We start from the raw sequence: 56066 nt of genomic DNA, 5'->3' as shown, positions 1-56066 counted from the left end.
GGCCGTAGCCGGCAAGCCGACGCGCTTCGAGATCCGCTACGCGGTCACGATCTTCGCCCGGCATACCACGATCGATCCGGCCAAGGTGCAGCCGACGCCGGTCGATCCGGCGCTGCAACCCTACCTGTCCGAGCAGCTGCCACATGTGCGCTTCACTCCCGCACTGAAGCTGTTCTCCGACCAGGTGTTGCAGGGCGAGACGCGGCCGTATGAGGTGGTGCGCAAGCTGTTCGCCGCCGTTGATCGCATTCCGTGGGCGGGCGCACGCGAATACGCCACGCTCAGCAACATCAGCGACTATGCGCTGCGCGCCGGCCATGCCGACTGCGGCCAGCAGACATTGCTGTTGATCGCACTGCTGCGCATGAACGGCATTCCCGCGCGCTGGCAGTCGGGCATGGTGTTCTCCGGCGACGGCAGTGGCTACGACAACCTGCACGACTGGGGGCAGGTCTACCTGGCGCCGTATGGCTGGCTGCCGATGGACGTGACCACCGGCGCATTGGCCAGCGACGTGCCGGCCCTGCGCGACTTCTACCTGGGTGGCCTCGACGGCTACCGCATTGCCTTCAACGATGATTTCGGCCAGCCCTTGGTGCCGGCCAAACAGCACTTCCGCTCGGAAACGGTCGACTCGCAGCGCGGCGAGGCCGAGTGGGCAGGCGGCAACCTGTACTTCGACCAATGGAGCTACGACTTCCAGTGGCGGGTACTGCCAGCCAGGCAACGCTAGCGCGACACATCACACTCCACACCATTCAATTCTTGCAGGAGAGAGCAGGGGATGAAGGCTTACAGCATCAAGCGGGCGGCGCTGTGCGTCGCCCTTGGGGCGTGTCTGGGCGTAATGCTGCCCGGCATCGCGATGGCGCAGAACGTGAGTGGCGCGGTCGCCGGCCGTGCAACTGCCGGTGACCAGGTCACCGTGGTCAGCAGCAGTACCGGCCTAACCCGCACCGTCACCGTTGGCAGCGATGGCAGCTACCGCCTCGGCCAGCTGCCGGTGGGTGACTACCAGCTGCAGCTCAGCCGTGATGGGCAGAAGCTGGGCGATCAGGTATCGGTGAGCGTTGCCGTCGGCGGTACCACCACGGTCAATCTGGCCAGTGGCGGTGGCGTCACCAATCTTGACGCACTGCAGGTGGTCGGTACCCGCGTGGTCAATCGCGTGGATGTCTACTCCACCGAAACCTCGTTCAACATCAACCGCCAGGAAATCTCGCGGCTGCCGGTGGCCCAGGATCTGTCCGCGGTGGCGCTGATGGCGCCGGGCGTGGTGGGGGGCAACTCGTCCTTTGGTGGCCTGTCCTTCGCCGGTTCATCGGTGGCCGAGAATGCGGTCTTCATCAATGGCCTGAACGTCACCGACATGTATACCCGTCGTGGCTTCAGCACAGCGCCGTTTGCTTTCTTCAACGAGTTCCAGGTCAAGACCGGCGGCTACTCGGTCGAGTTCGGCCGCTCAACAGGCGGCGTGATCAATGCCGTTACCCGCTCGGGCAGCAATGACTTCGAAGGCGGCGTGGAAGTCACCGCCGAGCCCAGCGCGTGGCGTGCCAGCGGCGGGGATCATTTCCACCGCGATGGCACTCCGCATTCCTATGGCAGCCGCGACAACAACTCGTTCCTGAAGACCAACGTCTGGGGTTCGGGGCCGATCATCAAGGACAAGCTGTTCCTGTTCGCGATGTACGAAGACCGCAGCGACAAGGGGCACAACACCTCGTCCGATGGCAGCACCTGGTTCAAGAACGACTCGGGCAACGGCTTCTGGGGCACCAAGCTGGACTGGAACATCAACGACAACCACAGCCTGGCACTGCTGGCGTTCTCCGACGAGGGCGACGTCACCAATGCCTCGTACGGCTACAACTGGAATGCCGACCGGCTCGGTGCCTGGGGCGGTGACTCGGTCACCGAGACCGGGGGCCGCAACTGGTCGGCTACCTACACCGGCCACTTCGGCCAGAACTTCACCGCGCGCGCCATGGTCGGCCAGAACAACCAGCGTGCGTTCACCAACTCGTCGCTGGACCAGGCCTGCAGCCCGGTGTTCACCGACGCCACGTACGGGCCGCTGCTGGGCAAGTTGAACGGGCTGCGGGCGGGCTGCCATCCGACCGGTGCGGCGGTGGCAGAGCGCGACGACACCCGCGACGTGGCGCGCCTGGACTTCGAATGGCAGCTCGGTGACCACCTGCTGCGCTTCGGTGTGGACCGGGAGTTGATGACCACCAAGCAGTCCACCCGCTACCCGGGTCCGACCGAGCTGAGCTACACCGCCTACGTGGCGCGTCCCGGCGATGAAGTGTGGGATGGTGCCAACGCCTACGTGCCGGCGGGTGTCACCGAAATGCTGCGCGCACGCAACCGCAAGTCGGGTGGTACGTTCGAAACCGAGGCCAATGCCTTCTACCTGGAAGACATCTGGAACATCACCCCGAACCTGATGCTGAACCTCGGCGTGCGCTGGGACCGCTTCGAAAACCGCACCGCTGCCGGCAAGGCGTTCATCAAGATGGACGACTTGATCGCACCGCGCGTCGGCTTCTCGTGGGACATGCGTGGCGATGGCAGCACCAAACTGTTCGGCAATGCCGGCCGCTACTACCTGCCGGTCACCAACAACATCAACGTGAACTTCGCTGGCGGCCTGACCGACGAATACAGCTACTACGTGCTCAATGGCTGGGAACAGAAAACCTCGCCGACCGGATCGCCGTACATGGCACCAATCGTTGGCCCGCAGATCGGGCCGACCGACACCCGCATGAATACCGGTGGTGCCGACCTGCGCCAGAGCGTGGACCGCGACCTGAAGGCGGTCTACCAGGACGAGTACATCCTGGGCTTCCAGAACATGATCAACCAGGCCTGGTCCTGGGGCGTCAACGCCACCTATCGGCGCATGACCCGTGCGCTGGATGACATCCGCATCAACTACACGCCGTGCGGCCCGACGCCGAGCACGCTGTGGCCGATCGCCAAACCGGGCGAGAGCCTGACGATCTGGGGTGACAAGAGCATCGGCTGCGCCAACGAAGGCTGGATCACCATCGATACTGCCAACAGCGGCTATCGCAAGGGCGGCAGCGGCGAGGTGATCGGGTACTCCAAGCCCAAGCGCACATACAAGGCACTGGAATTCCAGATTGATCGCGCGTGGGACGAGAAGTGGATGTTCAACGCGTCCTACCTGTGGTCCAAGAGCGAGGGCAACTTCGAAGGGCCGGTGAACTCCGATACCAACTACGGTGATACCGGCATGGTGCAGTTCTGGGATCATCCGGCCACCAACGAGCGCTATGGCGTGCTGTTCAACGATTTCCGCCACCAGTTCAAGCTTCGCGCTGCGTATGCGCTGAACAAGCAGTGGTCGTTCGGCACCACCCTGCAGGTGCAGTCCGGTGGCCCGATCACAGCCTACGGCGTGATGTGGCCGAACGACTCCATCGCCGGCGGCAGCACCTCCAGCGAAGGCAGCGGCGGCGGCACTGGCTGGCTGTGCGTGGCCAATTGTTCGGGCCCCTATAACCAGCGCCAGTTCGAGTACAGCCCACGCGGCGCGTTTGGTCGCCTGCCTTGGACCTGGACCATGGGCGCCAATGTGACCTGGCGCCTGCCGGTGGAAGGTATCGACCTCAGCGCCCGGTTGTCGGTGTACAACCTGCTCAACAACCAGAAGACCATCAACGTGCACCAGCGCTATGAAGCACAGCCCGGCCAGTATCGCGAGGCGACCTTTGCTACCGGCACACGCTGGCAAGCGCCGCGCTATACCCAGCTGGTGGTGACCTGGAACTTCTGAAGCCAGCGCCGCGTATAGCGTCGAGCGCGCTCGACAGGATGCCGTACGCCCGCCTGAGGAACGTAGTCGAGCACGCCCGACGCGGCCTCTGTGCGGCCGCTTTGGCGGTGTTTCCGGCTGTGGCAGCGCAGCCGGCCGACACCGCATCCCTCGATGCCGATGTCGCGGCGGTGGTCCGCGCCGAACATCTGCCCGGACTGGCGATGGCGGTGGTCGAGAACGGACAGGTGGTCTATCGCCATGCCGAAGGCAAGCGCGGCGACGGTGGCCGCATCGACGAGGACACGCTGTTCAAGATCGCCTCCAACAGCAAGGCGATGACCGCCGCGTTGCTGGCGCGGCTGGTGCAGCAGGAAAAGCTGCGCTGGGATGACCCGGTGCAGCGCTATCTGCCGGAGTTCCGCATGCATGACGCATGGGTGGGCCAGCAGATGCAGGTGCGCGACCTGCTGATCCACAACAGCGGTCTCGGGCTGGGTGCGGGCGACCTGATGCTGTGGCCGGAGCCGAACACCTTCACCCGCGCCGACATCATCGCCGGGCTGGCCCACCTGAAGCCGGTCAGCAGCTTCCGCAGCCACTATGCCTACGACAACCTGATGTACGTGGTGGCCGGCGACGTGGCCGCTGCGGCCGGTGGCAAACCGTATGACCAGCTGATGCGCGAGCAGGTGTTCGAACGCCTGGGCATGGCACGCTGCCAAGTGGGGGAGTGGTCGGTCAAACGCGTGGGCAACGTGGCGCAGCCGCACGCCTGGCGTAGTGATCGCAACGAGGTGGTGAGCGCCGATGGGGCCATCAGCCCGGACCTGCCCTCAATGGCGGCCGGCGGCATCCGCTGCTCGCTGCGTGACATGACGCGCTGGATGCAGGTGCTGCTGGATCCTGCATTGGTACCGGACTGGCTGGGCATTGAGCAGCGCCGCACGCTGTGGACCCTGCACATGCCGATGCCGCTGGGCGAACGGCAGCGGCGCTGGGACAACGCGCACTTCTACGGCTACGGATACGGCTGGCGGGTGTCGGACATGGACGGGCAGTGGAAGGTGGCGCACACCGGCACGCTGTCGGGCATGTATTCGTCGCTGGCGCTGCTGCCCGACCGCAAGGTGGGTGTGGTGATGCTGATCAACGGCGAGGGCGAGGATGCGCGTACCGCGCTGATGCAGGCCATGCTGAAGCGATTTACCGCCCCCGATGAAGCGCGTGCGGCGATGGCCTATCTGGCTGAACTGAAGGCTGACCAGGCCACGCGTGCGGCAACCGGCCATCAGCGGCCGATGACTTCGGATGCACGGCAGGCGCCGGCTTCCGCTCTGCCCCGCTGGCAGGGCCGCTACAACGACCCGTGGCTGGGGCCCGCCTCGCTGTGCCCGGGCAAGGACGGTCTGCGTTTCAGCGTGGACAAGTCGCCCAGGCTGCAGGCAACGGTACTGCAGCTGCAGGGGCGCTGGCTGCTGCGCTGGGATACGCTGGGCGACGAAGCGCAGGCGTGGCTGCAGCCGGGCGAAGGCCCGTCGCCGACGCTGGACCTGCGCGCCATCGATCCGGACATCGACTTCAGCTATGACTTCCAGGACCTGCATTTCACTCGTACTGGCGATTGCCCTGGCCGCGACCGCCCGCGCCGCTGAGCCACCGCGCGTTTCACCGGCCACCGATATGGCCAGTGCCGGCCTGGTGGAGATCCGCGCGCTGTCGCCACACATCGACATGGATATCCGCTACGCAGGCGCCAACAACTTTACCGGTGCGGCGGTACCCGGCTACGAGGCGACTTCCTGCTATTTGCTGGCACCAGTGGCGAAGGCACTGGCCCAGGTGGAGCAGGATCTGCGCGCGGATGGATGGGGCCTGCGGATCTACGACTGCTATCGGCCGGTGCGCTCGGTGCAGGCTTTCATGGCCTGGGTGAACGACCCGCGCGAGCTATCGCGCAAGGCATTGCAGTACCCGGACCTGGACAAGCCGCGCCTGCTGGCCGACGGCTACATCGCCGAGCGCTCCGGCCACAGCCGTGGCGCCACCGTTGATCTCGGCCTGCTCGATTGCCGCAGCGGTACCTGCACGCCGCTGGACATGGGGACGGATTTCGATTTCTTCGGTCCACGTGCGCACACGCAGGCAAGCGGGTTGAGCGAGGTGCAGCAGGTGAATCGACAACAGCTGGTACGCGCGATGGCCCGGCGCGGTTTCGTGAATTATCCGCAGGAGTGGTGGCACTACACCCTGCAGCCCGAACCGGACCCGGGCACCGCCTACGACGTCCCCGTGCGGTAGGGGTATCGGCAGAGGGTCGCTGCTGTTGGCAGGTGTCGACCTTGGTCGACGCGGTAGATCCACGCCATGCGTGCTGCTCTTCGTTCAATCATCGGAGTATTCGATTTCGATGGAGATTTCATCCACGCATGGCGCGGATCCACCAGAACCCGGATTGGCGCGATGGCGCGTCCCCGGGTGCAACCCTGCCGATACCCTTACACTGGCCGCCTTTCCACCGCTGCCCACCCGATGAACCTTCCCCTGCACTTCGGCCTGCTCGGCACCCTGGAAGCCGGCGCCATCGCCCTGCTGGTCGGCCTGCTGGTGTACTTCCTGTGGTCGCGCCTGTGCCGGTTGCTGCACTGGTCGGTGGGCCATGCGATCGGCTGGTCCTGCGTCATCTCGGTGGTGATCTCCGCCGGCATCGACGCATGGAAGTTGTTCTACATGGGGATCGTGCGGCTGGAGTCGCCGCTGTACGCGCGCCTGTTCCTGTCCACCATCCACGATCCGAACGAACTGGGCAGCCGCGTGGTGCTGGAAATCGCCGGCGCACTGGCCGGTGTTGCATTGGGGTGGGTGATGTTCAGTTCGCGGTCATCGGAAAAAACCGTCGACTGACGCAGGTTTTTCGTTGCCTGCCGGTTAAATCCTGCCGCGCTGAATGCGCAGCTTATGACCCACTCACTCCACGCTAACCAGCGTGCTAATGCATGCACGCGGGCCAGTGGTTAATCGTGCGTGTGCGCGCAGGTTGCAACGCAAAATCGATTCAGAAACGCGGTGGCAGGGTAGGTGCCGTGCGGAAACAACACGCCGCGCAACACCACCCAATCGGTAGGAGACACCCCTGATGACTATTCGCAACCGCAAGCCCCTGATCGCCCTGATCGTCGCCGCCGGCAGCGTGCTGGCCATCCCGGCGATGGCCCAGTCGGCCAAGCAGCAGGCCGCGCAGGCGCAGAACCAAGCCGCGCAGGCCCAGCAGGCGGCGGCACAGGCCGGGCAGGCGGCTGACCAGGCCACCAACGCGGCTGCATCGGCCTCGGCGCAGGCCAATGGCGGTGGCCAGACCTGGGCCAGCATCGATACCGATGGCAACGGCACCATCAGCAAGACCGAGGCACAGGTGAACGCGGGCCTCGCCCAGGTGTTCGACCAGGCCGATACCAACAAGGACGGCGAGTTGAGCGCCGATGAGTACAAGGCCTTCGTGGCCGCCCAGCAGGCCGGTGCAGGTGCCGGCGCGGCGCAGGGCCGCTGATCTACACCTGATTCGGGAAAACCGGTGCATGGGGACCCGGGCGGCTACGGCCGCCCGGGTTTTTCCCGTCCACCGGGCCCCTGTATCCTTGGCGGATGAATACCCCCACGCCTGCGCCGTCGCGCGCCATCGGCCTGGTTGGTTTTGACGGTGACGACACGCTGTGGAAGAGCGAGGACTACTACCGCAAGGCCGAGCAGGATTACCTGGACCTGCTGTCGCGCTATGTCGACGTGCACGACACCCAGACCGCCCGCCACCTGCTGGAAGTGCAGCAGCGCAACCTGGCCGTGTTCGGCTATGGCGTGAAGGGCATGGTGCTGTCGATGATCGAAGCGGCCATCGACATCACCGGCCAGCGCATCGACGCCAAGGACATCCAGCGCATGCTGGACATCGGCCATGACACCCTGCGCCACCCGGTCGAGCTGATCGACGGCGTGCGCGCATCGGTGGCGGCCATTGCCGAACAGTACCCGGTGGTGCTGATCACCAAGGGCGATCTGTTCCACCAGGAAGCCAAGATCAAGGTGGCCAACCTGCGCGAGCTGTTCCCGCGCATCGAGATCGTCTCGGAGAAGGACCCGGAAACCTACGCGCGCGTGCTGGCCGAGTTCGACCTGCCGATGCAGCGCTTCGTGATGGTCGGCAACTCGCTGCGCTCGGACATCGAGCCGGTGGTCACCCTTGGCGGCTGGGGCGTGCATACCCCGTACGCGGTGACCTGGGCCCACGAGACCCAGCACGGCGTGGCCGACGACGAACCGCGCATGGTCAGGGCCGATACCGCGCACGATTGGCCGGCCGCACTGGCGGCGATCGAGGCCAAGGCGGCCGCGACGGCCTGACAGGGCCGGGCGGCTGCGGCAGAATCGGGGCATGAATGTCCGACTGCGCGCACTGATGTTGTCCCTGCTGCTGGCGCCAGCCACCGTGCTGGCGCAGCAGACCGCCGAGCGCTCGGCGGCCTACACCGTGGAAACCGGTGACAGTTGGGTGGATGCCCAGCTGCAGGACATCAACCATTACGCCGAACGCTACCCCGACGCCTTCCTCGATGAGGTATCGCGCTATGCCGGCGTGCCGCGCGGCTACATCAGCGCGCTGTTCACCACCCATGGCTGGCAGGCCGGGGATATCTACTTCGCCTGTTTCTGGGCCAAGGCCAGCGACCAGACCTGCCGCGACAGCGTGCGCGCCTTCAGCCAGGACCCGGAAGGTGGGTGGGAGGCGGTGGTCAAGCGCATGCCGCACACCCCGGACAACCTGCATTACCGTGCGGTGCGCCATGCCATCGTTGCAAGCTACGAACACTGGGACCGGCCGATCACCCTCGATGCCACCCTGAAGCGCCAGCTGAAGCGGTAGTGTTGGGCTGCGTCTGGTGGGTGCGAACCTTGGTTCGCACTGGTCTGTCAGGGGCCGGTGCATAAGCAGTGCGAACCAAGGTTCGCACCCACCAGGCCTACCCGGGCCAGGTGTCATGTTGCTCTGCATATCGCCGCCGCCGCGCGCTCCGGCGACAATACGGGTTCGAGCTGTTCCCCGTTCCCGTAATCGAGTGACTGATGAGCGCCTCTTTCGTTTCGCCCGATGTGATCCGCCGCCTGTTCGCCCAGGCCATGTCCCGCATGTACCGCACCGAAGTGCCGCTGTACGGCACGCTGGTGGAACTGGTGGAGCGGATCAACGCGCAGGTGCTGGACCAGGACCCGGCGCTGGCCGCGCAGCTGCAGCGCAACGACGAGCGCGCCCGCCTGGACGAAGAACGCCATGGCGCGATCCGCGTGGGCACCGTGCAGGAACTGGCCACGCTGCGCCGCCTGTTCGCGGTGATGGGCATGTTCCCGGTCGGCTACTACGACCTGTCGGTGGCCGGCGTGCCGGTGCACTCCACCGCGTTCCGTCCGCTGACCGGCGCCGCGCTGGCGCAGAACCCGTTCCGCGTGTTCACCTCGCTGCTGCGTCTGGAACTGATCGAGGACGAAGCGCTGCGCACCGAGTCCGCGCGCATCCTCGAACGCCGCCGCATCTTCACCGAGGGCGCGCTGGCACTGATCGACCAGGCCGAGCGTGACGGTGGCCTGTCGCAGGTCGATGCCGAACGGTTTGTCGAAGAAGCGCTGGAAACCTTCCGCTGGCATGGCGACGCCACCGTCGACCTGCCGACCTACCACGCCCTCAACAAGGCGCACCGGCTGGTGGCCGATGTGGTCAGCTTCCGTGGCCCGCACATCAACCACCTGACCCCGCGCACGCTGGATATCGACGCGGCGCAGGCGGCGATGATCGAGCACGGCATGGCCGCCAAGGCGGTGATCGAGGGCCCGCCGCGCCGTGCCTGCCCGATCCTGCTGCGCCAGACCAGCTTCAAGGCACTGGAAGAAGCGGTGCACTTCCCGGACAGCGAAGGCGGCGATGCCGGCACGCATACCGCGCGCTTCGGCGAGATCGAGCAGCGCGGGCTTGCGCTGACCCCGAAGGGGCGCGCGCTGTACGACCAGCTGCTGTCGCAGGCACGCGATGCCGGTGGCGAAGGCAGCACCGGGGGCGACTACGGCCAGCGCCTGCAGGCGGTGTTCGCCAGCTTCCCGGATGACCATGACACGCTGCGCCAGGAAGGCCTGGGCTATTACCGCTACCAGCTGACCGACGCCGGCCGCGCCGCGCCGGAACGCGTGGCCGATCTGCCGGCCGAAGTGCTGGTGGCCACCGGCCTGGCCACCGCCGACCCGATCGTCTACGAGGATTTCCTGCCGGTCAGTGCCGCGGGCATCTTCCAGTCGAACCTGGGCGGCGAAGAACAGCGTGCCTATGCCGCGCACGCCAATCGCGAGGCCTTCGAGCAGGCGCTGGGCGTGGCGGTGAATGACGAGTTCGAGATCTACGAGCGGCTGCAGGCCGAATCGCTGGCGGCGCTGCGCGCCGTTTGAAGGTAGTGCCGGCCGCTGGCCGGCTCCCCAGAACAGCCGGCCAGCGGCCGGCTCTACCAGGGTCCCCGGGCCTCAGCCCTTCATGGTGCCGGTATCCAGCCAGCGCTGGTGCCACGACAGCGCTTCCGGCAGCAGGTGCGGGGTGTGCTTGCCGTAGCTCTCGCGGCTGGCGCGGTCGAAGTAGTCCTGCAGCTGCGCGCGGAAATCCGGGTGCGCGCAGTTGTCGATCAGCACCTGCGCACGCTTGCGCGGGGTCAGCCCACGCAGGTCGGCCAGCCCCTGTTCGGTCACGATCACCGACACGTCGTGCTCGGTGTGGTCGACGTGGCTGGCCATCGGCACGATCGCCGAAATGGTGCCGTTCTTGGCGGTGGACGGGCTCAGGAACGCGGACAGGAAGCCGTTGCGGGCAAAGTCACCCGAACCGCCGATGCCGTTCATGATCCGTGTGCCCATCACGTGCGTCGAATTGACGTTGCCGTAGATGTCCACTTCGATCATGCCATTCATGCCGATGCAGCCGAGGCGGCGCACCAGCTCCGGATGGTTGGAGATTTCCTGCGTGCGCATGATGATGCGCTCGCGGTAGAAATCGATGTGCTCCTTGAACGTCTCGTTGGCCTGCGGGCTCAGCGCGAAGCCGGTGCACGAGGCATAGCTCAGCACGCCGTCGCGCAGCAGGTCGAGCATGCCGTCCTGGATCACTTCGGTGAACGCGGCCAGGTCGCGGAAACCACTCTTGGCCAGGCCGGCCAGCACCGCATTGGGAATATTGCCCACGCCTGACTGCAGCGGCAGCAGGTTCGGCGGCAAACGGCCCTTCTTCACTTCGTGCTTGAGGAACTCGATCAGGTGCGAGGCGATCTGTTCGCTGGTCGCATCGATCGGGCTGAACGGGCTGTTGCGGTCCGGGCCGTTGGTGCGCACCACCGCCACGATCTTGTCCGGGTCGCAGCGCAGCGCGGTGTCGCCGATGCGGTCGTTGGCGTTCACCAGCGGAATCGGCTTGCGGTGCGGCGGCAGTGCCGTGCCGTAGTAGATGTCATGCATGCCGTCGACGCCGGCCGGCTGCCATTCGTTGACCTCGACGATCACCTTCTTGGCCAGGTCCAGCCAGGTCTTGTTGTTGCCGACCGAGGTGGAGGGCACCAGCGAGCCGTCCTCGCGGATGGCCGACACTTCGATCACGGCGGTATCGATCTCGCCGTAGAAGCCGAACCACACGTGCTGGGCGACGTGGCTGAGGTGGATGTCGATGTAATCCAGCTTGCCCTCGTTGATGCGGTTGCGCGCATCCGGGTCGCTCTGGAAAGGCATGCGCATGGCGATGCCATCGGCCTTGGCCAGCGCGCCATCGAGTTCCGGCGCGGTGGAGGCGCCGGTCATCAGCTTGATCTGGAAAGGATTGCCCTGGGCATGCACCGCTTCGATGCGGCGCGCCAGTTCGACGGGAACGGCCTTGGGATACCCGGAGCCGGTAAAGCCGCTCATGGCCACGGTTTCACCGGGCTGGATCAGCGCGGCTGCGGTCTCGGCGGAGACCACGCGGTCACGGAGACGCGCGTTGGCGATGCGATCAACAGACATGACGACAGTGTTTCTGGGGGGAAACCCGATTATCGGCCATCCTCATCCGTACGGGGGGTTCTACCTTCGTGGAATGGCTTTTCCCTACCGGGGTCACCCGTACCGGCCGGTTTTGTTTTGCAGTGCAGCGTGCAAAGTGCTTTCGCAGCCCGCACGATGGCCCTGCATCCCGACGTGGGGGAGGGAGCAGAGCCCGCTGGCAGTTCGCTGCAAGCGGGCTTTTTTATTGCCCGCTGTCCATTATGAATACGCGGACTCCATTAACGGTAGTGCCGGCCGGGTCGATACAATCGGGGCATGACCCTCGCCCCCGCTGAACTGCCCGCCTCCCTGCAGCCCCTTGTTGATCGCGCCTTGTCGCGATTGGCCCAAGTGCTGCCCGAGCCCGCCCCGGCCGAGCTGCAGCCGCTGCTGACCCGGCTGGCGGTGGCCAGCGACTTCGCCCTCGATACCCTGGTGCGGCAGCCGGCCCTGCTGGCGCAGCTGGCCGCGCCCGGTTGCCCGCCGATTCCCGCACCGGTACTCGACCCGCTGCAGCCCAGCGACTGGCCGGCGCAGCTGCGGCGTTGGCGTGCGGCGATGTCGACGCGGCTGATATGGCGCGACCTGGCCGGGCTGGACGACGTGGCACAGACTCTGGCTGGCGCCACCACCCTGGCCGAGGACTGCCTGCGGCTGGCGCTGGACGCGCTGCAGCAGGAATTCGCCCAGCGCCACGGGGTCATCCGCGATGACCACGGCCAGCCCATGCAGCTGGTGGTGTTCGGCCTCGGCAAGCTGGGCGGCGGCGAACTGAACTTCAGTTCCGATATCGACCTGGTCTACGCCTACCCGAACGGCGGCGAATCCGACGGCCCGCGTGCGCTGGCCGCCGAAGAGTACTTTGCCCGGCTCGGCCAGCGCCTGGCCAAACTGCTGGATGAAACCACTGTCGATGGCTTCAGCCACCGCGTCGACCTGCGCCTGCGCCCGTTCGGTAGCGCTGGCCGCGTTGCGCTGTCGTTCGCGGCGATGGACCAGTATTTCCAGCGCGAGGGCCGCGACTGGGAGCGCTATGCCTGGCTGAAGGCGCGCGCGGTGGCCGGCGACATCGAGGCCGGCGAGGCGTGGCTGCAGACCCTGCGCCCATTCGTGTACCGCCGCTACCTGGATTTCACTGCGCTCGATGGCCTGCGCGAGATGAAGGCGGCGATCACCGCCGAAGTCGCGCGCCGTGAACTGCACGAGGACATCAAGCGCGGTGCCGGTGGCATCCGCGAGATCGAGTTCCTGTGCCAGGCACTGCAGCTGATCCGCGGCGGCCGTGAACCGGCGCTGCGCGAGCGTCGCCTGCTGGTGGCGCTGGCGGCACTGGTGGCGGCCGGGCAGATCGCGCCCGAGGATGGCGCCGCGCTGCGCGAGGCCTATCTGTTCCTGCGCCGGCTGGAAAACCGCCTGCAGATGCTGCGCGATGCGCAGACCCATGTGCTGCCCAGCGACCCTCTGGATCGTGAGCGCATCGCCATCGGACTCGGCTACCCGGACTGGGAGGTGCTGCGCGCGGCACTGGCCGAACAGCAGCAGCGGGTCAGTACCGAATTCGCCGCGCTGCTGGCGCCGCGCAAGGGCCAGGCCGCGCCCGATGCGTTGGCCAACTACTGGCGCAGCCTGCCCGACGGCAGCAACGCGCCGCTGCTGGCCGAAGCCGGTTTCCTCGATGCCAACGGCGCCGACCAGTCGCTGCGCGATTTCGCCCAGGGCACCGGTGTGAAGTCGTTGTCCGACGCCGCGCGTGCGCGCCTGGATCGCGTGCTGCCAGCGCTGCTGCATGCGGCTACGCGCTCGCCGCAGCCCGATGCCGCGCTCAAGCGCGTGCTCGGCCTGCTGCAGGCGGTGCTGCGCCGAACCAGCTATCTGGCGCTGCTGGACGAACAGCCCAGCGCATTGGCGCGGCTGGTCGATGTGCTGGCGCGCAGCGCACTGCTGGCCGAGCGGCTGGCGGCCTATCCGCTGCTGCTGGACGAGCTGCTGGACGTACGCGTATCCGGGCCGATGCCCGATGCCGCTGGCATGCTGGCCGAGTGCCAACAGGTGCTGGCGGTGGAAGACCCCGAATCCGCACTACGCTGGCTCAACGAGACGCGGCTGGCGCTCAGCTTCCGCATGGCGATGGCCACGCTGGATGGTCGCCAGGGCGCGGTGGACAGCACGCGGCAACTGGCCGAGCTGGCACAGGCGGTGGTGATCACCGTGCTGGCGATGGCCGAGGCGGACATGCGCGCCGCGCACGGCGAGATTCCCGGCGGGCGCTTCGCGATCATCGGCTACGGCAGCCTTGGCGGCCTGGAGCTGGGCTTTGGCTCCGATCTGGATCTGGTGTTCCTGCACGACAACCCGGCTGGGGTGGACGCCAGCGATGGCGCGCGCCCGCTGGAGCCGGGGCGCTGGTACGCGCGTCTGGCGCAGAAGGTGATGGCGCTGCTTGGCGCGGTCACCGCGGCCGGTCGCCTGTACGACATCGACGTGCGACTGCGCCCGGATGGCGGCAAGGGGTCGCTGGTGTCTTCGCTGGCCAGTTACACCGACTACCAGCGCGAACGCGCATGGACCTGGGAACACCAGGCGCTGGTGCGCGCGCGTGGCGTGGCCGGCGATGCCAGCCTGCTGGCCGACTTCGAGCAGGTGCGCGCGCAGACGCTGGGCCGCGAGCGTGATGCCGGTGTGCTGTATGCCGACGTGTTGAAGATGCGCGGGCGCATGCGCACCGAACTGGACCGCAGCGATGCCGCACGGCTGGACCTGAAGCAGGGCGCCGGTGGCGTGGTGGACCTGGAGTTCCTGCTGCAGACCGGCGTGCTGGCGCGCAGCGCGCAGGTGCCCGTGCTGCTGGAACCGCGCGACACACCGTCGTTGATCGACGCGCTGGGCACCGCCGGTTTCCTGCCCGATGCCACCGCGCAGGCGCTGCACACCGCGCACGCGACGTTGCTGGAGGTTGGCCTGGCCTGCACGCTGGATCGGCGGCCACGTTTGGCACCGACCACCCCGGCCATTGCAGAGGCCTGCGCGGCGATCACTTCGGCGTGCGTTGAAGCGAAGCTGCCGTTCGCCTGACAGGCAGCGATGGCTGGGCAATGGCCTGCTTCTGGTGGGTGCCAACCTTGGTTGGCACAGGCCATCAGGGTTCATGACCCTGGCAATGGCCCTCCCTTGGTAGGTGCCGACCGTTGGTCGGCACAGGCCATCAGGGTCCATGACCCCGGCAACAGCGTGCCAACCAAGGTTGGCACCCACCAAATCATTTCTCCCACCGGATCAATGGCCTCGCCGATACCCCGCTTCTGGTGGGTGCCAACCTTGGTTGGCACAGGCCATCAGCGTTCATGACCCTGGCAATGGCCCGCCCTTGGTAGGTGCCGACCGTTGGTCGGCACAGGCCAAATCATTTCTCCCACCGGATCAATGGCCTCGCCGATACCCCGCTTCTGGTAGGTGCCAACCTTGGTTGGCACAATCCATCGGCGTTCATGACCCCGGCAACAGCGTGCCAACCAAGGTTGGCACCCACCAGAGAAGTGCGGTCAGCTGGTGGCGCGCAGCGGCGCCATCTTCCACAGCAGCGCGCGGAACGGGGCCAGCAGGCACACGCCGATCGCCAGCTTCACCGCCAGGTCGCCGGCGGCCCAACTCATCCACGGCAGGGTCGAACCGGCAAATGCGATCGACCAGAAAATGGTGGTATCCACCGTCGCACTGCAGGTGGTGGCCACCATCGGTGCGCGCCACCAGCTGCCACGGCGCAGGCGATCGAACACGGTGATGTCCAGCAGCTGCGCCACGATGAACGCCGAGCACGAGGCAATCGCGATACGTGGCGTGGCCACCCACACCGACAGCACCACCGCCACCAGGAAGCCGATCCACGCCACGCGGCGGGCCGGGCCCGGGCCGAAGCGGCGGTTGATCAGGTTGCTGACCAGGAACGCGACCGGATAGCTGAAGGCGCCCCAGGTCAGCCAGTCATTGATCGGGTACTGCACCAGTACGTTGGACAGCAGCACCACCGCGCCCATCGCCAGCACCGCCAGCACCAGGGCGCGCGGGGTCAGCGGGGCAAACACAGGGGCAGGACGCACGGACATGGCGAGCCAGGGGAACAAAGGGAATCGCCCATTATCCGCCCGGCCCGAGGCAAATCCAAAACCGCTCGTTCAGTTTTACAGCGCTTCGCTCATCACATCGCCAGCGGCATACGCGGTCGGCACGTACGCCAGGGTCTGGCCCTGCGCGCTCTTCACATTCCAGCCGGCGCCGGCTTCGGTGGGGTCGAAATGAACCTGTTGGCCCACCACGAAGGCCGCCGTCTGATCCTCGCGCATGTGTGCCGGCCACCGCAGGGTCGCGGTCTGGTCGGCCTTGTCTGGCACCTGCAGCTGCACCTGGCGCTCGCCCTCCGGCGTGGTCTCCACCTTCTTCACTTCCATCGGCGGCAACGGTACTGCCTTGGTGCGGGTGGCCTTGCCGTTGCGCTCGCTGGCCTTGAACGGCGCCTTGGACAGTTCGGACAGGCCCGCCGACGCAGCGAGCGGCACCGAGACCACAATCAGCGAGGTAATCAGGACGCTGGCCTCACTGCTGTTCAACTGCGGCGCAGCGCCCGCATGGACGTTGGGCACCAGCAATGCGGAAAGCAGCAGGGCAGAGGCGGGAACGCGCAGGCAACGGAACATGGGACCTCCTGGTCGCCAGGGAAAGGGGAAGAAACTCATGGGGTGGCCGCGGTGGCACCGGCCACCGGCACATGGGGAATCACCAGTTCCTGCTGCAGCTGGCTGCGCTGGTGCAGGAAGTCGAACACCGATTCCACCGTCACCACCGAGTAGTTGCCGGAGATGCGTTCGCCGGCCGGGTGATCGGTGGTGGTGGCGTTGGCCACGAACAGGCGCGCACCCACGCGCTTGCCCAAGCCGATGTGCAGCACGCTGGGTTGGTACTTCTGCTGGCGCAGCCACTGCTGCGCCTGTTCGCGCTTGACGATGGCCGGCGCACCTTCGCTCTGTGCCATCGCCGCGGCCAGCACTTCCAGCACCCACTGGTTGGAGTTCTGGTAGTCGGTGGCGAACGGGTAGGCCACCACGTTGTACTTGGTTTCGTGCAGTGCCTTGGGCTGGATCGAGGGCGATACCAGCATCGCCCGCAGTGCCGCGCGCAGCGGCGCGGACGGCACGCCGATGCGCAGATCGGTGTGGCCACCGCTCTCGCCGACGAAGTTGCCCAGGCCCTCGTGGTACAGCTGCGAGCTGTCGGTCTTGCAGCGGTTGAGCAGGTGCATCGCGCGCCAGCGGCCGTCGTCCTCGCGCAGCAGGAAGGCCAGATGGCTGTGGCGCAGGCCGTAGCGGCTCAGGTCCTGGCCACCGCGCGCGGCCACCACCACGTCCACGTCGGGCAATGCATCGAGGCGTTCGGCGGTGGTCCAGGCCACATCCAGCATGGCGGCCTGTGCGGCCACGCTGGGGTAGCGCTCGCGGCACTCGGTGCTGTTGGCCCACGCCGGTGCGGTTGCCAGCAGGCTGGCGGTCAGCAGCGCGGCGCGCGGCAGGCGATAGAAACGATCCATGTCGATACCTTCAACGGCGGTCAGGGCCGCGTGCCGATCATACGCCGGTCAGCGCAGCGGGCGGTCCACGCCCTTGCGCTTGAGTTCCTTGTCGCAGGCGTCGCTGATGGGTGCCACCGGCAACGGCGGGCGCTGGCCCTTCGGATCGCGCAGCGCCGGTTGCTCGCGGTACGCGTCCAGCTGCTGCTGGCACTGGTAGGAGATCGGGTCCAACTCGGTGGGCGACGTGGAGCACGCGGCGAGCAGGGCCAGCGGCAGCAGGAGCAGGGTGCGCATGAAGGCGTTCAGTCCGATGGGGGACACCGGACTCTAACGTTGCGCGCGGATCGAGATGTTCAAAAAACGCTGGGCGATCGGCATTACCTCAATGCCATGCACGGCGCTGCCGGCCAGCGGCCGGCACTACCTTGATGCCAGGCGCTGCTTCACCTCGGCCGCGATCCGCGCGGTTTCGCGCAGCGGTTCGATGCGGTCGTAGTGCCAGTCCAGCCAGCGTTCCTGCAATCGGCCGCGTTCGCGCAACTGCTGCTGGAAGCGCGCCAGCCGTCCCTGCGCGGTATCGGCCAGTGCCACCATCACCGGCATGCGCGTGGCGCAGGCTTCAGAGAGCAGGTTCACAGAATCCGGCGAGACCACCACACGGTTGGCCCAGCCGAGCAGGCCGCCATACGGATTCACTCCGTCGCCGCCATCGCCCCAGATCACGTGGGGCAGGTCGGCGAAGGTTGCACGCAGGATCTCGGCCAACGCAGGTGGCGTGCGTCGTGACGTGGTGGCCAGCAGGCTGCCTCCCTCGCTGCGGATCTGCTCAGCCAGGGCACGGAACACGCCGACCATCGCCGGTTCGTCCCACGGCGCCAGCGGTGTTGGCCCACCCACCAGCAATGCAGTGCGCGGGCCGGGCAGGGTGCTGAAGCCGGCGAACGCGGCGCGTCCCCACGCCAGCCAGTCGTCGTCCACCGGGTTGAGGCTGCCGAGCAGGGTCAGCACGTTGCTGCCGCGCAGGGTGTCGTGTTCGGGTACCACCACCACGTCCCAATGGCGGGCACTGATACGCGGGTCGAGGATCTGCACCACCTGGCTGCCGCGCGCACGCAGCACGCGCAGGGCACCGGCGGCCTGGCGGCCACAGCCGATCGCCAGCGCCGGGGCCTCGGCGGCCAGTGTCGCGAAGGCCTCGCCGTAGCCGTTCACATCGCCGGGCAACCGCCGCGGCGACAGCCAGCGCCACGGCGCGCGAGGCTGCAGCACCAGCGGCCGATGGGTGCCTTGGCGCAGCGCCGAGGCCAGCGCGACCGCCTGGCGGACATTGCCCGCGCGGCCGTCAGTGACCGTCCAGGGTGCGCTCGATCGTTTCACCATTGGCATTAATTCGTTTCAGCCCTGCTGGGTGTTGCAACAGTCGCGACACTCTACACTGCGGCTCGTCGATTCGCCCCGCGCCGCCCGCGGGCACTGACTTCCCTTCGCCGCCCTGGAGATCCACCGATGTCCCACGCGCTCGACGCTGCTGCCCTCGATCAGCTGTTCCGCACTGCCCGTACCCAGAACGCTTTCCTCGACAAGCCGGTTCCGGCCAGCCTGCTGCAGGAACTGTACGACCTGGTGAAGTGGGGCCCGACCGCGGCCAACACCACGCCGGCCCGCTTCGTCTTCGTCACCTCGAAGGACGCCAAGGCCAAGCTGGCCCCGGCCCTGTCCGAAGGCAACCATGACAAGACCATGGCCGCCCCGGTCACCGTCATCATCGGCTTCGACCTGGACTTCCACGAAAAGCTGCCGTACCTGTTCCCGCACGCCGATGCCAAGTCCTGGTTCGACGGCCCGCAGGAAGGCCGCCACGAAGCCGCCATCCGCAACGGCAGCCTGCAGGGCGCCTACCTGATCCTGGCCGCGCGCGCGCTGGGCCTGGATGCCGGCCCGATGTCCGGCTTCGATGCGGCCAAGGTGGACGAGGCGTTCTTTGCCGGTACCTCGATCAAGTCGAATTTCCTGGTCAACCTGGGTTACGGTGACCCGGCGGGCCTGTTCCCGCGTCTGCCGCGCCTGTCGTTCGACGAAGCGGCGCGCATCGCGTAAGTCGCTGTATCGATTTCGGGCCGTCACCTTGGCGGCCCCTGTTGCACCCACCCTACGATCCGGAGAGTTCCTCAGATGAGCGCCACCCGTAAACTGCTGCTGCCGCTGGCCCTGACCCTGGCCATCGCCGCCTGCTCCAAGCCGGCCGACACCGCTGCACCGGCTGCTGATGCTGCTGCCCCGGCCACCACCGAGCAGGCCGCTGCCCCGGCTGCGCCGGCCGCCGATGCTGCCGCTGCCGCCCCGGCGGCCGAAGCGATCAAGATCGCCTCGGGCACCTACAAGCTGGACCCGAGCCACACCGACGTGCTGGCGCAGTGGAGCCACTTCGGCTTCTCCCACCCGAGCGCGCACTTCGGCAACGTCGAAGGCACCCTGGTGTACAACGCCGAAGACGTGACCAAGTCCACCGTGGAAGTGAAGCTGCCGCTGAGCGGCCTGAACAGCTTCACCGCCAAGTTCGACGAGCACCTGAAGAGCGCCGACTTCTTCGACGCCGCCAAGTTCGCCGATGCCACCTTCAAGAGCACCAAGGTGGAAGCGGCCGGCACCAACAAGCTGACCGTCACCGGCGACCTGACCATCAAGGGCACCACCAAGCCGGTCACCCTGGACGTCACCGTCAACGGCGGCGGCGAGCACCCGATGGCCAAGGTTCCGGCCGCCGGCTTCGATGCCACCACCACGCTGAAGCGCAGCGATTTCGGCGTCGGCGCCTACGCCCCGAACGTCAGCGATGAAGTGAAGATCCGCATCACCACCGAAGCCACCGGCGAAAAGCCGGCCGCTTGATGCACCCCGCTCACTCGTCGTGAGAAGGCAGAAGGCCCGCTGGAAAGCGGGCCTTCTTTTTTGGGTTCCGGTAGCGCCGGCCGCTGGCCGGCTGCACGTGAGGAACCCGATGCCGATGGGGTTGCCGGCCAGCGGCCGGCACTACCGGTAGATGCCCGATGTGGATGGGGTTGCCGGCCAGCGGCCGGCACTACCCGGTAGGTGCCCGATGTGGATGGGGTTGCCGGCCAGCGGCCGGCACTACCCGGTAGGTGCCAACCTGCATCGGGTGGGTGCGGACCGTTGGTCCGCACGATCCCTCAGCGCAGCGCGCCCAGCCACGCCGCACACGCCTCGCTCGGGCTCTGCTTGGCCTTCACCGCCAGCCCGCTCACGCGCACGAAGGTCTGCGCGGCCTGCGCCACCACCTGGCGTGCGATCAACGCCGCCTGCTTGGTCGCGGCCTGCTGCTTGCGCAGCTGCACGATGTTGATCGACGGCCGGCCGACCGGTGCGTACTTCTGGTCGCGGCGCAGCACGTCGGCCACCTGCCCCACTTCGAATTCGGCCTGCAGGTAGCGGTGCTGCGCTTCCACCAGCTCACGCAGCGGCGCACGCAGGGCGGCGGTGTCGGCGAAGGCGGCCAGCGCGGCATCGCAGGCGGCGTCATCGGCGAAGCGGGTACGCAGCGCATCCACGCTGGCCAGGGTCAGTTTGGCCATGTGGGCCTCGTTGCTGCAGGAAAGGAGCGCGATTGTCGCATTGTCAGCCGGTTTGTGCGGACCAACGGTCCGCACCTACCGAAGGCGGAGCCGCCGAGCATGGGCCGGGCTCTACAATGGCCTGCTGTTTCATTCACGGAAGGAAGACCCATGCAGGACGCGCAGTACTGGTTGAACGAATTCTGGACGGGCCTGAGCGTGCTCGATCTGTTGGGCGGCAGTGTGCTCGGCACGCTGCTGGGCCTGGCGCTGGGCATCCTCGGCTGGCGCTGGCTGCACCGCCGCGGTTGGCTGCAGCGGCGCAAGCGTTGGCATCACTGGCTGCTGGCCAGCTATGTGGTGCTGCTGCCGCTGGCCACCGCCTTCTTCGGCCTGCAGCTGGGCTTCACCGCCGGTGCGCACCGCGCGCTGTTCAAGCAGCTCGATCATTTCCAGCCGCACCTGCAGACCCTGGTGGAAGGCTGGAGCGAAGGCTTCACCGATTCACTGGACGACCCGCGCATGCGCGAGGCGCTGCGCAGCCAGGGCACGGTGGGCGACGTCGCCGATATCGTGGCCTCGGCCTACCTCAGCGAGCACCCGCTGCCCGGCCTCGACCGCCTTGGCAACGGCCCATTGGCGCGCGGCACCGGCTGGGTGATCGGCAAGGTGCGCGAGGGCCTGCTGCGCGGCATGGTGGAAGACACGCTGGTGGACAAGGCCGGCACGCTCGGCCTGGAGCCCAAGGTGGTGCGCGAGGCGCTGACCATGCACGTCGATGAGCTGCTGCACACCCGGGGCGTGCTGCGGCTGGTGAAGGCGCAGATCAACGGCATGATGCCCGGCGTGTATTTCGGGTTGCTGCTGCCGCTGCTGGTCATCGTACTGCTGGTAGCGCTGGAGATCTGGGCCGCGCGGCGGTTCGCGTGGACGCGGCAGGTGGCGCCCAGCGCGGTAGTGCCGGCCGCTGGCCGGCAGCTGCAGGTTCCTGCCGAAGGTTCATGAGGTTGCCGGCCAGCGGCCGGCACTACCGGTCGAAGGGCGTGCGGACCAACGGTCCGCACCCACCCAGGGAAGTCAGCAACCACCCAAGGGAAGCCCGCATCCACCCTGGTGCATGGCTCAATCGCCGTCGGTTTCGTCCGGGTGGGCCTTCCAGTAGCCGGTCGAGCGGATCCAGTCGCGCGGCACGCCCAGGTGGCCTTCGATGAACTTGCGCATCATCCGCGCGCGACGCGATTCGGTGGCGATCCAGTAGAAGACATCGCCGTCCGGCGCTTCGAAGTCGGTCAGCATGTCTTCCAGCAGCGTGCTGCTGGCCGCCGGGAAGCCGTTGCGCTCCAGCCAGTGGATGCGCACGTTCTCGTACTGCGGCAGGTCCTGGCGCTCGGCCTCATCGCTCACTTCGATGAAGGCCTGCGCTTCGGCGCCGTCCGGCAGCACGTCCAGCCAGCGGGCGATGGCCGGCAGTGCGGTTTCATCGCCGATCAGCACATAGGCGTCGTAGCTGTCGGCCACCACGAACGAGCCGCGCGGGCCGCCGATCACCAGCACGTCGCCGGCCTGCGCCTGCTCGGCCCACGGCCCGGCAATGCCCTGGTCGTGCAGCACGAAGTCGATGGCCAGCTCGCCGGTTTCGTGGTCCCACCAGCGCGGGGTGTAGTCGCGGGCCGGCGAATGCTCCTTGCCTTCCGGGTAGCGCGGGCCTTCGGCGGTCATGGTCGGCAGCACCATCTCGCCGCTGCTGTTGGGGAAGAACAGCTTGATGTGGTCGTCGGCGCCGGGCGAATCGAAACCGGCCAGATCGTCGCCACCCAGCACCACGCGGCGCATGTGCGGGGTGACTTCCTCGGTGCGCAGCACGGTCAGTTCACGGAAGCGCACATCCAGGCGCAGGCGCGTGTTGTTGTGTTCGGTCATGGGGATACCTGTAAAGGGGTCGCGCGGGGGCGCGCGGCATGGGGGAGGACCTGGCTGGAGTCAGTCTGGCTGGGTCGTTGAAAGCGGTGATGCCTCGCTACCGGCGGTACCGTTCAGCAGGGCCGAGGCCCGCGTCAGCAGCGCCGCCACCTCGTCCGCCTCGCCCTCGGCCCAGCGGCCGTGGTGGTGCACCAGCGCCCGCTTGAACTCGCGCAGGGCGCTGGCCAGCGGCGGCGGCAGTGAGGCCTTGGTGATCTCGCGGGCGCGGTCGAAGGCGCGTCGCTGCGCCAGCCGCACCTGGGTGCGCTGCACCTTCAGCTCGAACTCGCCGGCGGCGGTGATGCGGAAGATCCGCTTGCCGTCCACTTCCTCGGCCTCGATCCAGCCGGCCTGCTCGAAGCTGGCCAGCAGCGGGTACATGGTGCCGGCGCTGGGCGTGTAGGCCTGCATGAACTGGTTGCTGATCAACTGCATCAGCTCGTAGCCATGGCGCGGCTGCTCGCCGATCAGCGCCAGCACCAGCAGGCGCAGGTCGCCCCGGCTGAGCACCCGCGGCTGGCCGTTGCGGCGCGGCACTGCCGGATCGGTGGAACGGGCTCTGGGAGAGGGGGTGCGGCTCATTTCGATATATCGGTAAACGAGTGTGCAAACGATATATCGATATATCGAAGCCGGCAATCATCGATCCGGCCACAAGCTGCCCCGTTTTGGGCCACGGCCAGCTGCGCGCACAGCAAAAGGGGCGCCCCTTGCAGGGCGCCCCGGCGGTACTGTGGAAGGGAGCAGGGCCGCCTGGCCCATCACTCGCGGCCCACGCTGGGCCCGATCCCGGCGGCGGTCCAGAGGCGGCTGCGACATGTTGTCGCCGGTTCAGTACCGCAGCCCGGGCCGCACCTACGGTGGCTCCAGACTTGCCCTACAACCGTCATCGGCAGCAGTAACACTGCGTCCTGCACATGGCCGCAGCGGCCCGCAAGCGACAGCCCGCGCAGCCGCCAAGGCCCGCCGCAGGGCCATCACGGGCCCTTGCAAGCCCCTTGCGGACACTGGCCGGTTGCATCCATACGCCTGCGTAGCCAAGTGACGAAAGCCCTTGGTGCGCTACACTTTGCGGTCTAGAAATCTATACAACAGTCGCGCGCGTGCGTGCGGTTATGGGAGCGCTAATGAACTGGTTGAACGAGGTGCTGAACAACGACCCGAATCCTGTGGAAACCCAGGAGTGGATCGAGTCGTTGAAGGCCGTTATTGATGTCGAGGGCTCCGAGCGCGCGCATCAGCTGCTGGAAGGCATGGTGGAACTGACCCGTCGTTCGGGCGCCTACCTGCCGTTCTCTCCCACCACCGAGTACGTCAACACCATCGAGCCGCAGCTCGAGGCCAAGAGCCCGGGCAATGCCGAGCTGGAATGGCGCATCCGTTCGATCATCCGCTGGAACGCGATGGCCACCGTGGTGCGCGCCAACCGCAAGCCGGGTGACCTGGGCGGCCACATCGCCTCGTTCGCCTCTGGCGCCACCCTGTACGACGTGGGCTTCAACCACTTCTGGCGCGCCCCCAGCGAAAACCACCCGGGCGACCTGCTGTTCATCCAGGGCCACAGCGCCCCGGGCATCTACGCGCGTTCCTTCCTGGAAGGCCGCATCAGCGAAGAGCAGCTGGACAAGTTCCGCATGGAAGTGGACGGCGGTGGCCTGTCCTCGTACCCGCACCCGTGGCTGATGCCGGAGTACTGGCAGACCCCGACCGTGTCGATGGGCCTGGGCCCGCTGGCCGCCATCTACCAGGCGCAGTTCATGCGCTACCTGGAAAACCGTGGCCTGATCGAGAAGTCCGACCGCAAGGTGTGGTGCTTCATCGGCGACGGCGAGAGCGACGAGCCGGAAACCCTGGGTGCGATCGCGCTGGCCGGCCGTGAAGGCCTGGACAACCTGATCTTCGTGGTGAACTGCAACCTGCAGCGCCTGGACGGCCCGGTGCGCGGCAACGGCAAGATCATCCAGGAACTGGAAGGCGTGTTCCGTGGCGGCGGCTGGAACGTGATCAAGCTGCTGTGGGGCGGTTACTGGGATGCCCTGCTGGCCAAGGACAGCGACGGCGTGCTGAAGAAGCTGATGATGGAAACCGTCGACGGCGAATATCAGAACTGCAAGGCCTTCGGCGGCGCGTATACGCGCGAGCATTTCTTCGGCAAGTACCCGGAAACCGCTGCGATGGTCGCCGGCCTGTCCGACGACGACATCTGGCGCCTGAACCGTGGTGGCCACGACCCGCACAAGGTGTACGCCGCCTACCACCAGGCCGTGAACACCAAGGGCATGCCGACCGTCATCCTGGCCAAGACCGTGAAGGGTTACGGCATGGGCAGCGCCGGTGAGGCACTGAACCCGACCCACCAGACCAAGAAGCTGGACGACGAAGCGGTGCGCCACTTCCGCGACCGCTTCAACATTCCGGTGACCGACGCGCAGCTGGCCGACGGCCAGGTGCCGTTCTACCACCCGGGCCCGGATTCGCCGGAAGTGCAGTACCTGCAGGAACGCCGTGCTTCGCTGGGCGGTTACCTGCCGCAGCGCCGCCGCAAGGCCGACAAGACCTTCGTGGCGCCGAAGCTGGAAGCCTACGACCGCCTGCTGAAGAGCAGCGGCGAGCGCAGCTACTCCACCACCATGGCCTTCGTGCAGAGCCTGAACATCACCCTGCGTGACAAGGAACTGGGCCCGCACATCGTGCCGATCGTGGCCGACGAAGCCCGTACCTTCGGTATGGAAGGCCTGTTCCGCCAGATCGGCATCTACGCGCCGTTCGGCCAGAAGTACAAGCCGGTCGACGCCGACCAGCTGATGTTCTACCGCGAAGACCAGAGCGGCCAGGTGCTGCAGCAGGGCATCAGCGAGCCGGGTGCGATCAGCTCGTGGATGGCGGCCGGTACCAGCTACTCGGTCAGCAACGTGCCGATGCTGCCGTTCTACATCTACTACTCGATGTTCGGCTTCCAGCGCGTGGGCGACATCGCCTGGCAGGCCGCGGACATGCGTACCCGCGGCTTCCTGCTGGGTGGCACCGCCGGCCGCACCACGCTGAACGGTGAAGGCCTGCAGCACGAAGATGGCTTCAGCCATCTGGTGGCCGGTGGCATCCCGAACGTGCGCAGCTACGACCCGACCTTCGGCTTCGAAGTGACGGTGGTTCTGCAGCACGGCACCAAGCGCATGATGGAAGACCAGGTGGACGAGTATTACTACGTCACCCTGATGAACGAGAACTACACCCACCCGGAAATGCCGGAAGGCGCGGCCGAAGGCATCGTCAAGGGCATGTACCTGCTGACCGACGCCGGCAAGCCGAAGAAGGGCGAGCTGCGCGTGCAGCTGCTGGGTTCGGGCACCATCCTGCGCGAAGCCATTGCCGCCGCCGAGCTGCTGGACAAGGACTTCGGCGTGACCGCCGACATCTGGAGCTGCCCGAGCTTCAACGAACTGCGTCGCGATGGTTTCGACGTGGAACGTGCCAACCGCCTGCATCCGGAAGGTGAGCAGCGCAAGGCCTACGTGACCGAGCTGCTGGAAGGCCGCCAGGGCCCGGCGATTGCCGCCACCGACTACGTGCGTGCGTATGCGGACCAGATCCGTGCGTTCGTGCCGATGTCGTACACCGTGCTGGGTACGGATGGGTTTGGCCGTTCGGATACGCGTGCGAACCTGCGCCGGTTCTTTGAGGTTGACCGGTACTACATCGCCCATGCCGCGATTGCGGCGCTGGCGAAGGAAGGGAAGATGACCGCGAAGGATGTGGCCCGGGCGATCAAGCAGTACAAGATTGATCCGGAGAAGGCTAATCCTGTTGGGGTTTGATTAGAAGGATTATCAGAAAGAAGGGCGGCCAGGGGCCGCCCTTCTTTATATGAGGAAAAGACATTGGAACTCAGTTATCTACATCCGATAATTCAGAACGCCGTTGGCGGGGCAATCGCTACGGGTTCACTGGCTCTATTTGCTTACTGGCGAGCGCGAGTGCCAGATGTTTCGGGTGTCTGGACGATGGAAGTTAACGTTCAGAAATCTGATTACAATCCATTTGTTGGAATGAAGTTAACTTACATCGTGATGTTGACTCAACGAGCAGGGGATTTGGAAGGGGTTGCGGAAAAGGTTCATGAGGTCTCAGAGATAAATCCAGCCGGATACTTCTATCAGAAGCACGGTCGAATGCATTCTGATGTGAAAGGGGGTGTCAAAGGAAATGTCTTTCAGCGGAAAGTTTTTCAGCTTCTTCTGCGCGAGCAAGGGCAGAACAGGAAGTTCATATCAACTGCGGACCTTCGAGTTAAGCACGGAAATCTATTGAAAGGGACTTACATTTCAACTGCGGCTAACTCGTCAGGATTGATCACACTGACTAGAGGTGTTCGTGCCGGGCTTAAGTGGAGCGGGGGATAGTAATTGAGGGGTCTTATTACAGACCTGCGAAAGGTTCTGCAAGTAATTGATGATTGCGAGATTGTGCTGGATGGCGTTTGCATACGCGCATTGGTTGCCGCGGAGGACAGGCGTTTCTTTTATCATCTCGGATTCGATTTCATTGCGATAGTTCGTGCGGCATATATGACGCTGTTTCTGGGGCGCCTGCAGGGGGCGAGTACCATCGAAGCTCAGTTGGTCAGAACTGTCACGGGGCGCAGAGAGATTCTACTGTCGAGAAAGATAAGAGAGGTTTTTGTGGCTTCGATTGTGTCAGTCATGAGGCCCAAGAGATCAATCGCATCTGCATATCTGAGTGTGGCTTACTTTGGGTTCGAAGAGCTGGGTATCCTACATGCTGCTGCGCGGCTTGGAATTTCGTTAGAGGCCAGCGCGAAATGGCAAATCTTTTTCCTGGTTGCGATGTTGAAAAGACCGCTAAGTACATCGCCATCAGTGGAGAACTTACAAGCTATTTGGCGTAGAGCTGCTTGGATAGAACAAAATTTCTAGTCTTTGGCCAGAAAACATGAAAAGTGAAGGGGCTGCAAGGTGTATCCGGTCAGGACTTGTATCGATTCTTGAATCCTCCAAACTTGGTGAATGTTAGTTCTCGGCAGAGTCCTTCGATGTCCCCGTAGATGGATCTATCGCCAATTCCAAGGGTGGCTAGGTTTGAGCGAATCTCCGCGATTGACTTCCGACTGATGATGATCTTGTATGCTTGATTGGGAGGGAAGGCGTCTGCGGCATTAATGCCAATTGTAAACAGTCCCTGCTGGCACTTTATGCGCTCATTTGTCAGGTCGGCATTGAAGAAGCAGAATCCATGCTGGCGAGCCTGATGAATCTCTCCGAAGATGTCACTGTTGAGGTTTCGTGCTTGAAGCCATGGGGCTGTAACAGAATTGTGCGACGAAGGAATCATGTAAACCGCGGCAGAACTCTGAGCTAGACCCACGAAAGATCCATCAATTGGCACGTCTCTACTAAACTCCGCAATCTGGTCGCTGGTGAGATCCTCTGGCTTAAACCTTCGGTACCTCACCCCATCAAGCGCGAAGAACAATGCGGTTGTCGGAGATAGGGTCCAGTCGAGTAGCCTGGTGGGGAGACCAAAGTGCTGGGCCAATGTGAGTACATCCCAAGCATTGGCCGAGTTGGAGTGCCGATATGCATGTCTTTCAGAGTCGAATATCTTGAATGCATCCTTTGCCGACGCAAGGGCGTTCGTGCTTGCGTTCGTAGCAATGTATCGGCTTAACCCGGAGGATACTCCCCACGAGCTGTCTGATTGTCCGCGATAGACTGCGCCAGTCAGTGAGTTAGTTCTTCCATTTATCTCAAGAATGGTCTCAAGATACTGAGAAAGGCTTTCTACTTCTATCTCTTCAATGAACACAGGAGCTCATCCTTATTGATGCAGTGCGCGCAGGGGGGGGCTTGGTCTAATTCATCTGAAAATAATCTGGTGGTTAATATTATCCGCATGTTGATGGATGGCGATCAGCAATTTGAAGGGCCGGCGGCAGTGAGGGGCTGGGCCTCGGTTAAGCTCATTTCTGCTTGGCCAAGACTAATGTTGGTACAGCGAGCATGGTGCTAGTAATGCCTGAACCCAACTTCCTCGCATCGTTCGGCAATGCTCCGTAGTCTCCGAAGATCTCGGTCAGCGACAATCGTTGCGGCTGTCTGAATGGAGATAGCTCTCCCAAGCAAGCTCCGCTCCTGTCCAGACACATGTCCATCCAATAACGGCCAGTTGTAAAGTGCTTGCCAGTACCCACTGGTAGATCGGAGTACAACCTCTTGTTGCAGGCTGATGCCATCGTCCATCAATCCTTCGGCTCGAGCCAGTCGCTTCCGCTCTCGGTCTTCTGTCTGGTCGACAGACCACTCCAGCACGGCCTCTCCCAAGGCAAATTTGGTCGAGGACAGCTTCGTCCAGCAGGCCTCCTTCTTCGCCCACTCGCCAACATTCGAAGAGCCCTCGGGGAGATCCTTGATGGCAGACTGAGCCATCACCGCCGCACGAGTGAAGGCCTTCATGAGAGTTGGATCAGCCTCCTGTCTCTCCCACACACGAACGAGATTCGGTTCTCGACCGGCACTTCTAATGCAATGGAAGATCATTGACCATGCGTATGCCACGATCTGAGGCCTGTAGTCGCCTTCATACCATGTTCCACGCCCACTTGAGACAGCGGCCTCACCGGCCTTCCATAGAAGAGCCATTGCTGCCACGCGCTGGTAGTAGCCGTCGCCGTAATTTGGACTGATCTCATCCCAATACTGCGCATCAGTCTTGTCGCGCTTCGAGGAAAATTTGCCAGCAAACTTGATGAAGTTCTTCTGGGCACCCAATGCGACCCAATGGGGCTTCCCATCTAGAACGCTATCGAACTTTGCCAGGTCAGTCTTGTTGACTACCTGCGAGGCGGGGTACTCCAGATCAAACTTCGTCTTGCCGGCACCAGTCAAGTACATGCGTTCGTTCTGATACTGGCCCCGTGCACGCTCATAGAACCATTTGCTCTGAACGCGTGTGTCTGCTCGTGCTGGAACCATCATGCGGCGAGATATTTCCTCCATCCGCCTGTGTACCGGATGATTCGCAAAGAAGTCCGCGATTGCGACCTTATTCTGAGTATTTGCGTACTCGGCAATCTTGGGGACAAGTTCATTGGTTTCATTCGAGCCGATAATCGTCAGCTTCATGGGGACTGAGACCTGTGCAAGGCTTAGTCGATCCTGTCTCCTCGCTCTAACTATGCTGGCAGTAGTCTGTCCTCCATTCACGATCTGCAAATCGCTGATGGAGGTTACGCGTGTGCCAAACGGCCCCATCTCCACCGTTGCCGAGGCCGCGGTGGCGGCGATTCCGTTGTTATAGGCGAAGAAGAGCTCGGGCGCGTCTTGGATCGTGCCCCTTATGCCTTTGTTGACGCCGCCCTTCATGCCAAGAAATGACCTGACGTTACCTTCGAGCAGTCTGCTACCGAAATGCTCGAACAGGTTCGCCAGCACATCACCGTCGACTACACACAGGTAAGAGCTGAGAGATTCAGTCTTGGAGGCTTGTATGCAGGGAATACCGGCGGTACCAAAGTCGGCAAGCTCTATCTGCACCATCTCGCGTTCACGCGATGAGAGATAGACCGCCTTGAGGCGGCTCAAGTCCCATATGTGCAATTCCGTCGGAACGCCAGACACGATGGATCTGGATTCACGCCGGTAGCCCTTGCTCAGAAGCTGGTTGGAGAGCACATGTAGGCGAATACAGGAGATGGAGTCACAATAGGAGCGTAGGGTAGTCGCAAGTTCGTACGCCGGGCTCGACTCGGTAATTTCCTGATCCAGCCCATCGTTGAGCGACGCAGATACAAAGTTCTCCAACCAGCCGCGCATCTGGTCAATCTCTGCGGTAGATAGGGACCCTGCTTCTGGGTCGTCGTTCCACTTTCCTACGACCACCGAAATGGACCTGTCGGACTCATCGAGAGCGGAAAAGCCATGGATCTTGCTCTGACGCGACCTGGAGAGCTGTCGAGTATCATCGGCAAGAATAATCTCGCCGAATGCCGGATCCTCCTGCAGCCTATCGGCAACTTCGGTCACGAATGCAAGCGTGTCGACAAGATGATCGGAGGCTGCGCGCCTTACCACCAGCTGCCGTAGCTCAATACCAAACTGCGAGTCATCCATTTGCTGAGCTCCGAGCTGCACGGATTGAGTGGAGCGAGATGGAGTAACTCGCGGTGACGATGCCAGCAGGAACATCCGACTCGGTTATCCGGGGAAAGTCGCCTTCTACCTGGAACGCCTCCTCGCCAAGCGACTCATATGCGATTGAGTCGTACAGCGCGTGATGGACGTATCCCGCCGACAGAAGTCGATCCCGGAATGTGCCTAGGGCGGTAGGACTGTGGGCCAGATAGCTTTCAGCCTTCAGTACCAGTGCGTTCAACGTCCACGCTTGGGGCTCAGTCGGAGCTGCCTGCCGGAGTGTCCAGATGCTGAGGCTCAGAGGGCGATCAGACTGCAGTTGTTGAAGTGAGCTGATGGAGACGAGCTCTGCACTTGGGCCAACGGCCTTGATCTCGAACGACTCCGTGGAGAATATGTAGTCCTGATCACTGCCGGTAGGTCCCAGCCAGGAGAGTACGAGTTCATCAGACTGAAGTCGGCCTGCTTTCAATTGCTTCAATAGGAATAGAAGCTCTGCCGTAAGGCCCTTGACTTCGTGTGGCTCAAGAAGGCCATCAGGGCGAAGATTGAAGAGCTTCTGCCAAAGGCGGATTCGCGACACCGTCTCTGCTATGACGGCCTTGTCACCAGGGCAATCTGATATGGACTCGATCAGGTCACTGCACAGCCTAGAGAAGACACTTCTCAGCTCGGCATCCTTGAGTCGAAGGAACATAAGCCATGATCCGACTTCGGGGCGTTCTTGGCGGAAGTAGTCGATGGAATTTGATCGGATATCAACTGCTGGCGGAGGTGAGATCGTCTCGACCGCAAACAGGAGGTTACCAGTCGAGTCAACTCCTCCGAACGTGCCGACTCGGGAGCTGTCATCAGTACGGAAGATGACGTGGGCATGCGGCGAGAGACTTGCGGCTGCCCGGCGAATGACTGCGGAATTCCATGCCCCCTCCAAGTTGCTACTCATCGGCGTCATCCTCGTCTTCACTAAGGCCAATGTTGTCGAGGTAGACCTTGTTCACTCTGTATGTGACTGCGGTTGACTCGGTATCGGTGTAGGAAGGGAACGAAAGGCTGACGGCAACCTTGATGTCACTCCCTACGTCATCAACACTTGCGGTCTTCTTCTTCGGGTCATCGCTCCCAGATTTTGCTTCGATCAGGTGGATGATGATCAGAGGCGAAGACCGGTAGAGACGATAGGCTCCGCCAGGGGTGGATTTGGTGGCAGTTTCTTGCTGTTGCTTCCACGCTTGCTCGGCTTCAGCGACCACCTCCGCTTCGAGTCCCGCCCGTTCATCGCCCGCCTCGCCAAGGCGATGCTTGTTGATGCGCGCACTCGTTGCGGCCTTTGAGCGCAGACGCTCAAAGGACCTCTTGCGGGTGGTTGGCTGGGCGTGCGATCCATCTTTGAGAGCGATGGAGACGCCATCGACAGTGCCGCCGCTCCCTTGGACAACGCATACATCCCATTTATCCAGTGCCGGAACCCGGGCGTCCTTGATGAACGAGATCAACGGTTGCTCGCCTGTCTTTGCGTCAGGCAAGAATCCCTGATTGATTGGGGAAACTGTAAGTGCAGACAAGTACAGTGCAACATCTGCGGAACTAACGCTCCTCCACACGAATCTGTTGCTCTCTTCTGACGCAACGCCCAATCGGCGGACGAACTCCGCAGTAGCTTCCAGGTTTCTACGATTGACGGTGGAATCACGCAGAAGTGCGGTCGTCTCGATCAGTGTGCTGCTGAACGAGACGCTCAGGTCAACATCGGATGAGTTCCGCATTTTGTTCTTCGCGGTGACGAGCAGGAGCTTTGGGTGGGAACGTACTCGTATTCCGAAGCGGCTCGGTGGAAGGCGATTGACGTACATGTGGCGGAGGTCAGCTCTGAGTTCGGAGACAGCCTCGGCGATATCTGCAAACCAGTCCTGCGCGTCCTCATGCATCCACACGCGGCAGAGGTCATCATACCCAGTCCGATAGCCAAACCAGCGGGCCATCTGGAGAAGGGTGTCATAGGCTTTGGAGTGTCTATAGAAGTAGCTGACACATAGCCCCTCCAATGTCAGGCCACGCGAAAGCGTCAGTCCGCCGACCGCGATGACTCTGCGGCCCTTCTCGGTGTTCTTGTACTTCCGGTAGTTAAGCTTGCTCTCCAGCTCGGTCTTCTGATTGATGGTCAGTACCTTGATAGAGGCAATGGAGTCATGGAGCTGCCGCCTCACGACATCCCAGGAGAACTCAACTGAGGGGTACTGATCATCGAAGACCCTTCGAAGATCCGCCAGAACGGGGTGCTTAGGCCAGAGATCATCCGCCGAAAGATACTGACGTACGTCAGCCAGAACAGAGTAGAGGTGCGCTTCAAGCGATTCCGCTATCCGACCCTGCACGTCTGTAAATCGAGAGACATTGACGAGCATGGAGCGATGTTTGAGTGGCTCTTTCCTGAGGTCACGAATCGCGCAGGATAGGAGGAAAGTCGAGACCGCGTCCTTGAGCGACTGGGGGAGCGAGTCAACTGCCAGCTCCTTCGTATGCCGCGCAGGAAAGTGATCCTCAGCATCATCCATCGTCACCAGCTGATGCTGCTGGGTGCCTTCGTCAGTGAAGATCGCGCTTGCGCCTACGTAGTTGGTAGGGGCCTTGAGGCTGTAAATGAAGTTGCTGGGGAACAGATCGTTCCGCTCTGAATCCGGGTTGATGAAAATGTTCGCAAACGGAGTCGCGGTGTAGCCCACGTACGAAGAGCGCCTGAAGAGACCGATCAATTCCCTGATCAAAAGATTTATCTTGGCCGGGTCCTCGTCTTTCTTTGCATTGACGGAAGCATTGTCAGCTTCATCGTCGATCAGCAGCAAGGGGAGATCAAGCTGGCCACTGGCTTGGGCTCCTCGCTGGGACTTCATGAACTCAATGAGGCGCTTGAGCGGAGTCATGTTCTTCTTCATCACTAGAAGAACCGGCTGCGAGAGGTTCTGGAGCGGTATGCCCTTGAGTGATCTTTGATTCGCGGTCAGGAAGTCGGAACTCACGGACGTCAGAACGTTTGGCACGATGTTGTCGCGGAAGCGGCCGGCACCGAGGACCTTGGTGCGAACACCGTCCATGACATCGTCGCTATCCTCTCCGACAAAACCCTCATCCATTCGTTCCTGCGACTGTGAGCGGAGCTCTTCGATTGTTCCCGTGAGAAGTACGATGATCTTGTAACCCGCGTCCGCGGCTTTGTTGATCAGGCCGCAGTAGTTTCCAGTCTTGCCTGACTGGACGTCGCCCATGACCAGTCCATACACCTTCCACGGCTCAGAGTTTGAGGGGTTTCCGCACTCGGTCAGGACATTCTCTGTATCTTCGTCGATGGCACGAAGAATTGAAGATGTCAGACCTTGGCTCTTGAGCTGCTGCTGATAGGCCTCCCAGTAGGCCCACTTGATCGAAGCCTTTGCATCAGCAACCCATGGTTCCTGATCGCCACTGGTCAATCCCTCGCCAGGACTCATAGTCAAGCCGATCTTAGCCTCAAGAATCTTGCGAGTTGGCTCAAGGTCTACTCCAGGAAAGACTATGGAGAGCTTGACCATGATGTCGTTTAGAAGATCGTCCGTAAGATCGCGGTCCCCGAGAATGCCCATTGCGGTCACAGAAAAGTCAGACATTTTTAACTCTTTCCTTGAGGAGGTCGTGCAGATTTGGGTGGCGTGCCAGTGGGTCTATCTGTAGAACAGCATCAATTCCGCGGCCTGTGATATCCATCAACGTAGTAGCAATCCGGGTGAGCTCATCCAGTTCTGAGGCCGGAAGACCCTTCCTTTGGTCGCTGCACATGTCTGCATAGATGGCCTCGTAAGGCAGAGATACTGATAGAGACTTTAAGAGCGTCAGTAAGGCGTTGCTGGTTGCGTGAGAGCCTGGATCCAGAGCTGCGTCAACAAGAGGGTGCTGGACATTGATCTGATAAGTGAAGTTGCCATGGGACGGCTCAACGCGTTCCCACAGAGGTACTATTCCAAGTCCTTGCCTCTTCCTGCCGGCGTACTGGATCGCCTTTCTGCTCTTGTCCGCAAAATGCGGAATGAGCTGCCTCAGCCTCTCTCGAATGACGTCCGGTGGATAGGCTGCCGATTTCTTGATGTCAAGAGACCATAGCTCGTCAAACGAGTTTGGGATGTCGACCTGGACTCTGGTCAGCTTGTAGAACTCTTGCTTGGGGACAAGCCCGAACCACGTACCCCAGATGACCAAGCGGCGTCCGCGATACACATAGAATCCCTGTGTTCCCCGTAGCCCCTCTGTTCCGCCCGCCATCTCCAACTCGTCCAGCGACAGACTTCCCACAGGAGGAAGGATGAATGGGGATACCGACACGACTCCTTTGGCATGAGAGATCGTTTGGCCTTCGAGCTCCTGGCGGTGTGAATTTCCACCAAGAAATGGGTCGCGCTGCGGAAGACGAAGCCCGTTGACGGAGATGGAGACCGCAGGCTGGCCTCGCTCTCCCTTTGTGAAGCGGTGGAAGACCAGCGCGAGGTGCTCATAGAGCGGTGCCATTCGCGTTGTCATCTCTTTCCTTGCGTCGGCGGCGCCCGAGGTGAGGCGGTCAAGTTCCTGCCACACGACGAGGGTCCCGGACGCTTGATCCTGGAGATTTCGGTACAGGGGAAGAGTTAAAAGGTCATCTTCATCAGGGACGACCACCCTCCAGGCAGACAAGTCTCTTACTACATCGAGATCCCACGCCCTCGCACTTGTCTGTCCGTCCTTCTTACTGACGACAGTGAGTTTTCTCGCTTGTGACAAGGAGGCGGTCTTCAGCCCAAGTCCAAACCTTCCCAGGTCGGCTGACCTTCGAGTATCCGTTGGATTGGTGCTGCCATGGCGCATCGCATCAGTCAGCTCCGACGCGTCCATCCCATAGCCGTCATCAAGAACGGCGACGTAGGGACTGCTGGTTGCATCGTAGTGGATACCAATATTGAGCGCACCTGCGGAGAGGCTGTTATCAATGATGTCCGCGATCGCAGCTTCGACGGTGTACCCTACCGCTCGCATTGATTCCATCAGTGAAACCGGGTCCGGGATCACTAGAAGTGTCTGAGGCTGTTTCATCTCATCATCCGTTGAAATGTCTGGGCGCCAGCTCTGATTGGGGCAGTATTGTTGCCGTCAGCTATGGGTCTGGCGCGTTCTTGCTAGCGCTATGAATTCGCGGACGGATATCAGCTCAACACGTTGTTCTGGCTTGAACGAGCTCTGCAATGGCATAGGGATGACCAAAGTCAGTGACTTCACGCGCATCTCATCAGTCTGGTGCTTGGAGATGGGGGCCTCCAAAGTCAGCAGATGCTTCTCTGGAATCCGGTCAGCTTCGGCGAGAACCTGTCGCCATCTATCCTTGCAGGTTGATTTGACTCCAAGCATCAGAAGGCGGCTCGAATCAAACCCTGCGTCCTGGTAGCTGCTCTGGCTTGGGAACAGGAAGTCCGGTTTTGAGCGATTCTCTGTTCTGCCGGTCCTCGAATAATGAATACTGTTTTGAAGGAATATCTGTTCGAGGTGATTCTCAAGGGTCAGCCCGACGCGACTTTTACGTCTATTCTGCACCGAGAGCGAGTAGGACACGAATGCATCCACGTCAGCCTCGCCGCGAGGAGTGACGAATCCGGCCGTGAGCCGCTGCGAAACGATGTGGCGTTCCAGCGCCCTGAATAGCTGCTCCTCTTTTTCCATCCACGTCAGAAGCGTGCTGTCTGGATCATGTCGGGCATCGATCCCCGCGCATTTCGACCTGCTGAAGGCAGAGAATTGAAGTGTGGTAGGGAAGCTTCCCTTGAATACAGCCAGCATCTCGTCGAGATGGCTGTCATCCAACCACCCGATATCAATGCCAAGGCTTTCAAGAATGAATCGCGATGCATAGCCAAGCTGCTGACTATCAAAGTCATCCTCAGACTTGATGTCGTAATTGGCTCCGTCTGCGCGGATGGCGAAAAGCCACTGAATCTGTTCGGCGATGCTTGATCCTGCCTTCGCAACGATCACAAGTAGCGACTTGTCTTGGCAGAGCGCGATGACGAGAAGGTCGCCTGCCGCGTAGCTCGCTGACACCGCGGTACTAGGGAAGTAGAGGCGGTACTCATCGCGCATGACGCCGCGCTCCTCTCTCGCCTTCTGCCGTGCGTCATACCAGGTGAGCACGGCATCTTCCACAACGGGCTCGTCCTGACCGTCACTGAGATACATCATCTTCGAAGGGTAGGGAACCCTCTCGCTAGGCTCCCCCAGCATGGCGCGCAGAGCTTTGACGCCATTGAACTCGTGCTGATTGGAGCGGAGAACATTAGCCTCCACCTCAGTCAGCCTCTTTGCCGCTACACCTTGAAAATACTCCGACAAACGTCCCTGTTGCATGTCGCCCCCTGTTGGCGTCAATTCAACCCTTCAGCTGAGAATATCACTTGCGAGTTGGTCGAACACTCGCTGCTGCGCTGCTTCAGACTGACCCCGTAGCGAGCACTCCCAGACTGTCAGTACCCGCCAGCGCATGTCTTCAAGTTCGACGGTCACACGCTGATCCCGGACCCTGTTCTTGCCAATCTTGTCTGCCCAGAACTCCGGGCGCGTCTTCGGCAGTCTGTATAGAGGGCAATCATGCCCATGCCAGAAGCAGCCATGCACGAACACCACGGTCCGATACTTCGGCAGCACGATGTCTGGCCTGCCAGGTAGCCTTGCACCACCCAGCCGATACCTCAGTCCCCGCGCATGAAGGCCCTTGCGGACAAGGACCTCCAGCTTGGTGTTCGAACCGCGGATCCGCGACATCTGCGCGGATCGCTGCTCCGGGGTGAGGCTGTCTGCCAAGGTCAGGCCTTGGCCTTCTTCTTCGCCGGCTTGGTCGGCTCAGAAGCAGCTTCTTGGATCAGGTGAGGCGCCATGATGCGGGCGACTTCAGCGATCACCGGCACAACCACCGAGTTTCCGAACTGCTTGTAGGCGCGGGTATCGGAAACCGGTATGCGGAAGTTGTCATCAAAGCCCATCAGACGGGCGCACTCGCGCGGCGTCAGTCGGCGCGGATTCTTCTTCGGACCTTGGGAAATGAGGATCTCCGAACCGTCCTTGTAGTAGCGCGCGGAGAGCGTGCGGCAGGTACTTTCCGGGGTCACCAGGCCGAAGCCGAAGCCATTGCCCTTGTCGCGGTGCTTGGCGGCATAGTTCTGCAGGTACTCCCACAGCTTGTCGGACAGCGTGTACTTGTCCAGTACCTTGCCCTTCGTGCCGCCGATGTAGGGTTGATCTTCGCCCTCGCTGCCATCCTGCTTGTGCAGGACCGAGCCCATGCGGGGCGAGATGCCGAAGTCAGGTAGCTGCAGGTCATCCCAAGTGAAGCCCGTCTCTTCGCGGAAGCCTACGATGATGATTCGCTCGCGGTGCTGGGGGCCGAAGTGCTTGCCGTTGATGACCTTTGCCTGCACATGGTAGCCAAGCTCGTTCTTGAGCACGTCCATGATCGTTGAGAACGTGCGGCCCTTGTCGTGGCTCATCAGATTCTTCACGTTTTCCAGCAGGAAAGCGCGAGGACGCTTGGCATCGATGATGCGTGCCACGTCAAAGAACAGCGTGCCTTGGGTCTTGTCCGAGAAGCCATGCGGACGGCCGAGGGAGTTTTTCTTGGACACACCCGCGATCGAGAACGGCTGGCAGGGGAAGCCCGCCAGGAGCACGTCGTGATCTGGCACGTCGTTCTCATGGACCTTGGTGATGTCCGAGGCGAAGATGTGATCAGGGCCATCGTGGAAATTGGCCTTGTAGGTCTTGACCGCGTAGGGGTCCCACTCGCTGGTGAATACGCAGCGGCCGCCCTGCTTCTCGAAAGCCGTACGGATGCCGCCGATGCCGGCGAAGAGATCGATGAACCGGAATATCCCCTCGCCCGATGGCGGCTCGCCGAAGGGCAGCAGGCGCTGACGAATGGCGTCTGCGATATAGGGCTTGGGTTCGGTCTCGCGCAGCTGCCAGCGGCGGACCGTCTTCGGATCAACTCCCAGTGCCTGGGCGACCTCCTTGGGGCTGAAGCGCTGGAGGGAGAGGTCGATCAGTTCGTACGTGTTCATGGGTGCTCCGGGAATTCGGGGGACAGTATGTCCAATTTCTTCCCGTGGGAGAAGTGGGGGGAGGGCAGCGGGCCTCTTTGCAGCGCTGGAGGGCATGGGACTTCTAGAGGATTCCGACGGACTGACCGACAGGGCAGCCGGCCAGCGCTGGGAAGGCGATCTTCCAGCCAGTTGGTCTCATCAATTGAGACTGCAGGTCATTGGGCCGCAACCCGCAGCGGCTCCATCGACGACGCATGCTGTTTGGCAGAGGCCGCCTCAGCCTTCTTTGGAGACAGAAGCTTCAGAATCCCGGATGATATTTTGGGTTATTCCTCACCGTCATCAGGGTTCAGCAGCGTCTTCGCGCCCAGCCGCGATTGCAGCAGTCCAAACGGAGCTGAGGGACAGGTTGGGAGAGGCGCTTGGCACACATGGCGATTGGGCTGTTCCTATTTGTGCCCCTGCACCCGCTCCGTAGCCATCACAGTCAACGCCACGCACGCCATCTTCAACCCCTCCATCACCCGGTCCCCCACGTACTCTTCGTCGGTGCCGTTCTGCCGCGTGCGCTCCGCCGCCAGCATCAGCTCTGCCACCACGCGCAGGCCACCCAACGCGCAATCGGCATCAGCCATCTGCATGCTGCGCCCAAGGCTCAGATTGCGCTCCGGCCAGGGCTGTCCATCGGCAGCGGCGCCCGCACCAATGCGATGCAGGTTGGCGACAAATCCGAGGGGATAGGCGGAGGGATCTTTCTCGTGATCGGTGTTGGCCGGATCGCGGCGGGTGTTCACACCGGGTAGTTTCGTTGCGCTCATGGCAATGCTCCGTACAGGACAGACAGCAGGGCCACCGATAAAGGTGGCGGACGGTGCGGGCTCGAAAACCGGTATGTACCAGACCGGCGGGTCCGAAGACCCCCACGCACCGCCCGCCATGGAACGCGAACGGATTGCCAGCCGACGCCACACAAAAGGTGACGCCGGCTGGCAAAGCGCATACAGCTGGTACAGAAACGGGTTTTCGAGTCCCGCGCCACCCTTTTTCGGTGGCACGCCAAGAGATACCCGCGCAGCAGCCAGATGCCAAGAAACTGCAGAACCGGCGACTGCCAGTGCTGACGCTTTCGGCATTGTCGCACACGGTGTTAAGCCATCAAGCGATTGCGCCGCAATGGTCTTGAAGGACTTGGCGTTTTTGACCCAAAGCACAGAAATGCCCGCGGCTACGCCTGCGATGCAGGTCAGTTACGACAGACTGGATAAGCGATTCAGGCCGCGGGCGCCTCGGACTCCGGCGTAAAGATCAAACGCACCCGAACCCGCGCGTGCTTCGCGACGCCCTCAATCACTACCGGATCGAAGCGCCAATCATCCACCGCATCGAGCGCCGCACGATCAAGCTCTCGCTGCCCGCTGGACCGCGCCACCATCACGTTGGTTACGTGGCCCAGCTCATCCAGCTGAGCCACCAACAGCACCTGCAAGGGAAACTGCGGCAGCGTATCGGCGGCAGTGACCGGTGCCGTTGAATACACCACCGCAGGCGCCTGTTGCAGCTTGAAGGTGGGGTTGTCCCCCGCCTCTACAAACACCTCTGTGGAAATACGTGAGTCTGTATCCATGGCCAAGGCAGGCATAGCGCCCAGCAGCATCAGAACGAGGGTCAGTGCCAGGGCGACGTTCAAACAGGGCATGCGTGGTTTCCATTCCGGTGCGGCAGCAGCATAGCGACCATCCCGTGGCATCGCTTGCCTTCAATGACGGCAAGCCGTACTGCCACGAGCGCTCCCCGGGCTTAGATGCAGCCCGGGCCACGGTTGCCCATCGGTAGCGGCACCTGCGGCGATGCGCCGCAACGCGCAAGCAAAGCTATTGGGATCGGGGGAGGGGTCTCCACCGTGATCATCGATGGCCGCTTCGCGTTGTATCTTCAGAACGGGGGCTTTCGTTGCGCTCATGGCAATGCTCCATGCAGAAAGGGTCACCCCTGAAGGTCGCGGACGATGCACGGCTCGAAAACCGGACAACAACCAAGCCGACGCGTCCGAAGACCGCCACGCACCGCCCACCATAAGACGCGAACGGATTGTCAGCCGGCGCCACGCAAAGGTGGCGCCGACTGACAGGCGCTTACACAAGGTTGTTGGCCAGGCTTTCGATGTGCGTGCCACCCATCTCAGGTGGCAGGCCAAGGTGTACTCGCATAGCGGCGGACTGCCAGGAAGCTGCAGTCCCTAGAGGCCGCAGTGGTGACGCTTACGGCATTGTTTCACGCCGTGCATTGCTTGATTGCTCTGCTTTGAGATGGTACCGGGCGTTGTTGAATTGCTGCCCCAAAGCATCTGATGAGGGATAGTTAAAAAGTCCTGCAATCCCTGCCACGACAGGCCTTCAGCAGCGCCGAAATGGAAAGCGGGTCGATTACGACATGGTTTGAACTTTCGACGATAGATCCAGTGCAACGTTTCCAATCATGGGGTGGAGATTGCATTTCATCTTGCACTGCAGGGCGCTCGACGGATCATGTGATAGCGTGAAATCCAAGGCGCAGCGAGGCCACAATGCTGAAGTCATTGAAAGTCAAACGGAGTTGACTAATGAGAATGTTGATCGCTCTGGAAGCAAAATCTTCTCTGCTGGGACAATCACCATGACAACCATCGGTACAGCGCAGTCGCTGCTATCCTCGATGCCAGAACAAAATGGCGCTTCCATTGAGACGCCCTTGGTGTGCGAAGAGTGCTTTCTGGCAGCTACCAGAATCGCCACGGCACATCTGAGGCGCTAACCATGAATGCCTACCTTATCGTCGACTGTGCCGTTAGATCAGATGCTGCTGATACGTTGCGCTTCTATGCCAAGGGCCTTCTGCACCGTTCCTTGTTCCACGGCCAGCCGGAGTGCAAGCATGCAGATGCAGGTCCATGGCTGGTCCAGCTGGACGGAGTGACCACATTGCATGGATGGCTAAACGCCCTGGAGAGGACTGGGGATCGTGTGCCGTGTGTTAGCTATCTGAAGAGCAATCAGGACTTTGAAACAGTTTTCGCGCACCTTCAGTCATTTCTGGATCTGCATCTATCCGATGGTTCGCCTGCGCTGTTCCGCTTCTGGGATCCCAGAGTGTTCACGCGTTTGCAGCGCGTGCTGACCCGTGAGCAGCTCCAGAGTCTGATGGCGCCATTCTCCGAATGGTGCACCGCCAAAGGAAGGCTGGAAAATGTCCATTGAGTTGACTGCAGGCCAAGAGGCCCTGCTGCGCTTGCCAGAGCCCGAATCCTTTACCGAAAGGATTGCTGCAGAAATTCGACGCGACATGCTTGACGAAACCCGCCATATGTCGGATCAGCAGTTGCTGAGTGCGGTGCGTGAGTCTTATGAGTTTGCGACCTACGAATTGCACATCACTCGCTTGCCGACTCTGGTGCGCTGGGTGCGAGCAGACACGACCAGCAACGGATTGTTGCGGCGAGAACCCGCTTTGGTCTTGAAGATGAATCTCTCCGCCAAACCCAATCTAACGGCGGAAGATCTATTGTCGATCTTCCGTGCGCAGACAAACTGGAGGAACTGAAAGATGGCCAGTGCGTTGCCAATTGGAGGGCGAGCTATCGGCGAAGCCATTCGGCGCTCTGCATCGTTGGAGCGATTGAGGCGTGCCATTGGTGTCATCCCCATAGAGCAGGCCAAAGAGGGAGATTGCACAAAGGAAAGCAGCTCGACCGAATGCAATCGGTGCAAGCTTGATCAAGGCGTAATGGTGCCGGCCGTGCCGCGTCGAGCGGTTCGTCGCGAGAACAAGGTCAACTGGGATTATCAGCTGCAGATTGCGAACATGAACTCCGGGCCCGAACAATTCAGCTACTGTGACAAGAGCACTGGCCTCCCGATCACCGGCTTCGACACATCTCTTGCCGGGCGAGCATGGTGCGCACTCAAAGGCGAACCTCAACCCAAAGCAGAGCAATTCAACCTTTTGGAATGGTTGTATGGCGGCATCTACTTCGATGGCTTCTGGAGGGCCCAATGCACCGTAGTAGATGCAAAAGGCCGTTACGCGCAATTCATCTCGCAGGACGACGGAGCGCCAAAGCTGGGGTTCCCAAGTCGATTCGTTTTTCCGGGAATGATTGAGGAGGCCGGCCGGCAGATTGCGGTTATCAATGCCGCCTCGCCGCAAGGCAAGCTGCAATGGCACTTCATGGAGATCGAGGTCTACAGATGGGCCTCATCCAGCATTCCACCACCGGTTGTCTGCTTCCACACCCCCTACATCATTCAGGTTGTCCAAGCATGATATTCGCGATCCTGCGCCTCGATATCGGTCAACGAGTCGAGACTGACTTTCGAAGCGCCTACCGCCAACTGTTGGCAACTCTACGGCGCATCCCTGGCGATAACGAATGGTTCTGCGGGGAAAACACGCCCCAGCAGAAGCTTGTTCCGTTTGAGGATGAGGACGCCGTAGTTGAGAGACTACGGGAGCGTGCGGAACGGATGGGATCAATGTCATTCAGTGCATCCGTGGTCAACGACAAAGGAACCAAGCGCCGGCCGGGGCTGATCGAAATCGACTACATCCCCGCAATGGGGCACATGACCGTCTCCTTGTATCGACCAGATCAGTTGCTCGCCAACCCGACCCAGCGGGTTGCGGAGACCTTGCTTTCAGTGCTGAAAGGAGAGCCAGCAACCACGTTTGCTTTTGCTGACGTGTACGACAAGGTGAATGGTGAATTCCAGTTCTACAAAGCCAAGTACGCTACGTTCCCGCACCGGCAGTGCGTGGGTTGGATGGTGTACGTACGCCAGACAGTGCGCCGACAGCAGCTACCTCTGGCCGCAGACGTGCTGCCCGCTCCAGGCGGCTCCATCGTGGTGTCCATTGATCAGGCATTTGATCTGTCGAACAAGGAGCATATCCAACGCGCCAACGAAGTCGAAATGGAGATGAACGACCTTGGACTGCTGGCCGTCACAGATCCAACGTTCTAGGCATACTTGAATGGTCTTTCTTCGCCGCCTCGCCCTGCATCTCTTCGTAAAGACCCATCCTCCATCACGACAGGTTTCGCCTGCTCCCCGTGAGCTTGTTTCCGCCTATGAGGGTGTTCTTCCTGACAGCCTTCTCGATCTGTGGCGTCGAAAAGGTCTCGGATTTTATGGCGATCTCCAACTCGCCCTGATCGATCCCCGGCCATGGCAATCCGTGCTCGATCGGTGGATCATCTCGCCACCAGGAACCGCACCGCGCGTTCCGATCGCGCTGACGCCTTTCGGCACACTTCTCTACTACCGATAGCTGACGGAAGCTGACGAGGACGTGGCCTACGTCGATCCCGTGTCAAAGAAGTCGAGTGATCTGGCGTGGAGTCTCGATGACTTCTTCAACACGTTCCTTTGCGAGCGAGAAGCACTCGAATCGCTCATTCCAATGGCCTTGGTTTGGTCCGCAAGAAAAGAGTGCGGAGCACTTGCCCCCGGCGAAGTCTACGAAGTCGATCAAATGCTGTTCTCCATGCAGATGCTACGGGTTGCGAAAACCGATGCGCTCCACATGCATCGCCGTCTTCGCGACGCCGTTGATCCACCCACGCCAAAGGCCGAGAAGCCGACGATAGTAGCGAACGCGCTGCCGGTTGAAGATCGCTTCATGTTCGAGGGCATTGCAACGGGGCCGGGACTCGCCGGCCTGTATCTGTCTTCCTACATCGACTGGCATCGGCTGCTGGCGCTTCAACCGAGCGGCCGGTACCGTTTGCTGTTCTGGCGCATTCATCACAGGACGTTCGAGCGCACTGAGGTGCGCGCTTACAGCGGTTCCTACGAGATCTCCGCCAATTCCGCGGGGGATGACATCGTCGTGCTCGACGTCACCCTGCGGGTAGGTTCGTTAGGCAGTGATGCAGATGATGAAGAACTGGTGGCGATGCATGTAGAAGAGACGACCTTTCTGCTGCGTACCGACGAGTTGGAGGACATGGCAACCGCCATCGGCGGTCGCGACGTGCTGGGGCGAAGTGAACACTACTTCCGTCGCGTTACGTTGCACGCTCCATTCGTGGAGGAGCCTGGCGATGGCCGCGCGGCACCTCCATTCACGGATCTGCCACATGCGCTACAAGCATTGATCCAATTCGAACACCTCTTTGCGACCATCACGCACGTTGACGAACCAGATCTTGACGAAGAGCATGAAGGCGAGGGCACCGTCATGTGCACGCTCGATCTGGGCGAGGATGACGGGTTGCGCATGAACATGCCGCTCTATTCACCTGAAAATGCCAGTCGCCAACTTCACGGATGGGTTTGGGATATGGCACCGCGTGCCTGCAAGGCGGGCATCGGGTATCGGCGCGGAGAAGACGGTGGAATTGAACATGGGCCTGTGGTCGGGGACGTGTTGACTACCCGTGCTCCGGACTTCTAGGCGGGCGGCAGGGCCGTGAGTTCCACGCGGCAACCTTGCCGGCCTGGAACGCCCCCTCGTTGGCACCACACGGCCGCGGATGGGCGTTTTGCAGGGGTGGCGCGGGCGCACAGTAGGCGCACAGTACCGGAGATCGCCCCCGCTCGCTGTCACCTGTTAACATTCCCCCCGCAACCCAGCCAGCCCACCCCGCGCAAACCGCGCCGGAGCGGGCCGTCGCAGTACGGCCCAGCGAGCCAGGACACCCTCCCGTGCCCTTTCAAGGATGCTCGCATGTTCCGTCATTCCGCTCTCCGCTCGGCCGCCCTGGCCATTGCCGTCTCGCTCAGCCTTGGCGTGCCGTCCGCGTTCGCCGATAACGCCCCCGCCGCCAGTGCCAGTACCGCCGTACAGCGCCAGGCCGTGGCCAAGGGCCTGTACGAACTGGCCTACAGCCCGAAACAGAACGCCGTGTTCGTGGCCTCGTCCGGTGGCTTCGGCGATGATGCCGGCCCGGCCCAGGTGCTGCGCCTGAACCCGTCCACGCTGGCCGTGGAAACCCGCATCCCGCTGGAGCGCAAGGCGTTCGGCGTGGTGCTCGATGACGCCCACAACCGCCTGTACGTGGGCAACACCGTGGACCTGTCGGTGACCGTGGTCGACACCGCGCAGAACAAGGCCGTCGGCACCATCCAGCTGATGGAGAAGAAGACCGGCAAGGACGGCAAGGCCGCCTACACCCACGACCTGCGCGAGCTGGTGGTCGACAGTGCAGCCAACCGCCTGTACGTGACCGGCCACAGCAGCCAGCCGGACGTGAGCAGCGTGCTGTTCGTGATCGATACCACCACGCTGAAGGTGATCAACACCATCGACGGCCTGGGCAACGCCAAGGCGCCGGGCCTGGCGCTGGATGCGGCCAACAAGCGCGTCTACACCAGCAACCTGCTGGCCGACCTGGTGGTGGTGGGCACCGATTCGAACAAGGTGGTGGCACAGCACAAGATTGCCGCCGAGCAGCCGATGAACATCGCGCTGGACCCGGCCGGCAAGCGCCTGTTCGTGACCGACCAGGGCTCGGAATTCCTGCGTGGCTACCAGGCCAAGAGCAGCGGCCTGGTCAGCAAGCACCCGGGCCAGCGCGTGCTGGTGCTGGACCGCAGCACCGGCAAGGAACTGGCCAGCATCCCCACCGATGCCGGCCCGCTGGGCATCCTGCTGGATGCACCGCGCAAGCGCCTGTACGTGACCAACCGCGAAGCCGGTACGGTGACGGCGTACAACAGTGACAGCTACCAGAAGGTGGCCACCTACAAGGTGCCGACCCACCCGAACAGCCTGGCACTGGATGCGAAGAACAACGTGTTGTTCGTGAGCATCATGAACGGCGAGAAGGACGACAAGGGCGCTGACGAGAGCGTGGCGCGGATTCAGTTGTGATGCGAAAACGCTGATCTGATGGGGCCCGTGTCCTCGACCGTTGGTCGTGGCGCGGGCCTTTTTCATTGATGCGGATCGCGTGGCGCCGCACTAGGAAGTGTTGCAAATGGGTGGGGAGCCGCTTGTTGCAACCAGACCGCACGTGTAGCGTCATCGGACTTTCAGGGGGCACTTTCTCATGAACACGTACACCACGTTTGTCGAGCTCGCATTCGAGAGGCTGAGCAAGGAACTCGCGATACCGAAGGGATTTGTCGTGGCGCTCTATGAGGAGAAGGACTCGTGGAGCTTCATTTCGAAGCTTGCCCAGCTGGTCGAGGCCGTATTTACGCGTGCAGTCGTCGATGCGCTGCGCGAGCCGCTGATACTCGATGTGATCAGCAATCTTCCGCAGGAGGTGAGGATCAATTTCCTGCGGAAGATGGACATCATCGACAGCGAACAGAAATCGATGTTCAAGGCGATCGCCGAGATCAGGAACCAGTACATCCATGATCTCTCCAACGTCGACATTCCGTTGGATGTCTACATCGGGAAGCTGGAGGACGGTGCGAGGAAAGGACTCTTCAAGCGGTTCAAACCGTACTTGGTCGACCCCAAGACGTCTGTTTCAGAATTCATCCTGGAGTGCAGGCCCCAGGTATTCCACGTGTGTGTGCTGGAGCTGTTGAAGGTCCACGGAAAGGTGTCCACCATCAACATCCGGAAGGATCACGAGGCGTTCCGTCTTCAGCAGGCGGGAAGGCTGCTGCCTGCAAAGAAAAAGGGCGAGATGCTTCCGATGGATCGCCTGACCGTGAGCGAATATGTCACGCAAGCGAAGGATATCCTGAAGCGGGAAGGCCTGTTCGTCCCGCAGTTCGAGTAGCGGGCACGAACCGCCTCCGTGCCTGCTCACCCCGTCCGAGGCACGGGGTATCGAACCCTCCCGCGAACCATCGCTGCGGGCCCCTCAATCCGCCGGCCGGTGGTCATAGCTGATCACCCGCTCCACCTGCCACTGCCCATCCACCCGCCGCCACACTTGGACGAAACGCGCCTGGCCGGTCCAACGCTCCACGCCCTTCGCATCGCGCTCGTGGAAGCGGTGGTCGCCGATCTCTAGCGCCCGTTCGTCGTGCAGCGGAAACACCTGCAGCGAGCTCTCCACCAATTCACGGCGTAGGTGTGTGTGGTTGGCGCGGTTGCTTTCGCATAGGGCGGCCACGCTGCGGCGGAAGTCATCGCGGTTGCTGGCGGACTTGCCGGCCTTGTCATGGAAGAACTCCATGTCCTCGGTAGTCATCGACGCGGCCTTGTCGGCGTCGCAGGCGTCGAACGCGGCGGCAAACAGCTGCGTATCGGCCTGGCGGATCTGTTCGCGCAGGGTGTCGGGCGGGGTCGGGGGGGCGGCGAGACCGGCGGCCAGCAGGGGCAGGGTGAACAGCAGCATGATGAGGCTCCGTGAGTGGATTCACGCAGGCTCGCATGGCCGGCGGCGCCCCGGTGCCATGTTGCGACGAAACCGCCGCTGGACGGGATGAAGTGCGAATTTGGCGGCATGGCCGCCCGACCACCCTGTGCACGCCATGTCACAGCGCGCCGCGATTCCCTCACGGGCGGCATAGGGGCGGGGTTCTAGCCTGCAATTCTTCCCTTCCACAGGAGCCCCCATGTCCGCCTCCCGCATCCGCCTGCACGTTGAAGACACCGGCGGCGATGGCCGCCCGGTCATCCTGATCCATGGCTGGCCGCTGTCAGCCGATGCCTGGAAGACGCAGGTGTCGATCCTGCGCGATGCCCAGTTCCGGGTGATCAGCTACGACCGTCGTGGCTTTGGGCGTTCCGAGAAGCCCGCCGACGGCTACGACTACGACACGCTGGCGGCGGACCTGGCCGCGCTGATTGAAGAGCGCGATCTGCGCGATGTCACGCTGGTCGGCTTCTCGATGGGCGGTGGCGAGGTGGCGCGCTACGTGGCCAACCACGGTGAGGACCGCTTGCATAGCGTGGTGTTCGCCGCCGCCGTGCCGCCTTACCTGCTGAAAAGTGACGACAACCCGGACGGGCCGCTGACCCAGGACAAGGCCGATGAGATGCGCAGCGGCCTGGAGAAGGACCGCGAGAGCTTCTTCGATGGCTTCACCCGCGACTTCTTCAGCGCCGATGGCAAATTGATGGTGACTGAAGAGCAGCGCCAGGCGGCGATCGCGCTGTGCCACCAGTCCGACCAGACGGCAGCGCTGGGTTGCATGCAGTCTTTCGCGACCACCGACTTCCGCGATGACCTGAAGAAGATCTCCGTGCCGACCTTGATCCTGCACGGTGACAGCGACGCCATCGTGCCGTTTGAAGGCTCGGGCGAGCGCACGCATGAGGCCATTGCAGGCAGCGAGGTGGTTATCCTGGAAGGCGCGCCGCACGGCTGCAATACCAGCCACGCCGATCATTTCAATCTTGCGCTGCTGAACTTCCTGAAGAAGTAAGCTGGCGCCATGCGCAAGACCGAAACCCCGCCGTGGAAGAAGCCCAACCCCAAGGGCCAGAAATCCCAGCCGCTGTCGCCTGCCCAGAAGGAGGCGGCGCGGCAGCGGGCGGAGGAGAACGGGCGACCGTATCCGAATCTGGTCGACAACATGTGGGCGGCCAAACTCCCGCGCGAGGTGTGAGTCGGGGGTCGGCTCTACGGGTCGCTCAGCGGTTTCCAGCCCGTGTCCATCCAGGGGGCCACTTCCGCTTCCTGCACCAGCACTGCCTGGGCCGGCAGGCCAGCCAACGCTGCCAGCTCGGCCTGTAGTGCGCCTGCATCCACGGCTGCGGGAATGGCCACCTGCAGTCGATCATCCACGTGGCGGATCTGCACGGGTAGCAGGGCGCGCGCTTCATGGTCGCCGCCGAAGCGCCCGATCGGATAGCGCATCACCACCGGGCGTGCCAGCGGTGCCAGCGCGGGCTGCCAGCGCGGCAGCACCACGGCCTGTGCCGTCACTGGAATGCGGACTTCGGCCATCGTGACCGGGTAGCCACGCATGCTCTCGACCATCACCTGGAAGCGTGCGCCGTCGGGCAGTGCCATGACCGTGGCCATGAGCGCAGCCAACGCCACCATCACGCCCAGCAGATGCCAGCGGCGCGATGCGCTGGCTGGGCGGGTTGCGATGCGCAGGCTTGGCCGACGGCGCAGCGCACGTGCGTACAGGCGTCGGTCCTTTCTGCGCGGGCTGCTGCTGTGCGCAGGCAGGTCAAGTGGGACTGGCGGCAGGCGGGTAACGCGTGACGTGATCAGGCGCGACATCAGCCACGCCACCAGTGCGAATGCCAGCAGTGGCAGCAGTGTCCGCACCACCAGGTACAACGTCACCATCCTGTGCACGCCCTCACATATGCATCCGCTTCCGTCGACATCCTACCGATTGGCGCCAGCTGTTGTCGTATCTGCCAGCCGACAGCGCTGGCGCGGCTGGATAGCATGGCGCGTTGTTGTCATGGATGAACCAATGCGCTCTGCTTTTTCCCGCCTCGGCCGCCTGTTCGGACCGGGGGTCATGATGTTTCTGTTGCAGCTGGTGGCGCTGCTGTCGCTTGGTTTGGAGGCCGGCTATTTCCACTCCCGCGTGGACCTGCTGCTGTCGCCGGTGGCGGATGGCTGCGGTGGCCCCGATCCGGTGGCGCGCTTGCGGGTGGCCGAGCAGTTGTTGGCGCGCGCGGGCGCCCTGGATGATTGGCAACCCCTGCGCTGGATTCCGATGGCGGGCACGATGCTGGCACTGCTGGGCGCGATGGGTGCCTGTGCGCTGCGCGCCGCCCCGGAGCAGGGCCGCCTGGGCATGCTGTGCTGGGGGCTGGTGGCGCTGCATGTGGCGGTGCTGGTGTTGGCCGGTTGGACGCTGCACCTGTACGAGGATGCGTGGAGCAGCGTGGTGAGACTGTCTCCGGCGGCCTGCCTGGTGGACCTGGCCGAGCAGGGCCGGATGCCGTTGGCGCAGGCCCAGCAGGTGGTATTCCACGTACTCACCCGCGAGTACGCACCGCTGCAGCGCAACCCGGATGATCTGGCGATGATGGCGGTATCGCTGCTGGTGGCCGCGATGGTGGCCAGCATTGTGCTGTGGCGTGCTGCGGCCAAGGGTATGCGGACGCCCACCTGATCGCGTTACAGTCCACGCATCGCCCTGACAAGGAAGTGCTGATGCGTGCGTTGTTGCGAGCCCTGCCGTTGCTGCTGCTGTCGCTGGCGGCGCAGGCTGCCGAGGTGGATCGTCGCATTGCGGTGACCATCGATGACCTGCCCTGGGCGCGGGTGGATGAGATCGTGCCGGTGGACCTGCAGGCGCGCCATGCCGCGTTGATGGCGCAGCTGCGCCAGGCGGATGTGCCGGTGGTGGGCTTCGTCAACGAGAACAAGCTGGAGGTGGACGGGCAGGTACAGCCTGCGCGCGTGCAGATGCTGCGCGACTGGCTGGACGCGGGCTATGTGCTGGGCAACCACACGTATTCGCACATGGACCTGAACGCCAAGGGCGTGGCGGCGTTCCAGCAGGATTTCCTGCGTGGGGAAACGGTGCTGCGGCCGCTGCTGGCCGAGCGTGGGCGGGTGCCGCAGTGGATGCGCCATCCCTACCTGCGCGCCGGGCGTACCGCGGAAGAGCGCGTGCAGATGGACGCGTTCTTCAAGCAGCACGGCTACCGTGTGGCGCCGGTGACGGTCGACAACGGTGAGTGGGTGTGGGCGTTCGCCTATGCCAACGTGATGAACGAGCAGCCTGATTCGGCCGCGCGCGAGGCGACGCTGGCACAGCTGCGCAAGGGCTATGTGCCGTACATGCTGAACAAGCTGGACTACTACGAGAAGCAGTCGCAGGCGCTGCTGGGCTATGCGCTGCCGCAGGTGTGGCTGATGCACGCCAACGAGCTCAATGCGGCCACGTTTGCCGAACTGGTGGCGGCGACCCAGCGGCGTGGCTATCGCTTCGTGTCGCTGGACGAGGCGATGCGCGACCCGGCCTATGCGCGTGGCGCCGATGGCTACAACGGCCGCTATGGTCCCAGCTGGCTGCACCGCTGGGCGATGGCGGAGAAGAAGCCGAAGGACTTCTACGCCGGGGAACCGGTGGTGCCGAAGTGGGTGATGCAGTTGGCGAAGGTGGATTCGGAATAGTTGCAGATTCCCCTCGATACAGTGGCGATCGCAGGGCGTTGACAATAAAGTCGTGGTATCCGGATGCGTGGAGCTAGGATGAACCAGGCAGAGATCGATTTGTGGAAACTCGTGATGGCAGGTGCCAGTGTCATTGTCACCATCATCACCGTAGCCATCACCGTATTGAAGGAGCGTCATGCCAGCCGCGAACGGTTGCGCGACGAATTCCGTTTCTCGCTTGAAGTGGAGAAAGCGCGCGCCGAGGCGGGGCCCCTTTCCAGGTTGAGTGAGCAGAAGGCGATCAACGCCATGCTTGGCCGGCGCGATGTTCCCTTCGCCGTGGGGCGTTACCTGATGGTTGAGTTTCCAGACGCGGACGTGGCAATCCGGGCGTATCGCGCGGGGCGCAGTCGGCTGCTGTTTGACGACAGTGCTCAGCCCCGATTCTGCTTCAAAGGCATCAACGCGCGTAGAGCCTACCGACGCTTCGGCAAGATCGTGGGCTCAGTGGGATACTTTGTCTCGTGCTTGTTTGCCGGGTGCCCGCTGATCTTTGCTGCCGCTGGCATGATCAGTGAATCGCAGGCCTTCCAGTTGCTGCCGATGACCCTGATCACGGGCGGGGCGATCGCCATGCCTACTCTGTTCTGGGGCGCAGGTTTTGCCCGCGCCGAACGACTGATGAAGCTGCAGGCCGAGGCGGTTGCCGCCAAGGACTTGGCGGAGGCGGCGCTCAGCGCTTCACAGCCAGCACACCATCCAGTGCCAGTTCTGCCTTGAATCCGGCCTTTTCCAGCCGCTTGGCCACTTCGCGCGGCACATCGCGGCCGCTGGTCAGCTTGTTCGGCGCGCCGGTGTAGTGGAACAGGCGGCCGCCCTTGCGGATGACGCGGGCGAGGTGATCGTAGAACACCTGCGAGTACAGCTCGCCGGCAATACCGAAGCGCGGCGGGTCGTGCAGGATCGCGTCGACACTGTTGCTGGCCACCTGTTCGATCTGCTGCGAGACGTCGCCGTGGCTGAACTGCAGGCGGCCCCCGGCGGCGGCCGAGTCCGGGTCGGGCGACCACGGATTGAGGGTGCGCAGCCACATCACGTCGGCGTTCTTCTCGAACGAGCGGATCTGGCCGACGCCGGCTTCCAGCGCGCAGGCGGCGAAGTAGCCGAGGCCGCCGCAGGTATCGAGGATGATCTTGCCGGCCGGGGCGACCAGCTCGACCTTGCGGCGTGCATCCTCGAACGGCGACAGCTTCGAGGTCGGCAGCATCTTGATGCCGTCGATCTCGAAGGTGGGGGCGCCCCATTCGGTGGGCACCAGCTTGATCAGCGAGCCGCTGTAGCGCGAGATCGGCGCGAAGTCCTCGCCATCCCAGTAGTACAGCGTGCGGTCCTTCAGCTTGCCCGGCCATGGGTAGCCCTGGCCGCGGAAGTGGAAGCCATCCACATCCAGTGCCACGGTGTCCTGGTTGCGGCCGAGATCGAGCGAGCCCTGCCAGTCGCCAGCGCCCTTGTCATGGGCACGGCGCAGGGTGTCGGCGCTGTCGCGGGTCAGCAGGGGGCCGGTGTAATGGAGCACGGCGGGTACCGGGGCGGTTCGGGGGAGGGCATGGTACCGCAGCTGTTGCAGGGCCGAGCCGCGCTCGGCCTGGCCGTGCCTGTATCCACGCATGGCGTGGATCTACTGCAACAGGAGCCGAGCGTGGGCTCGGCTCTACCGCTCAATCGCACTTCACCGCATACACCGGCCCGGCGCCGATCAGCATCAGCGCCATGTAGTCGCTGTCGCTGGCCTTGCCTTTCAGCGTGGCGCCCTTGTTGAAGTGAAAGATGCCAAAGCCCCCGGCCATGCGGATCAGGGCGCTGTCGATCTGCGCGGCATCGTCGCGGAAGTAGCGGCTGATCTCGCTGTTGCTGGCCTTGTGCAGGGCATTCGGTTCGCGCTGCCACTGGCCATCGCGGTTGAAGGAGACGAAGTACTGGCCGCCTTCCTTCTCGATGCGGAAGTCGGCGGGCTTGCGCGCGCTGGTGGCGAAACAGCCCTGCAGGGGATCGGCCGAGAAGGGAAGCCCGGCGTCACCACTGCAGGCGGTGAGCAGCACGAGGGCACCGGGTAGCAGCAGGCGGAGCGTGCGCATGGGATGTCCCTACAGGGCAGGTGCGGCTAGTGTAGGCAGCACGCGGGCACGGCCCGTACAGGAATTCGGCAAGCGAAGAGGGGTTTTCGGATGGCGCAGGGCAAGGCACCGTGGTGCGGCGTGGCCAGTTGGCTGGGCATGGTGGTGGGCTGGGGCGCGGGCACACTGGCCGCACAGGCGGCGGTGGCTGCGGGCGGCAATGGCCTGGCTGCGGGCATGGGCGTGGCGGTGCTGGGCGCGGCGCTGGTCGGTGCCGGCTTTGCGGTGGCATCGCGCGTGCGCGGCGAGCGTTGGGCGTGGATCGGCATTGCCGGCGCGGTTGTGAGCGCGCTGCCGCTGCTGATGTACCTGCTGCGGATGATGTTGAAGCTCTGAGGGTAGTGCCGGCCGTTGGCCGGCAACTGCAGGTGTATTCCAGGCTTCATGAGGTTGCCGGCCCGCGGCCGGCACTACCCGAGGTGGGCCATCAGCTGCGGTGGATCTCCACCGTTACGTGGACCAGTTCTTCATGGATGGCCAGCGCATTGCGCACGGTATCGGCATTCAGACTAGCGTCGCTGGTGACCACGCTGGCGCTGACCGCGTACTTGCCGCGGCCGACCTGCCACACGTGCAGGTCGGCCAGGCGTGCCGGCCACGGGCCCTGTTCGATCACTTCGCGCACTTCGGCCACCACCGGCGCGTCCATCTGCGCGTCGAGCAGGATACGGCCGCTGTCGCGCAGCAGGCCGATCGCCCATACCGTGACGAGCACAGCGCCAACCAGGCCCATCACCGGGTCCAGCCAGGTCAGGCCCAGCAGCTTGCCGCCGAGCAGGGCGACGATGGCCAGCACCGAGGTGGCGGCGTCGGCCAGCACGTGCACGTAGGCCGAGCGCAGATTGAGGTCGTGACCGTGCGCGTGGTGGTCGCCATGATCGTGGCCGTGCCCGTGGTGGTGGTGCGCATGCCCCGGGCTGTCGTGCAGCCACCACGCGCACAGCAGGTTGACGCCGAGCCCAACTGCCGCGATGGCGATGGCTTCGTTGTAGTGGATCGGTGCGGGTACCCACAGCCGTTGCAGCGATTGCACGGCCATCAGCGCGGCGACTCCGAGCAGCGCGATGGCGCTGGTGTAGCCGGCCAGGATCTCGATCTTCCAGGTGCCGAAGGCGAAGCGCGGGTCGTGCGCGTAGCGGCGCGCACAGCGGTACGCGAACACCGACAGGCCCAGCGCCAGCGCGTGCGAGCTCATGTGCCAGCCGTCGGCGAGCACGGCCATGGAGTTGAACCACCAGCCGCCGATGATCTCCACCAGCATCATGCCGACGGTCAGCCACAGGGCGCGGCGAGTGTTGCGTTCGGCCAGCGGGTTGCCGTCGTCGAAGCGGTGTTCGTGGCGACGGGCGGCGGCGAGGGTGTCCAGGTGCATGGGAGCCCGAGGGGTGGAGTGGATACCCCCATAGGGTATATGATCCTGTCATGGCCCATGTACACAAGAATCGAAAGCAGCTGCTGACCCGGGTGCGCCGCATCGGCGGCCAGGTGGCCGCGTTGGAGCAGGCGCTGGACAGGCCCGAGGGCGAGGCCGGTGACTGTGCGGACGTACTGGTGCAGGTGGCCGCGGTGCGCGGTGCCGCCCACAGCCTGTTGATGGAGCTGCTGCACGAGCACCTGCAGGAGCATGTGGTGGGCGCGGAGGACCCGCAGCAACGGGCGGCCGAGGCCGAGGTACTGGTGGAGCTGCTGCGCCGCTACGGCAAATAGCTGGCGTGGTGCCGGCCACTGGCCGGC

General features: G+C 63.1%; 54 protein-coding genes and 1 pseudogene (1 of these 55 only partly in view). 31 read left to right on the top strand and 24 right to left on the bottom strand.

The genetic code is table 11. The features are described from left to right. From ACMZPQ_RS11975 to hglS, 9 genes are all read left to right on the top strand, one after another. Positions 1-733, top strand: partial view of a transglutaminase-like domain-containing protein gene (locus ACMZPQ_RS11975; protein ID WP_197583049.1) — the 3' portion only. Its footprint begins 758 nt before the window's first position; only the last 733 of its 1491 coding nucleotides appear in the window; the start codon falls outside the window, past its left edge; the stop codon is at positions 731-733. 51 nt (positions 734-784) lie between these two features. Further along, the gene (locus ACMZPQ_RS11970; RefSeq protein WP_197583050.1) at positions 785-3808 is read left to right on the top strand and encodes an outer membrane beta-barrel protein; all 3024 of its coding nucleotides are present in this window, start codon (positions 785-787) and stop codon (positions 3806-3808) included. A gap of 38 nt (positions 3809-3846) precedes the next feature. After that, positions 3847-5442: a serine hydrolase gene (locus tag ACMZPQ_RS11965; RefSeq protein WP_197583051.1), complete on the top strand. Its 1596-nt coding sequence runs from the start codon at positions 3847-3849 to the stop codon at positions 5440-5442. Next, the gene (locus ACMZPQ_RS11960; RefSeq protein ID WP_197583052.1) at positions 5375-6088 is read left to right on the top strand and encodes a M15 family metallopeptidase; all 714 of its coding nucleotides are present in this window, start codon (positions 5375-5377) and stop codon (positions 6086-6088) included. Before ACMZPQ_RS11965 ends, ACMZPQ_RS11960 begins: the two co-directional genes overlap by 68 nt. Positions 6089-6319: 231 nt before the next feature. Next, on the top strand, positions 6320-6691 hold the full coding sequence (locus ACMZPQ_RS11955; protein WP_197583053.1) for a hypothetical protein: 372 nt from the start codon (positions 6320-6322) through the stop codon (positions 6689-6691). A 232-nt stretch (positions 6692-6923) separates the two neighbouring features. Then, on the top strand, positions 6924-7334 hold the full coding sequence (locus tag ACMZPQ_RS11950; RefSeq protein WP_197583054.1) for an EF-hand domain-containing protein: 411 nt from the start codon (positions 6924-6926) through the stop codon (positions 7332-7334). Between the two features lie 95 nt (positions 7335-7429). Beyond that, positions 7430-8182, top strand: coding sequence for an HAD family hydrolase (locus ACMZPQ_RS11945; RefSeq protein ID WP_197583056.1), 753 nt, complete (start codon positions 7430-7432; stop codon positions 8180-8182). A gap of 31 nt (positions 8183-8213) precedes the next feature. After that, the gene (locus ACMZPQ_RS11940; protein WP_312646033.1) at positions 8214-8702 is read left to right on the top strand and encodes a hypothetical protein; all 489 of its coding nucleotides are present in this window, start codon (positions 8214-8216) and stop codon (positions 8700-8702) included. A 200-nt stretch (positions 8703-8902) separates the two neighbouring features. Further along, positions 8903-10267, top strand: a complete 1365-nt coding sequence (gene hglS, locus ACMZPQ_RS11935; protein ID WP_312646031.1) for a 2-oxoadipate dioxygenase/decarboxylase HglS — start codon at positions 8903-8905, stop codon at positions 10265-10267. 72 nt (positions 10268-10339) lie between these two features. Here the strand turns inward: hglS and scpC are convergent, their stop codons facing one another. Next, positions 10340-11854, bottom strand: coding sequence for a succinyl-CoA:acetate CoA-transferase ScpC (gene scpC, locus ACMZPQ_RS11930; protein ID WP_049456062.1), 1515 nt, complete (start codon positions 11852-11854; stop codon positions 10340-10342). 297 nt (positions 11855-12151) lie between these two features. Between scpC and glnE the strand changes: the two genes are divergently transcribed. After that, positions 12152-14947, top strand: coding sequence for a bifunctional [glutamate--ammonia ligase]-adenylyl-L-tyrosine phosphorylase/[glutamate--ammonia-ligase] adenylyltransferase (glnE, locus tag ACMZPQ_RS11925; protein WP_197584276.1), 2796 nt, complete (start codon positions 12152-12154; stop codon positions 14945-14947). Positions 14948-15414: 467 nt separating this feature from the next. Here the strand turns inward: glnE and ACMZPQ_RS11920 are convergent, their stop codons facing one another. The 5 genes from ACMZPQ_RS11920 to ACMZPQ_RS11900 form a co-directional block, all read right to left on the bottom strand. Continuing rightward, the gene (locus ACMZPQ_RS11920; RefSeq protein WP_197584247.1) at positions 15415-15975 is read right to left on the bottom strand and encodes a queuosine precursor transporter; all 561 of its coding nucleotides are present in this window, start codon (positions 15973-15975) and stop codon (positions 15415-15417) included. Between the two features lie 75 nt (positions 15976-16050). Next, positions 16051-16563, bottom strand: a complete 513-nt coding sequence (locus ACMZPQ_RS11915) for a hypothetical protein (RefSeq protein WP_197584245.1) — start codon at positions 16561-16563, stop codon at positions 16051-16053. A 35-nt stretch (positions 16564-16598) separates the two neighbouring features. Then, on the bottom strand, positions 16599-17450 hold the full coding sequence (locus tag ACMZPQ_RS11910) for a DUF2145 domain-containing protein (RefSeq protein ID WP_197584242.1): 852 nt from the start codon (positions 17448-17450) through the stop codon (positions 16599-16601). A 48-nt stretch (positions 17451-17498) separates the two neighbouring features. Beyond that, positions 17499-17726, bottom strand: a complete 228-nt coding sequence (locus ACMZPQ_RS11905; protein WP_008266793.1) for a hypothetical protein — start codon at positions 17724-17726, stop codon at positions 17499-17501. Between the two features lie 126 nt (positions 17727-17852). Further along, entirely contained in the window at positions 17853-18812 is a 960-nt protein-coding gene (locus ACMZPQ_RS11900; RefSeq protein WP_197584240.1) for a mitochondrial fission ELM1 family protein, read from the bottom strand. Between the two features lie 126 nt (positions 18813-18938). Between ACMZPQ_RS11900 and ACMZPQ_RS11895 the strand changes: the two genes are divergently transcribed. Together ACMZPQ_RS11895 and ACMZPQ_RS11890 are read left to right on the top strand one after the other, a co-directional pair. Continuing rightward, complete coding sequence (locus tag ACMZPQ_RS11895; RefSeq protein WP_197584237.1) at positions 18939-19529, top strand: malonic semialdehyde reductase; 591 nt, start codon at positions 18939-18941, stop codon at positions 19527-19529. A 75-nt stretch (positions 19530-19604) separates the two neighbouring features. Next, positions 19605-20321, top strand: a complete 717-nt coding sequence (locus ACMZPQ_RS11890) for a YceI family protein (protein ID WP_414486084.1) — start codon at positions 19605-19607, stop codon at positions 20319-20321. A gap of 299 nt (positions 20322-20620) precedes the next feature. On the opposite strand, the gene ACMZPQ_RS11885 is transcribed toward ACMZPQ_RS11890, so the two are convergent. Continuing rightward, positions 20621-21022: a hypothetical protein gene (locus ACMZPQ_RS11885; protein WP_008265571.1), complete on the bottom strand. Its 402-nt coding sequence runs from the start codon at positions 21020-21022 to the stop codon at positions 20621-20623. 150 nt (positions 21023-21172) lie between these two features. Here ACMZPQ_RS11885 and ACMZPQ_RS11880 point away from each other — a divergent pair, with 150 nt between their 5' ends. Beyond that, positions 21173-22006, top strand: coding sequence for a hypothetical protein (locus tag ACMZPQ_RS11880; protein ID WP_312647870.1), 834 nt, complete (start codon positions 21173-21175; stop codon positions 22004-22006). A 117-nt stretch (positions 22007-22123) separates the two neighbouring features. On the opposite strand, the gene ACMZPQ_RS11875 is transcribed toward ACMZPQ_RS11880, so the two are convergent. Both ACMZPQ_RS11875 and ACMZPQ_RS11870 read right to left on the bottom strand, forming a co-directional pair. Beyond that, entirely contained in the window at positions 22124-22921 is a 798-nt protein-coding gene (locus ACMZPQ_RS11875; RefSeq protein ID WP_197582270.1) for a siderophore-interacting protein, read from the bottom strand. A 60-nt stretch (positions 22922-22981) separates the two neighbouring features. Further along, on the bottom strand, positions 22982-23542 hold the full coding sequence (locus tag ACMZPQ_RS11870) for a PadR family transcriptional regulator (protein ID WP_133936412.1): 561 nt from the start codon (positions 23540-23542) through the stop codon (positions 22982-22984). 545 nt (positions 23543-24087) lie between these two features. Here ACMZPQ_RS11870 and aceE point away from each other — a divergent pair. The 3 genes from aceE (at position 24088) to ACMZPQ_RS11855 (ending at position 27894) form a co-directional block, all read left to right on the top strand. Beyond that, positions 24088-26775, top strand: coding sequence for a pyruvate dehydrogenase (acetyl-transferring), homodimeric type (aceE, locus tag ACMZPQ_RS11865; RefSeq protein WP_197582269.1), 2688 nt, complete (start codon positions 24088-24090; stop codon positions 26773-26775). Positions 26776-26838: 63 nt separating this feature from the next. Continuing rightward, positions 26839-27360: a hypothetical protein gene (locus tag ACMZPQ_RS11860; RefSeq protein WP_197582268.1), complete on the top strand. Its 522-nt coding sequence runs from the start codon at positions 26839-26841 to the stop codon at positions 27358-27360. Positions 27361-27423: 63 nt separating this feature from the next. Next, entirely contained in the window at positions 27424-27894 is a 471-nt protein-coding gene (locus ACMZPQ_RS11855; RefSeq protein ID WP_312645655.1) for a biosynthetic peptidoglycan transglycosylase, read from the top strand. 49 nt (positions 27895-27943) lie between these two features. Here ACMZPQ_RS11855 and ACMZPQ_RS11850 read toward each other — a convergent pair whose 3' ends face one another. From ACMZPQ_RS11850 to ACMZPQ_RS11805, 10 genes are all read right to left on the bottom strand, one after another. After that, positions 27944-28783 carry an FRG domain-containing protein gene (locus tag ACMZPQ_RS11850; protein ID WP_197582266.1) on the bottom strand — a complete coding sequence of 280 codons (840 nt, stop codon included), beginning with the start codon at positions 28781-28783 and terminating at the stop codon, positions 27944-27946. 200 nt (positions 28784-28983) lie between these two features. Continuing rightward, positions 28984-31086, bottom strand: coding sequence for an AIPR family protein (locus ACMZPQ_RS11845; RefSeq protein WP_197582265.1), 2103 nt, complete (start codon positions 31084-31086; stop codon positions 28984-28986). Beyond that, positions 31079-32053 (bottom strand): PD-(D/E)XK motif protein, encoded by a 975-nt coding sequence (locus tag ACMZPQ_RS11840; protein WP_197582264.1) that lies wholly within the window; start codon positions 32051-32053, stop codon positions 31079-31081. The genes ACMZPQ_RS11845 and ACMZPQ_RS11840 overlap by 8 nt, the downstream gene beginning before the upstream one ends. Next, positions 32046-34748 (bottom strand): Z1 domain-containing protein, encoded by a 2703-nt coding sequence (locus tag ACMZPQ_RS11835; protein ID WP_197582262.1) that lies wholly within the window; start codon positions 34746-34748, stop codon positions 32046-32048. Before ACMZPQ_RS11835 ends, ACMZPQ_RS11840 begins: the two co-directional genes overlap by 8 nt. Further along, positions 34741-36198: an ATP-binding protein gene (locus ACMZPQ_RS11830; protein WP_312645629.1), complete on the bottom strand. Its 1458-nt coding sequence runs from the start codon at positions 36196-36198 to the stop codon at positions 34741-34743. Before ACMZPQ_RS11830 ends, ACMZPQ_RS11835 begins: the two co-directional genes overlap by 8 nt. A 57-nt stretch (positions 36199-36255) precedes the next feature. After that, positions 36256-37500: a type II restriction endonuclease gene (locus ACMZPQ_RS11825; protein WP_197582260.1), complete on the bottom strand. Its 1245-nt coding sequence runs from the start codon at positions 37498-37500 to the stop codon at positions 36256-36258. A gap of 30 nt (positions 37501-37530) precedes the next feature. After that, positions 37531-37953, bottom strand: a complete 423-nt coding sequence (locus tag ACMZPQ_RS11820) for a very short patch repair endonuclease (RefSeq protein ID WP_197582259.1) — start codon at positions 37951-37953, stop codon at positions 37531-37533. A gap of 2 nt (positions 37954-37955) precedes the next feature. After that, positions 37956-39206, bottom strand: coding sequence for a DNA (cytosine-5-)-methyltransferase (gene dcm, locus ACMZPQ_RS11815; protein WP_197582258.1), 1251 nt, complete (start codon positions 39204-39206; stop codon positions 37956-37958). Between the two features lie 431 nt (positions 39207-39637). Beyond that, a complete protein-coding gene (locus ACMZPQ_RS11810) occupies positions 39638-40006 on the bottom strand; it encodes a hypothetical protein (protein ID WP_197582257.1) in 369 nt (122 codons plus the stop codon). Between the two features lie 452 nt (positions 40007-40458). Then, on the bottom strand, positions 40459-40884 hold the full coding sequence (locus ACMZPQ_RS11805; protein ID WP_197582256.1) for an energy transducer TonB family protein: 426 nt from the start codon (positions 40882-40884) through the stop codon (positions 40459-40461). Positions 40885-41723: 839 nt separating this feature from the next. Between ACMZPQ_RS11805 and ACMZPQ_RS11800 the strand changes: the two genes are divergently transcribed. The 8 genes and pseudogenes from ACMZPQ_RS11800 (at position 41724) to ACMZPQ_RS11765 (ending at position 47907) form a co-directional block, all read left to right on the top strand. Continuing rightward, the gene (locus tag ACMZPQ_RS11800; RefSeq protein WP_197582255.1) at positions 41724-41978 is read left to right on the top strand and encodes a hypothetical protein; all 255 of its coding nucleotides are present in this window, start codon (positions 41724-41726) and stop codon (positions 41976-41978) included. Between the two features lie 2 nt (positions 41979-41980). Continuing rightward, positions 41981-42421, top strand: a complete 441-nt coding sequence (locus tag ACMZPQ_RS11795) for a DUF4123 domain-containing protein (RefSeq protein WP_197582254.1) — start codon at positions 41981-41983, stop codon at positions 42419-42421. Then, positions 42411-42764 carry a hypothetical protein gene (locus tag ACMZPQ_RS11790; RefSeq protein WP_312645638.1) on the top strand — a complete coding sequence of 118 codons (354 nt, stop codon included), beginning with the start codon at positions 42411-42413 and terminating at the stop codon, positions 42762-42764. Before ACMZPQ_RS11795 ends, ACMZPQ_RS11790 begins: the two co-directional genes overlap by 11 nt. Positions 42765-42767: 3 nt before the next feature. Then, a complete protein-coding gene (locus ACMZPQ_RS11785) occupies positions 42768-43487 on the top strand; it encodes a Tox-REase-5 domain-containing protein (protein ID WP_197582253.1) in 720 nt (239 codons plus the stop codon). Next, a complete protein-coding gene (locus ACMZPQ_RS11780; RefSeq protein WP_197582252.1) occupies positions 43484-44185 on the top strand; it encodes an Imm52 family immunity protein in 702 nt (233 codons plus the stop codon). Before ACMZPQ_RS11785 ends, ACMZPQ_RS11780 begins: the two co-directional genes overlap by 4 nt. 10 nt (positions 44186-44195) lie before the next feature. Beyond that, positions 44196-45620: pseudogene (locus tag ACMZPQ_RS11775) on the top strand (GAD-like domain-containing protein). Between the two features lie 273 nt (positions 45621-45893). Continuing rightward, entirely contained in the window at positions 45894-47039 is a 1146-nt protein-coding gene (locus ACMZPQ_RS11770; protein ID WP_414486085.1) for a YncE family protein, read from the top strand. 178 nt (positions 47040-47217) lie between these two features. Beyond that, positions 47218-47907 carry a hypothetical protein gene (locus tag ACMZPQ_RS11765; protein ID WP_197582249.1) on the top strand — a complete coding sequence of 230 codons (690 nt, stop codon included), beginning with the start codon at positions 47218-47220 and terminating at the stop codon, positions 47905-47907. 84 nt (positions 47908-47991) lie between these two features. On the opposite strand, the gene ACMZPQ_RS11760 is transcribed toward ACMZPQ_RS11765, so the two are convergent. Next, positions 47992-48471 carry a DUF4440 domain-containing protein gene (locus ACMZPQ_RS11760; protein ID WP_197582248.1) on the bottom strand — a complete coding sequence of 160 codons (480 nt, stop codon included), beginning with the start codon at positions 48469-48471 and terminating at the stop codon, positions 47992-47994. 220 nt (positions 48472-48691) lie between these two features. Here ACMZPQ_RS11760 and ACMZPQ_RS11755 point away from each other — a divergent pair, with 220 nt between their 5' ends. Together ACMZPQ_RS11755 and ACMZPQ_RS11750 are read left to right on the top strand one after the other, a co-directional pair. Then, entirely contained in the window at positions 48692-49504 is an 813-nt protein-coding gene (locus ACMZPQ_RS11755) for an alpha/beta fold hydrolase (protein ID WP_197582247.1), read from the top strand. Between the two features lie 9 nt (positions 49505-49513). Beyond that, positions 49514-49687, top strand: a complete 174-nt coding sequence (locus ACMZPQ_RS11750) for a hypothetical protein (protein WP_187299790.1) — start codon at positions 49514-49516, stop codon at positions 49685-49687. Positions 49688-49701: 14 nt separating this feature from the next. Here ACMZPQ_RS11750 and ACMZPQ_RS11745 read toward each other — a convergent pair whose 3' ends face one another. After that, the gene (locus ACMZPQ_RS11745; protein WP_197582246.1) at positions 49702-50382 is read right to left on the bottom strand and encodes a hypothetical protein; all 681 of its coding nucleotides are present in this window, start codon (positions 50380-50382) and stop codon (positions 49702-49704) included. Positions 50383-50563: 181 nt separating this feature from the next. Between ACMZPQ_RS11745 and ACMZPQ_RS11740 the strand changes: the two genes are divergently transcribed. From ACMZPQ_RS11740 to ACMZPQ_RS11730, 3 genes are all read left to right on the top strand, one after another. Continuing rightward, complete coding sequence (locus ACMZPQ_RS11740) at positions 50564-51166, top strand: hypothetical protein (protein WP_414486086.1); 603 nt, start codon at positions 50564-50566, stop codon at positions 51164-51166. A gap of 41 nt (positions 51167-51207) precedes the next feature. Further along, positions 51208-52176: a polysaccharide deacetylase family protein gene (locus tag ACMZPQ_RS11735; RefSeq protein WP_414486087.1), complete on the top strand. Its 969-nt coding sequence runs from the start codon at positions 51208-51210 to the stop codon at positions 52174-52176. Positions 52177-52254: 78 nt separating this feature from the next. Continuing rightward, positions 52255-52938: a hypothetical protein gene (locus tag ACMZPQ_RS11730; RefSeq protein WP_197582243.1), complete on the top strand. Its 684-nt coding sequence runs from the start codon at positions 52255-52257 to the stop codon at positions 52936-52938. Here ACMZPQ_RS11730 and ACMZPQ_RS11725 read toward each other — a convergent pair. Together ACMZPQ_RS11725 and ACMZPQ_RS11720 are read right to left on the bottom strand one after the other, a co-directional pair. After that, a complete protein-coding gene (locus tag ACMZPQ_RS11725; RefSeq protein WP_197582242.1) occupies positions 52892-53734 on the bottom strand; it encodes an MnmC family methyltransferase in 843 nt (280 codons plus the stop codon). The two genes, ACMZPQ_RS11730 and ACMZPQ_RS11725, sit on opposite strands and share 47 nt — an antisense overlap. 142 nt (positions 53735-53876) lie before the next feature. Then, positions 53877-54293: a hypothetical protein gene (locus tag ACMZPQ_RS11720; protein ID WP_197582241.1), complete on the bottom strand. Its 417-nt coding sequence runs from the start codon at positions 54291-54293 to the stop codon at positions 53877-53879. A 90-nt stretch (positions 54294-54383) separates the two neighbouring features. Here ACMZPQ_RS11720 and ACMZPQ_RS11715 point away from each other — a divergent pair, with 90 nt between their 5' ends. Continuing rightward, entirely contained in the window at positions 54384-54668 is a 285-nt protein-coding gene (locus ACMZPQ_RS11715) for a hypothetical protein (RefSeq protein WP_414486088.1), read from the top strand. A 91-nt stretch (positions 54669-54759) separates the two neighbouring features. Here ACMZPQ_RS11715 and dmeF read toward each other — a convergent pair whose 3' ends face one another. Then, positions 54760-55704 carry a CDF family Co(II)/Ni(II) efflux transporter DmeF gene (dmeF, locus tag ACMZPQ_RS11710; protein ID WP_197582936.1) on the bottom strand — a complete coding sequence of 315 codons (945 nt, stop codon included), beginning with the start codon at positions 55702-55704 and terminating at the stop codon, positions 54760-54762. 50 nt (positions 55705-55754) lie between these two features. On the opposite strand from dmeF, the gene ACMZPQ_RS11705 reads away from it, so the two are divergent. Continuing rightward, positions 55755-56039: a metal-sensing transcriptional repressor gene (locus ACMZPQ_RS11705; protein WP_053511351.1), complete on the top strand. Its 285-nt coding sequence runs from the start codon at positions 55755-55757 to the stop codon at positions 56037-56039. Positions 56040-56066 lie beyond the last annotated feature (27 nt).

It is taken from the genome of Stenotrophomonas maltophilia (assembly GCF_047497515.2).
Classification (GTDB): domain Bacteria; phylum Pseudomonadota; class Gammaproteobacteria; order Xanthomonadales; family Xanthomonadaceae; genus Stenotrophomonas.
This window is presented reverse-complemented; position numbering and strand designations above follow the sequence as displayed.

Excerpts from the sequence above, each read along its gene's own strand:
- ACMZPQ_RS11970 (WP_197583050.1), top strand. The coding sequence starts at position 785 with ATGAAGGCTTACAGCATCAAGCGGGCGGCGCTGTGCGTCGCCCTTGGG.
- ACMZPQ_RS11965 (WP_197583051.1), top strand. The coding sequence starts at position 3,847 with ATGCCGTACGCCCGCCTGAGGAACGTAGTCGAGCACGCCCGACGCGGC.
- ACMZPQ_RS11960 (WP_197583052.1), top strand. The coding sequence starts at position 5,375 with ATGACTTCCAGGACCTGCATTTCACTCGTACTGGCGATTGCCCTGGCC.
- ACMZPQ_RS11955 (WP_197583053.1), top strand. The coding sequence starts at position 6,320 with ATGAACCTTCCCCTGCACTTCGGCCTGCTCGGCACCCTGGAAGCCGGC.
- ACMZPQ_RS11950 (WP_197583054.1), top strand. The coding sequence starts at position 6,924 with ATGACTATTCGCAACCGCAAGCCCCTGATCGCCCTGATCGTCGCCGCC.
- ACMZPQ_RS11945 (WP_197583056.1), top strand. The coding sequence starts at position 7,430 with ATGAATACCCCCACGCCTGCGCCGTCGCGCGCCATCGGCCTGGTTGGT.
- ACMZPQ_RS11940 (WP_312646033.1), top strand. The coding sequence starts at position 8,214 with ATGAATGTCCGACTGCGCGCACTGATGTTGTCCCTGCTGCTGGCGCCA.
- hglS (WP_312646031.1), top strand. The coding sequence starts at position 8,903 with ATGAGCGCCTCTTTCGTTTCGCCCGATGTGATCCGCCGCCTGTTCGCC.
- scpC (WP_049456062.1), bottom strand. The coding sequence starts at position 11,854 with ATGTCTGTTGATCGCATCGCCAACGCGCGTCTCCGTGACCGCGTGGTC.
- glnE (WP_197584276.1), top strand. The coding sequence starts at position 12,152 with ATGACCCTCGCCCCCGCTGAACTGCCCGCCTCCCTGCAGCCCCTTGTT.
- ACMZPQ_RS11920 (WP_197584247.1), bottom strand. The coding sequence starts at position 15,975 with ATGTCCGTGCGTCCTGCCCCTGTGTTTGCCCCGCTGACCCCGCGCGCC.
- ACMZPQ_RS11915 (WP_197584245.1), bottom strand. The coding sequence starts at position 16,563 with ATGTTCCGTTGCCTGCGCGTTCCCGCCTCTGCCCTGCTGCTTTCCGCA.
- ACMZPQ_RS11910 (WP_197584242.1), bottom strand. The coding sequence starts at position 17,450 with ATGGATCGTTTCTATCGCCTGCCGCGCGCCGCGCTGCTGACCGCCAGC.
- ACMZPQ_RS11905 (WP_008266793.1), bottom strand. The coding sequence starts at position 17,726 with ATGCGCACCCTGCTCCTGCTGCCGCTGGCCCTGCTCGCCGCGTGCTCC.
- ACMZPQ_RS11900 (WP_197584240.1), bottom strand. The coding sequence starts at position 18,812 with ATGGTGAAACGATCGAGCGCACCCTGGACGGTCACTGACGGCCGCGCG.
- ACMZPQ_RS11895 (WP_197584237.1), top strand. The coding sequence starts at position 18,939 with ATGTCCCACGCGCTCGACGCTGCTGCCCTCGATCAGCTGTTCCGCACT.
- ACMZPQ_RS11890 (WP_414486084.1), top strand. The coding sequence starts at position 19,605 with ATGAGCGCCACCCGTAAACTGCTGCTGCCGCTGGCCCTGACCCTGGCC.
- ACMZPQ_RS11885 (WP_008265571.1), bottom strand. The coding sequence starts at position 21,022 with ATGGCCAAACTGACCCTGGCCAGCGTGGATGCGCTGCGTACCCGCTTC.
- ACMZPQ_RS11880 (WP_312647870.1), top strand. The coding sequence starts at position 21,173 with ATGCAGGACGCGCAGTACTGGTTGAACGAATTCTGGACGGGCCTGAGC.
- ACMZPQ_RS11875 (WP_197582270.1), bottom strand. The coding sequence starts at position 22,921 with ATGACCGAACACAACAACACGCGCCTGCGCCTGGATGTGCGCTTCCGT.
- ACMZPQ_RS11870 (WP_133936412.1), bottom strand. The coding sequence starts at position 23,542 with ATGAGCCGCACCCCCTCTCCCAGAGCCCGTTCCACCGATCCGGCAGTG.
- aceE (WP_197582269.1), top strand. The coding sequence starts at position 24,088 with ATGAACTGGTTGAACGAGGTGCTGAACAACGACCCGAATCCTGTGGAA.
- ACMZPQ_RS11845 (WP_197582265.1), bottom strand. The coding sequence starts at position 31,086 with ATGGATGACTCGCAGTTTGGTATTGAGCTACGGCAGCTGGTGGTAAGG.
- ACMZPQ_RS11840 (WP_197582264.1), bottom strand. The coding sequence starts at position 32,053 with ATGAGTAGCAACTTGGAGGGGGCATGGAATTCCGCAGTCATTCGCCGG.
- ACMZPQ_RS11835 (WP_197582262.1), bottom strand. The coding sequence starts at position 34,748 with ATGTCTGACTTTTCTGTGACCGCAATGGGCATTCTCGGGGACCGCGAT.
- ACMZPQ_RS11830 (WP_312645629.1), bottom strand. The coding sequence starts at position 36,198 with ATGAAACAGCCTCAGACACTTCTAGTGATCCCGGACCCGGTTTCACTG.
- ACMZPQ_RS11825 (WP_197582260.1), bottom strand. The coding sequence starts at position 37,500 with ATGCAACAGGGACGTTTGTCGGAGTATTTTCAAGGTGTAGCGGCAAAG.
- dcm (WP_197582258.1), bottom strand. The coding sequence starts at position 39,206 with ATGAACACGTACGAACTGATCGACCTCTCCCTCCAGCGCTTCAGCCCC.
- ACMZPQ_RS11810 (WP_197582257.1), bottom strand. The coding sequence starts at position 40,006 with ATGAGCGCAACGAAACTACCCGGTGTGAACACCCGCCGCGATCCGGCC.
- ACMZPQ_RS11805 (WP_197582256.1), bottom strand. The coding sequence starts at position 40,884 with ATGCCCTGTTTGAACGTCGCCCTGGCACTGACCCTCGTTCTGATGCTG.
- ACMZPQ_RS11795 (WP_197582254.1), top strand. The coding sequence starts at position 41,981 with ATGAATGCCTACCTTATCGTCGACTGTGCCGTTAGATCAGATGCTGCT.
- ACMZPQ_RS11790 (WP_312645638.1), top strand. The coding sequence starts at position 42,411 with ATGTCCATTGAGTTGACTGCAGGCCAAGAGGCCCTGCTGCGCTTGCCA.
- ACMZPQ_RS11785 (WP_197582253.1), top strand. The coding sequence starts at position 42,768 with ATGGCCAGTGCGTTGCCAATTGGAGGGCGAGCTATCGGCGAAGCCATT.
- ACMZPQ_RS11780 (WP_197582252.1), top strand. The coding sequence starts at position 43,484 with ATGATATTCGCGATCCTGCGCCTCGATATCGGTCAACGAGTCGAGACT.
- ACMZPQ_RS11770 (WP_414486085.1), top strand. The coding sequence starts at position 45,894 with ATGTTCCGTCATTCCGCTCTCCGCTCGGCCGCCCTGGCCATTGCCGTC.
- ACMZPQ_RS11765 (WP_197582249.1), top strand. The coding sequence starts at position 47,218 with ATGAACACGTACACCACGTTTGTCGAGCTCGCATTCGAGAGGCTGAGC.
- ACMZPQ_RS11760 (WP_197582248.1), bottom strand. The coding sequence starts at position 48,471 with ATGCTGCTGTTCACCCTGCCCCTGCTGGCCGCCGGTCTCGCCGCCCCC.
- ACMZPQ_RS11755 (WP_197582247.1), top strand. The coding sequence starts at position 48,692 with ATGTCCGCCTCCCGCATCCGCCTGCACGTTGAAGACACCGGCGGCGAT.
- ACMZPQ_RS11750 (WP_187299790.1), top strand. The coding sequence starts at position 49,514 with ATGCGCAAGACCGAAACCCCGCCGTGGAAGAAGCCCAACCCCAAGGGC.
- ACMZPQ_RS11745 (WP_197582246.1), bottom strand. The coding sequence starts at position 50,382 with ATGGTGACGTTGTACCTGGTGGTGCGGACACTGCTGCCACTGCTGGCA.
- ACMZPQ_RS11740 (WP_414486086.1), top strand. The coding sequence starts at position 50,564 with ATGATGTTTCTGTTGCAGCTGGTGGCGCTGCTGTCGCTTGGTTTGGAG.
- ACMZPQ_RS11735 (WP_414486087.1), top strand. The coding sequence starts at position 51,208 with ATGCGTGCGTTGTTGCGAGCCCTGCCGTTGCTGCTGCTGTCGCTGGCG.
- ACMZPQ_RS11730 (WP_197582243.1), top strand. The coding sequence starts at position 52,255 with ATGAACCAGGCAGAGATCGATTTGTGGAAACTCGTGATGGCAGGTGCC.
- ACMZPQ_RS11720 (WP_197582241.1), bottom strand. The coding sequence starts at position 54,293 with ATGCGCACGCTCCGCCTGCTGCTACCCGGTGCCCTCGTGCTGCTCACC.
- ACMZPQ_RS11715 (WP_414486088.1), top strand. The coding sequence starts at position 54,384 with ATGGCGCAGGGCAAGGCACCGTGGTGCGGCGTGGCCAGTTGGCTGGGC.
- dmeF (WP_197582936.1), bottom strand. The coding sequence starts at position 55,704 with ATGCACCTGGACACCCTCGCCGCCGCCCGTCGCCACGAACACCGCTTC.
- ACMZPQ_RS11705 (WP_053511351.1), top strand. The coding sequence starts at position 55,755 with ATGGCCCATGTACACAAGAATCGAAAGCAGCTGCTGACCCGGGTGCGC.